59 protein-coding genes (2 of these 59 only partly in view) are annotated in these 57,671 nt (G+C 42.6%); 19 read left to right on the top strand and 40 right to left on the bottom strand.

Features of this window, described 5'->3' with window-relative positions; translation table 11 throughout:
- Positions 1–1,208: the 5' portion of an ATP-dependent helicase gene (locus H0266_RS16445; RefSeq protein WP_181473508.1), read on the bottom strand. 952 nt of this gene lie to the left of the window's left edge; only the first 1,208 of its 2,160 coding nucleotides appear in the window; its start codon is at positions 1,206–1,208; the stop codon falls past the left edge of the window.
- 377 nt (positions 1,209–1,585) lie between these two features.
- A complete protein-coding gene (locus H0266_RS16440; protein WP_181473507.1) occupies positions 1,586–1,795 on the bottom strand; it encodes a hypothetical protein in 210 nt (69 codons plus the stop codon).
- Between the two features lie 175 nt (positions 1,796–1,970).
- Here H0266_RS16440 and H0266_RS16435 point away from each other — a divergent pair, with 175 nt between their 5' ends.
- Genes H0266_RS16435 through H0266_RS16425 form a run of 3 tightly spaced genes read left to right on the top strand, consistent with a single transcriptional unit; the run spans position 1,971 to position 3,222 of the window.
- Positions 1,971–2,546: a TetR/AcrR family transcriptional regulator gene (locus tag H0266_RS16435; RefSeq protein WP_181473506.1), complete on the top strand. Its 576-nt coding sequence runs from the start codon at positions 1,971–1,973 to the stop codon at positions 2,544–2,546.
- 11 nt (positions 2,547–2,557) lie between these two features.
- Entirely contained in the window at positions 2,558–2,905 is a 348-nt protein-coding gene (locus H0266_RS16430) for a DMT family transporter (protein ID WP_181473505.1), read from the top strand.
- Positions 2,906–2,907: 2 nt separating this feature from the next.
- Positions 2,908–3,222, top strand: coding sequence for a DMT family transporter (locus H0266_RS16425; protein ID WP_181473504.1), 315 nt, complete (start codon positions 2,908–2,910; stop codon positions 3,220–3,222).
- 312 nt (positions 3,223–3,534) lie between these two features.
- Here H0266_RS16425 and msrA read toward each other — a convergent pair whose 3' ends face one another.
- Together msrA and H0266_RS16415 are read right to left on the bottom strand one after the other, a co-directional pair.
- Positions 3,535–4,215, bottom strand: a complete 681-nt coding sequence (msrA, locus tag H0266_RS16420) for a peptide-methionine (S)-S-oxide reductase MsrA (protein WP_181473503.1) — start codon at positions 4,213–4,215, stop codon at positions 3,535–3,537.
- A gap of 89 nt (positions 4,216–4,304) precedes the next feature.
- Positions 4,305–6,221 (bottom strand): endonuclease MutS2, encoded by a 1,917-nt coding sequence (locus H0266_RS16415; protein WP_181473502.1) that lies wholly within the window; start codon positions 6,219–6,221, stop codon positions 4,305–4,307.
- Positions 6,222–6,722: 501 nt separating this feature from the next.
- Between H0266_RS16415 and H0266_RS16410 the strand changes: the two genes are divergently transcribed.
- The 5 genes from H0266_RS16410 to H0266_RS16390 all read left to right on the top strand — a co-directional run bounded on the left by H0266_RS16410 (position 6,723) and on the right by H0266_RS16390 (position 10,765).
- A complete protein-coding gene (locus H0266_RS16410) occupies positions 6,723–7,712 on the top strand; it encodes a potassium channel family protein (protein WP_181473501.1) in 990 nt (329 codons plus the stop codon).
- Positions 7,713–7,784: 72 nt separating this feature from the next.
- Positions 7,785–8,471, top strand: a complete 687-nt coding sequence (bshB2, locus tag H0266_RS16405; RefSeq protein ID WP_181473500.1) for a bacillithiol biosynthesis deacetylase BshB2 — start codon at positions 7,785–7,787, stop codon at positions 8,469–8,471.
- 178 nt (positions 8,472–8,649) lie between these two features.
- Positions 8,650–8,877, top strand: coding sequence for a YuzF family protein (locus tag H0266_RS16400; RefSeq protein WP_181473499.1), 228 nt, complete (start codon positions 8,650–8,652; stop codon positions 8,875–8,877).
- An 11-nt stretch (positions 8,878–8,888) separates the two neighbouring features.
- On the top strand, positions 8,889–9,779 hold the full coding sequence (locus H0266_RS16395) for a manganese catalase family protein (protein ID WP_181473498.1): 891 nt from the start codon (positions 8,889–8,891) through the stop codon (positions 9,777–9,779).
- A 191-nt stretch (positions 9,780–9,970) separates the two neighbouring features.
- Complete coding sequence (locus tag H0266_RS16390; protein ID WP_181473497.1) at positions 9,971–10,765, top strand: FixH family protein; 795 nt, start codon at positions 9,971–9,973, stop codon at positions 10,763–10,765.
- Positions 10,766–11,130: 365 nt separating this feature from the next.
- Here H0266_RS16390 and typA read toward each other — a convergent pair whose 3' ends face one another.
- On the bottom strand, positions 11,131–12,969 hold the full coding sequence (gene typA, locus H0266_RS16385) for a translational GTPase TypA (protein ID WP_181473496.1): 1,839 nt from the start codon (positions 12,967–12,969) through the stop codon (positions 11,131–11,133).
- Between the two features lie 187 nt (positions 12,970–13,156).
- Here typA and H0266_RS16380 point away from each other — a divergent pair, with 187 nt between their 5' ends.
- On the top strand, positions 13,157–14,083 hold the full coding sequence (locus H0266_RS16380; protein WP_181473495.1) for an RluA family pseudouridine synthase: 927 nt from the start codon (positions 13,157–13,159) through the stop codon (positions 14,081–14,083).
- Between the two features lie 195 nt (positions 14,084–14,278).
- Here the strand turns inward: H0266_RS16380 and H0266_RS16375 are convergent, their stop codons facing one another.
- Positions 14,279–14,584 carry a 4a-hydroxytetrahydrobiopterin dehydratase gene (locus H0266_RS16375; RefSeq protein WP_181473494.1) on the bottom strand — a complete coding sequence of 102 codons (306 nt, stop codon included), beginning with the start codon at positions 14,582–14,584 and terminating at the stop codon, positions 14,279–14,281.
- A 55-nt stretch (positions 14,585–14,639) separates the two neighbouring features.
- On the bottom strand, positions 14,640–16,406 hold the full coding sequence (locus H0266_RS16370) for a M3 family oligoendopeptidase (protein WP_425484316.1): 1,767 nt from the start codon (positions 16,404–16,406) through the stop codon (positions 14,640–14,642).
- Between the two features lie 180 nt (positions 16,407–16,586).
- Between H0266_RS16370 and H0266_RS16365 the strand changes: the two genes are divergently transcribed.
- From H0266_RS16365 to H0266_RS16355, 3 genes are all read left to right on the top strand, one after another.
- Entirely contained in the window at positions 16,587–16,943 is a 357-nt protein-coding gene (locus H0266_RS16365) for a PilZ domain-containing protein (RefSeq protein WP_181473492.1), read from the top strand.
- A 495-nt stretch (positions 16,944–17,438) separates the two neighbouring features.
- Positions 17,439–18,386, top strand: coding sequence for a TIGR03571 family LLM class oxidoreductase (locus H0266_RS16360; protein ID WP_181473491.1), 948 nt, complete (start codon positions 17,439–17,441; stop codon positions 18,384–18,386).
- A gap of 176 nt (positions 18,387–18,562) precedes the next feature.
- Positions 18,563–19,258, top strand: coding sequence for a DUF5694 domain-containing protein (locus H0266_RS16355; RefSeq protein WP_181473490.1), 696 nt, complete (start codon positions 18,563–18,565; stop codon positions 19,256–19,258).
- 53 nt (positions 19,259–19,311) lie between these two features.
- On the opposite strand, the gene H0266_RS16350 is transcribed toward H0266_RS16355, so the two are convergent.
- The 3 genes from H0266_RS16350 to H0266_RS16340 form a co-directional block, all read right to left on the bottom strand.
- Positions 19,312–19,539, bottom strand: coding sequence for a DUF3951 domain-containing protein (locus tag H0266_RS16350; RefSeq protein ID WP_181473489.1), 228 nt, complete (start codon positions 19,537–19,539; stop codon positions 19,312–19,314).
- A gap of 84 nt (positions 19,540–19,623) precedes the next feature.
- Positions 19,624–21,255: a BCCT family transporter gene (locus tag H0266_RS16345; RefSeq protein WP_181473488.1), complete on the bottom strand. Its 1,632-nt coding sequence runs from the start codon at positions 21,253–21,255 to the stop codon at positions 19,624–19,626.
- A gap of 410 nt (positions 21,256–21,665) precedes the next feature.
- Entirely contained in the window at positions 21,666–21,920 is a 255-nt protein-coding gene (locus H0266_RS16340) for a hypothetical protein (protein ID WP_181473487.1), read from the bottom strand.
- 234 nt (positions 21,921–22,154) lie between these two features.
- Here H0266_RS16340 and H0266_RS16335 point away from each other — a divergent pair, with 234 nt between their 5' ends.
- Positions 22,155–22,652, top strand: coding sequence for a cupin domain-containing protein (locus H0266_RS16335; RefSeq protein ID WP_181473486.1), 498 nt, complete (start codon positions 22,155–22,157; stop codon positions 22,650–22,652).
- Positions 22,653–22,804: 152 nt separating this feature from the next.
- Here the strand turns inward: H0266_RS16335 and H0266_RS16330 are convergent, their stop codons facing one another.
- Complete coding sequence (locus H0266_RS16330) at positions 22,805–23,230, bottom strand: GNAT family N-acetyltransferase (RefSeq protein ID WP_246364087.1); 426 nt, start codon at positions 23,228–23,230, stop codon at positions 22,805–22,807.
- Between the two features lie 27 nt (positions 23,231–23,257).
- On the bottom strand, positions 23,258–24,835 hold the full coding sequence (gene mbcS, locus H0266_RS16325) for an acyl-CoA synthetase MbcS (protein ID WP_181473485.1): 1,578 nt from the start codon (positions 24,833–24,835) through the stop codon (positions 23,258–23,260).
- 186 nt (positions 24,836–25,021) lie between these two features.
- On the opposite strand from mbcS, the gene H0266_RS16320 reads away from it, so the two are divergent.
- Positions 25,022–25,243, top strand: coding sequence for a hypothetical protein (locus H0266_RS16320; protein ID WP_181473484.1), 222 nt, complete (start codon positions 25,022–25,024; stop codon positions 25,241–25,243).
- 3 nt (positions 25,244–25,246) lie between these two features.
- Here the strand turns inward: H0266_RS16320 and H0266_RS16315 are convergent, their stop codons facing one another.
- From H0266_RS16315 to H0266_RS16285, 7 genes are all read right to left on the bottom strand, one after another.
- Positions 25,247–25,960 (bottom strand): GntR family transcriptional regulator, encoded by a 714-nt coding sequence (locus H0266_RS16315; RefSeq protein WP_181473483.1) that lies wholly within the window; start codon positions 25,958–25,960, stop codon positions 25,247–25,249.
- 41 nt (positions 25,961–26,001) lie between these two features.
- The gene (locus H0266_RS16310) at positions 26,002–26,850 is read right to left on the bottom strand and encodes a YitT family protein (RefSeq protein WP_181473482.1); all 849 of its coding nucleotides are present in this window, start codon (positions 26,848–26,850) and stop codon (positions 26,002–26,004) included.
- A gap of 341 nt (positions 26,851–27,191) precedes the next feature.
- On the bottom strand, positions 27,192–28,982 hold the full coding sequence (locus H0266_RS16305) for a PAS domain-containing sensor histidine kinase (RefSeq protein ID WP_246364085.1): 1,791 nt from the start codon (positions 28,980–28,982) through the stop codon (positions 27,192–27,194).
- A gap of 209 nt (positions 28,983–29,191) precedes the next feature.
- Positions 29,192–30,061 carry a DNA-3-methyladenine glycosylase family protein gene (locus H0266_RS16300; protein WP_181473481.1) on the bottom strand — a complete coding sequence of 290 codons (870 nt, stop codon included), beginning with the start codon at positions 30,059–30,061 and terminating at the stop codon, positions 29,192–29,194.
- Between the two features lie 271 nt (positions 30,062–30,332).
- Entirely contained in the window at positions 30,333–31,112 is a 780-nt protein-coding gene (pdaA, locus tag H0266_RS16295; RefSeq protein ID WP_181473480.1) for a delta-lactam-biosynthetic de-N-acetylase, read from the bottom strand.
- Between the two features lie 113 nt (positions 31,113–31,225).
- Entirely contained in the window at positions 31,226–32,536 is a 1,311-nt protein-coding gene (locus H0266_RS16290; RefSeq protein ID WP_181473479.1) for a Na+/H+ antiporter family protein, read from the bottom strand.
- A gap of 310 nt (positions 32,537–32,846) precedes the next feature.
- Positions 32,847–32,996: an SE1561 family protein gene (locus H0266_RS16285; protein ID WP_181473478.1), complete on the bottom strand. Its 150-nt coding sequence runs from the start codon at positions 32,994–32,996 to the stop codon at positions 32,847–32,849.
- A gap of 125 nt (positions 32,997–33,121) precedes the next feature.
- Here H0266_RS16285 and H0266_RS16280 point away from each other — a divergent pair, with 125 nt between their 5' ends.
- Positions 33,122–33,973: a mechanosensitive ion channel family protein gene (locus tag H0266_RS16280; protein ID WP_181473477.1), complete on the top strand. Its 852-nt coding sequence runs from the start codon at positions 33,122–33,124 to the stop codon at positions 33,971–33,973.
- 4 nt (positions 33,974–33,977) lie between these two features.
- Here the strand turns inward: H0266_RS16280 and H0266_RS16275 are convergent, their stop codons facing one another.
- The 3 genes from H0266_RS16275 to H0266_RS16265 all read right to left on the bottom strand — a co-directional run bounded on the left by H0266_RS16275 (position 33,978) and on the right by H0266_RS16265 (position 35,901).
- Entirely contained in the window at positions 33,978–34,772 is a 795-nt protein-coding gene (locus tag H0266_RS16275) for a YfkD family protein (RefSeq protein ID WP_181473476.1), read from the bottom strand.
- Positions 34,773–34,828: 56 nt separating this feature from the next.
- Positions 34,829–35,440: a YczE/YyaS/YitT family protein gene (locus H0266_RS16270; RefSeq protein WP_181473475.1), complete on the bottom strand. Its 612-nt coding sequence runs from the start codon at positions 35,438–35,440 to the stop codon at positions 34,829–34,831.
- Between the two features lie 68 nt (positions 35,441–35,508).
- On the bottom strand, positions 35,509–35,901 hold the full coding sequence (locus tag H0266_RS16265; RefSeq protein WP_181473474.1) for an OsmC family protein: 393 nt from the start codon (positions 35,899–35,901) through the stop codon (positions 35,509–35,511).
- 152 nt (positions 35,902–36,053) lie between these two features.
- Here H0266_RS16265 and H0266_RS16260 point away from each other — a divergent pair, with 152 nt between their 5' ends.
- Complete coding sequence (locus tag H0266_RS16260) at positions 36,054–37,229, top strand: MFS transporter (RefSeq protein ID WP_181473473.1); 1,176 nt, start codon at positions 36,054–36,056, stop codon at positions 37,227–37,229.
- Positions 37,230–37,361: 132 nt separating this feature from the next.
- Here H0266_RS16260 and H0266_RS16255 read toward each other — a convergent pair whose 3' ends face one another.
- The 6 genes from H0266_RS16255 to H0266_RS16230 all read right to left on the bottom strand — a co-directional run bounded on the left by H0266_RS16255 (position 37,362) and on the right by H0266_RS16230 (position 42,397).
- Positions 37,362–38,462: a metal ABC transporter solute-binding protein, Zn/Mn family gene (locus H0266_RS16255; protein ID WP_181473472.1), complete on the bottom strand. Its 1,101-nt coding sequence runs from the start codon at positions 38,460–38,462 to the stop codon at positions 37,362–37,364.
- A 114-nt stretch (positions 38,463–38,576) separates the two neighbouring features.
- On the bottom strand, positions 38,577–38,984 hold the full coding sequence (locus H0266_RS16250; protein ID WP_181473471.1) for a Fur family transcriptional regulator: 408 nt from the start codon (positions 38,982–38,984) through the stop codon (positions 38,577–38,579).
- The gene (locus H0266_RS16245; RefSeq protein WP_181473470.1) at positions 38,984–39,838 is read right to left on the bottom strand and encodes a metal ABC transporter permease; all 855 of its coding nucleotides are present in this window, start codon (positions 39,836–39,838) and stop codon (positions 38,984–38,986) included. Before H0266_RS16245 ends, H0266_RS16250 begins: the two co-directional genes overlap by 1 nt.
- On the bottom strand, positions 39,835–40,611 hold the full coding sequence (locus H0266_RS16240; protein WP_181473469.1) for a metal ABC transporter ATP-binding protein: 777 nt from the start codon (positions 40,609–40,611) through the stop codon (positions 39,835–39,837). The genes H0266_RS16245 and H0266_RS16240 overlap by 4 nt, the downstream gene beginning before the upstream one ends.
- 192 nt (positions 40,612–40,803) lie before the next feature.
- Entirely contained in the window at positions 40,804–41,496 is a 693-nt protein-coding gene (locus H0266_RS16235) for an amino acid ABC transporter permease (RefSeq protein WP_181473468.1), read from the bottom strand.
- 10 nt (positions 41,497–41,506) lie between these two features.
- Entirely contained in the window at positions 41,507–42,397 is an 891-nt protein-coding gene (locus tag H0266_RS16230; protein ID WP_181473467.1) for a transporter substrate-binding domain-containing protein, read from the bottom strand.
- Between the two features lie 251 nt (positions 42,398–42,648).
- On the opposite strand from H0266_RS16230, the gene H0266_RS16225 reads away from it, so the two are divergent.
- Positions 42,649–44,568: a heavy metal translocating P-type ATPase gene (locus H0266_RS16225; protein WP_181473466.1), complete on the top strand. Its 1,920-nt coding sequence runs from the start codon at positions 42,649–42,651 to the stop codon at positions 44,566–44,568.
- Between the two features lie 543 nt (positions 44,569–45,111).
- On the opposite strand, the gene H0266_RS16220 is transcribed toward H0266_RS16225, so the two are convergent.
- Genes H0266_RS16220 through H0266_RS16210 form a run of 3 tightly spaced genes read right to left on the bottom strand, consistent with a single transcriptional unit; the run spans position 45,112 to position 46,765 of the window.
- A complete protein-coding gene (locus tag H0266_RS16220; protein WP_181473465.1) occupies positions 45,112–45,936 on the bottom strand; it encodes a YihY/virulence factor BrkB family protein in 825 nt (274 codons plus the stop codon).
- 20 nt (positions 45,937–45,956) lie between these two features.
- Positions 45,957–46,286: a YtxH domain-containing protein gene (locus H0266_RS16215; RefSeq protein ID WP_181473464.1), complete on the bottom strand. Its 330-nt coding sequence runs from the start codon at positions 46,284–46,286 to the stop codon at positions 45,957–45,959.
- On the bottom strand, positions 46,286–46,765 hold the full coding sequence (locus H0266_RS16210) for a low molecular weight protein-tyrosine-phosphatase (protein WP_181473463.1): 480 nt from the start codon (positions 46,763–46,765) through the stop codon (positions 46,286–46,288). Before H0266_RS16210 ends, H0266_RS16215 begins: the two co-directional genes overlap by 1 nt.
- A gap of 221 nt (positions 46,766–46,986) precedes the next feature.
- Here H0266_RS16210 and H0266_RS16205 point away from each other — a divergent pair, with 221 nt between their 5' ends.
- Complete coding sequence (locus H0266_RS16205) at positions 46,987–48,369, top strand: alanine/glycine:cation symporter family protein (protein ID WP_181473462.1); 1,383 nt, start codon at positions 46,987–46,989, stop codon at positions 48,367–48,369.
- Between the two features lie 479 nt (positions 48,370–48,848).
- Here H0266_RS16205 and H0266_RS16200 read toward each other — a convergent pair whose 3' ends face one another.
- The 7 genes from H0266_RS16200 to H0266_RS16170 all read right to left on the bottom strand — a co-directional run bounded on the left by H0266_RS16200 (position 48,849) and on the right by H0266_RS16170 (position 55,858).
- A complete protein-coding gene (locus H0266_RS16200; protein WP_181473461.1) occupies positions 48,849–51,002 on the bottom strand; it encodes a sensor domain-containing protein in 2,154 nt (717 codons plus the stop codon).
- Positions 51,003–51,087: 85 nt separating this feature from the next.
- Positions 51,088–51,753, bottom strand: coding sequence for an SOS response-associated peptidase (locus H0266_RS16195; RefSeq protein ID WP_181473460.1), 666 nt, complete (start codon positions 51,751–51,753; stop codon positions 51,088–51,090).
- 21 nt (positions 51,754–51,774) lie between these two features.
- Positions 51,775–53,334, bottom strand: coding sequence for a CAP domain-containing protein (locus H0266_RS16190; protein ID WP_181473459.1), 1,560 nt, complete (start codon positions 53,332–53,334; stop codon positions 51,775–51,777).
- Positions 53,335–53,627: 293 nt separating this feature from the next.
- Positions 53,628–53,999, bottom strand: a complete 372-nt coding sequence (locus H0266_RS16185; protein ID WP_181473458.1) for a DnaJ family domain-containing protein — start codon at positions 53,997–53,999, stop codon at positions 53,628–53,630.
- Between the two features lie 14 nt (positions 54,000–54,013).
- A complete protein-coding gene (locus tag H0266_RS16180; RefSeq protein WP_181473457.1) occupies positions 54,014–54,466 on the bottom strand; it encodes a nucleoside deaminase in 453 nt (150 codons plus the stop codon).
- Positions 54,467–54,477: 11 nt separating this feature from the next.
- Positions 54,478–55,122 carry an MOSC domain-containing protein gene (locus tag H0266_RS16175; protein WP_181473456.1) on the bottom strand — a complete coding sequence of 215 codons (645 nt, stop codon included), beginning with the start codon at positions 55,120–55,122 and terminating at the stop codon, positions 54,478–54,480.
- Positions 55,112–55,858 (bottom strand): YkgJ family cysteine cluster protein, encoded by a 747-nt coding sequence (locus H0266_RS16170; RefSeq protein WP_181473455.1) that lies wholly within the window; start codon positions 55,856–55,858, stop codon positions 55,112–55,114. Before H0266_RS16170 ends, H0266_RS16175 begins: the two co-directional genes overlap by 11 nt.
- Before the next feature lie 163 nt (positions 55,859–56,021).
- On the opposite strand from H0266_RS16170, the gene mreBH reads away from it, so the two are divergent.
- Positions 56,022–57,029, top strand: a complete 1,008-nt coding sequence (gene mreBH, locus H0266_RS16165) for a rod-share determining protein MreBH (protein ID WP_181473454.1) — start codon at positions 56,022–56,024, stop codon at positions 57,027–57,029.
- Between the two features lie 16 nt (positions 57,030–57,045).
- On the opposite strand, the gene H0266_RS16160 is transcribed toward mreBH, so the two are convergent.
- Together H0266_RS16160 and H0266_RS16155 are read right to left on the bottom strand one after the other, a co-directional pair.
- The gene (locus H0266_RS16160; protein WP_181473453.1) at positions 57,046–57,537 is read right to left on the bottom strand and encodes a DMT family transporter; all 492 of its coding nucleotides are present in this window, start codon (positions 57,535–57,537) and stop codon (positions 57,046–57,048) included.
- A 12-nt stretch (positions 57,538–57,549) separates the two neighbouring features.
- Positions 57,550–57,671: the 3' portion of a Crp/Fnr family transcriptional regulator gene (locus H0266_RS16155; RefSeq protein WP_181473452.1), read on the bottom strand. 568 nt of this gene lie beyond the right edge of the window; the window shows 122 of its 690 coding nt (coding positions 569–690); its start codon lies beyond the right edge, outside the window; its stop codon occupies positions 57,550–57,552.

The following is a 57,671-nucleotide window of genomic DNA, read 5'->3' as shown; positions in this document are numbered from 1 at the left end:
ATGGCAATCATCCGTAAATGAGCTAAGGCATCCTTGATTTCTAACCGGTCAAAAAACTTGAACCCACCAAATATTGTATATTCTATGTTGGCACTGATCAATTCCTGTTCTATGAAACGGGATAAGTAGTTGGCCCGGTACAAGACCGCCATCTGTCTATATTCCGCTCCTTCCTCCACCAACTTCTGCATGCGTTGAACAATCCACTTCGCTTCTTCGATTTCACTCTTCCCGTGATAATGAACGACCTTCAAGCCTTCCGGGTTCGCTGTTACCATGTCTTTATCGACACGAAAATAATTGTTCTGAATCAACGCATTGCCTAACGATAAGATTTGTGGTGTTGAACGATAGTTTTGATTGAGAAAAATGGTTTGCGTGTCCTGGAAGAACTGGTCAAAATCAACCATATATTTCGGATCCGCTCCACGCCATTCGTAAATGGTCTGGTCAGGATCCCCGACAACAAAAAGGTTTCCATGCTTTTCAGAAAGCTTTTTCACAAGTTCAAACTGCTTCAAGCTGCTATCTTGAAACTCGTCCACCTGAATATAATAAAGGCGGTCCTGCCACTTCTCTAACACTTCTTTATATTGATCGAACAAGACAAATACAAAATTTAATAGATCATCAAAATCAAGACCATACACACGTTTCTGCTTTTTCAAATAACGCTGGATGATTTGACCGTCCATATCTCCGGCATCATCTGCGCTAGGCATTTCTCCACGTAAAATCATCTGTTGTACATAATGTGTATTCCCCTTCAGGATCCCGATCTTATCCAATATCCGTTTAAAGGTCTTGTCATTCATCTTCAATTCCATCTCTTCAAAGATTTCCCTTAATAAAATCTTCTGATCCTCAACATCTAGAATGATGAAATTCTTCGGGTAGAATAATCGGTGGATATCTTCTCTTAAAACACGAACACAAAAACCATGATACGTTGTAATAAATCCTGTATCCTGTTCTCCACCCACCATTTTCTTCACACGTCTTCGCATTTCATGAGAAGCCTTATTAGTAAACGTAACCGAAAGAATATTCCCAGGATCGATGCCCAACTCATTGACGATAAACGCGTAGCGGTGCGTCAACGCACGCGTTTTCCCAGAACCAGCCCCAGCAATGACGCGTATAAACCCCTCCGTCGATACGACCGCTTCCTGCTGAGCCTCATTCAATCCATTCAACAACTCCTCCATCACAAACCCTCCAAGAACACCTGTTTGTATATAGTATATCAAAAGTGGAGGCGACTGTTTAGCGATGTATGGGCTGGACTGAGCTGGAGGAGATAAAGGAAACACGAAGAACGAAGTGATTCGATGTTGACTTATCGTACAGAAGCGAGGGAAGTCCACTAATCGCTAGGAGCCGGAACTGGACGATCAAAAGTGGAAGTCCCCTGGTAGGCTCGACACGCATAAGACAGCCAACGCAGTGAAGCGATTTTTCTTCACGAAGTTGGATGACTTATGTCGCGAGAGTCTGGGGACTGGAACTAGACGATCAAAAGCGGAAGCCGCCTGCTAAACACAAAAATGCCTGCGGACGCTGATACCGTCCGCAGGCATTTTTGTTACGCTTGTTCCATTTTATGATCAACCGGCGTAATAATTTTCACGTTTCTCAAATTTCCGATTGCATCGAAATCGATACATAATAAATCGCCCGGCTTTGCAACAGCTACAAGCCGTTCTTTCAGTACAGATAACTCATTATGATGTGCGTCTTCTTGGATCAAAATGGCATATGTTCCTTCAAATCGGTCTAAACGGTATGTGTTCACGCAGCCAGCTCCTTTAAAGCAGAATATCCAAATCGATAAATGAGTTCATTACTATACCTTTCCCTACATAAGAGATGACTAAACGTGTCGATTTATGAAGTATGGACAACATGAAAAGCCCATGCTACAATCAAACTAACAACCGTTAGTTAGTTTAATTAAAAGAGGTGATAGTATGACCCAACAACAAATTATCGAAGAAAGCCTACTATTGTTTGCCCACCATGGATATGAGAACACGAGCTTATCGAATATAGCTGAGCGAGTCGGTATAAAAAAACCTTCCTTATATAATCACTTTAAAAACAAAGAAGCCATCTTTTCTGCTGTGCTGCAAGATGTAGAAAAACGAGAAGTGGAAGTTCTAGATAATATTACGAATTCCATCAAGGGTCTTACGATTGAAGACCAGCTTCACACAATTTACAGGAAGTATTTAGATCACATGGCGACGTCAACAGAAGGGTTGTTTTTCAAACGCGTGACCCTGTTTCCTCAAGAGCTGTTTGCGCATGAAATCAAGCAAGTGTTCCTAAGAGTAGAGAAGCACCTCACTTCAATCGTTGAGCAGATTTTTGAAAAAGGAAAACAAGAGCGCGTACTACGCGATGTCTCTTCTGAAACTATGACTAGTGCATTCTATACACTGATCGATGGCCTATTCTTAGAGGAGAACTTTTACGATAAAGAAGTGTTTGAAAAACGAAAACGTGCGAGTTGGCAAATATTCTGGCAAGGAATTCAAGTATAGGAGGGGATCCAATGGCATGGATTTATTTACTTTTAGGGTCACTATTTGAAATAGGTTGGGCTGTAGGATTGAAGCTATCAGACGGATTTACGAAACCATTGATCTCTGTCATCACCATTATTTTTATTTTGGTAAGCTTTTTATTCTTCACTAAAGCAATACGTGAGATTGAAGTCGGTACTGGGTATGCCGTTTTTACAGGAATAGGCGCAGCGGGTACAGCGATTATCGGAATGACATTTCTTGGCGACAGTGCAAACGTCGGGAAAGTCTTTTTTATTGGGCTATTAATCGTGGGAATTATCGGTTTGAAACTGACCGATGGCTCTGAACAACAAGTCGAACAATCGGAGGTGTAACAATGGCTTGGATCTTTTTAATTATTGCTGGAATGGGTGAAATGACGGCGATGCTTTTCCTTAAGCTATCGAACGGCTTTAAAAAACGACTTCCTACTATACTTGCGATGATGGCCGGAGGTGTGAGTTTTTACTTTCTGTCCTTATCCTTAACAGACCTTCCTGTTGGTACGGCATATGGAATATGGACAGGAATCGGCTCAGCCGGTACAGTACTCATTGGTATCCTTTTCTTTAAAGAGGGATTTAACGTTAAAAAACTATTATTTATTCTATGTATTATTTCAGGAGTCGTTGGGTTAAAACTCGTTTCATAATTCTGATTATTACCTTGAATTGAAGGAAAAAAATGAGTACAATAAAAAAGGAAAATCCTATAAGTCGACATTTTCCGCGAGAGTGGTGTCGACTTGTGTAAGCAGCACTTCGGTTTTTGGAATATTGGAGGCACATAAGAAATGAGGAAATTTTTGTTTGCTGTTCTTTTGTTAATTGTTGCTACGTTTGGCTACGTCGGTTATTCCGAAATGGATACGGATGCCAATCCTTCCATCCCACAAGAAACGGAACAATATTAAACAAACCAAACACAACCCCCTTACGGCATGTAAGGGGGTTGTTCTAAGCTTTTATTTTCTAGGGAGATCCAGTTCACGCTCGTCTCCCCATACCTTCTCTAAATAGTCATCTCTTCCGGAGTTACCACGATAGTAATCGTAACGGAATTCATTTTTCTTATAATAATCTTGATGGTATTCCTCAGCTCTGTAGAAGGTTTGAACTTCTCGTATGGGCGTAACAATTTCTCCATCGAATCTCTCTGATTCTGCTATAGTCAGTTTTGATTGTTCAGCAGTCGTTTTCTGTTCTTGATTATGATAGAAAATAGCTGTTGTATATTGATAGCCGCGGTCTATGAATTGTCCTTCATCATCTGTTGGATTAATTTGGCGCCAAAACACGTCCAGAATTTCTTCGTAACTGATCACTTCAGGGTCATAGTAGACTTGAACCGATTCAATATGTTCGGTTTGTCCAGAGGATACTTCTTCATAGGTCGGGTTTTCCATGTCTCCACCGGTATAACCAGAAACGACCTCTTTTACTCCCTCTAACTTTTCAAAGGGTGGCTCCATACACCAGAAGCAGCCCCCGGCGAGTGTTGCCACTTCATATCCTTCTGGAACTTCCGTAATGGCTTCACTCTCATAGTTTCTTTTTGTAAAATATGCGTAAGCTTCAGGTACAACGAATACGCCTACCACAACGAGCAAGATTACACCTATTCCCCATTTGAATCGTTTACTCATGATGAGGGTCACTCCTTTAATAAGGTTACCTTCATCATATCACGACAGAATGAACCGCCATAAAGATATACTTCATTTCAAGAGCATCGTTATTCTTCATCTTCTAATGTCTGACCTTCCACATGTTTTTTATCTAGTTGCTTATTCAATTTACGGTATTCCTTCGATTTGAAAATGATATCAAAATCATAGTCTTCTGGATATAGCTCTTCGGCTGGTATATACAAAGTCAGTCGTTTGTGATTGTAGGTCCTCTTCTCTCCCTTCACTTGAACGCGGTAGTTTCCACGTGAATCAGGACCTGTATAGATAATACCAAGCTCTTCCTCTGACGGAATCTTCACGTTATCCCCCATCTTGAATTTGGGGGATCCTTTTTCAGCTTTTGCCACGACTTTCTTTCTTCCGTAACGATTTCTTGCAACTTGTCGCCGGTAGTCTTCCTCTGCTAGCAGGCGATCATCCAATACAAAATCCTTTTCTTCGTTATAAGAAATCCCGTAGGCGTGTTGCAAAATCTTTGGATGGAGTCCTAACTTGTGAGCGATGCCGAAGGCCTGGCTTTTCCCAGATGAGCCTAAGTGCAATTGATAGGTCGGCTTCAGAGTTTCTACATCGAATTCCATAGCGCCGTTGATAAAACCTGATTTCCTGTCCGCATATTCTTTCATTTCACCGTAGTGTGTCGTTGCGAGAATAGTCGATCCTTTCTCTGCCAATTGATTGAGAATAGCTGTCGCAAGTCCCATTCCTTCACGAGGATCTGTACCTGAACCGATTTCATCCAATAGTAACAGTGAGTGATCATTTGCTTCTCGTAAGATACGAATCAAGTTAACAAGCCGCGAACTGAAAGTACTCAAATTCTCGTTAATGCTCTGTCCATCTCCGATATCAACAAGGATGTGTTGAAAAATCGGAAGCTCGCTCCCTTCATTTGCGGGTATTGGAACTCCTGACTGGGCCATCAAGCTCAGTAGTCCAACCGTCTTCAAGGTGACGGTTTTCCCTCCTGTGTTCGGACCCGTAATCAATAAAGCTTGCTCACTCTCCCCCATACGGATCGATAGAGGAACCGCCGCTTCACCTAACAACGGGTGGCGCGCCTCCTTCAAGTCGATTGTGAAACCCTCTGAGAAAATAGGCGCCCTGCCCTGTATCGAACGACTATATTTGGCCTTTGCAAAAAGCAGGTCGTAATGATGCATCGTTTCTATGGCAATATGAATGGCGTGCTCCTGATTCAACACTTCAGCCGTCAGCCTGTATAGAATCTGCTCTACCTCTTGTTCTTCGCTCATTTTCAGTAATTGAATTTCCTCTTGTACTTGGTTCATTTGTTCAGGTTCAATAAAAACGGTAGCGCCTGAAGCAGACTGATCAACGATGCTTCCCTTCAATTTGCTACGGTTCTCGCGCTTTATTGGCAACGTATAGCGGCCATTTTTCATAACAGGGTGAGACTCTTGCATATACGTACGGTACTTCTTCGAAAGTGCTTCGAGACGTTCCTTCCGACGATCCTCTTTGGTCGCGATTTGCTTACGGATTTTCACAAGTTCCTTAGAAGCGTGATCGTCGACTTGCCCGTGCCGGATTGTGCTGATGATTTCTTGTTCAAGCGCACTTAAATCCGCAATTGATGAAGCATATAAATGGATCGTTGGTGCAATGATTTCTTTATCATTCATAAATCGCTTCAACTTCGTACAGTGATCCAGAAATGAAAGCAGGCTTGCGAATTGTTGTGGACGAATGTACAACCCTTTGTTCCCTTGATCGATCATAAGAGAGACATCTTGAAGCGTATGAATCGGGATATTGCCGCTCACATTCAAGATGGCTGCCGCTTCTGAAACTTCCTCACGCCAACGCTCCAGCTGTTTACGATCTCGAATGGGGTGTAACTCACGAATTGTCTGTTTAGCTTGATTTGTTAAAGCATACTCGCTGACTTTTTCTAAAATATCGTTGAACTCTAACGTTTGAAATGTTCGGTTATTCAATTTGTTACTCTTCCTCTCCGTTTTTGTATAAAAAAAGTCGCGAAAAGCTTTGATAAGCTGATCGCGACGTACGTGTTCCGTCACTGGACACATAAATTGCCTAGGTCAGAGATATGGACTGTGCCAATTTTACATTTCCTAGACGAAAAAAGCTATGACTGAAAAAGCCAGTCATAGCCTTGTATGGTCGTTATAGCTACGCTTATGCTCGTTCTTAACTGTTCTTGTTACAAATCCATCACGAAACAGACGTGCTTCTTGCACATCTTTTTTCAAGGCTTTAATAACAAGATCATATCCAATTGGTGGATTAGTTAAGAACGACCACACTCATAAACCATTCTCCTCGATAAAAGGATTCTCAGTGACGGAACAAATAGTATTCCGATTTTAATTTATAGTGTTTCTCTAAGAATGTCAACTACAATTCATTCATATTCCGTTTTATCCTGATGAAAAAGGGTAATTCAGTAGGACCATCTACACACAAGGAGAAGAGAAATGTACCAAAACCACAAACAACTATACCAATTCACAGGCATCGTATTTTTACTCATTTTAATCATTACCTTCGGATTCATGTTTATTGAGAAAATTACATTTTTCGACAGTCTATGGATGACCGTCGTTTCTATACTCGCGGTCGGCTATGGAGATTTAGTTCCAAAACATACAAGTGGAAAAATATTTGCCCTTATACTAATCCCAATAGCTATGGGGTTTACAACTTACATGTTAACGTACCTGGCTGCGTCTATGATTGAAGGACGACTATCAAAAAAATGGGAGCGAAAAAAGAGAATGAAACGTATCAAAAAAATGGAGAACCATTACATCATATGTGGATATGAACAAGTAGGCGAACAAGTCTTGGAGGAATTACGCAACCACAACTATGACATTGTCATTATCGAGTCACACGAAGGGAACACGCATCGCATTCCCGAAGATGCTACATATCTATTAGGAGATGCCAAACAGAATGAAGTGCTAGAAGAGGCGGGTGTGAGCCGTGCCCATGGGTTAGTCGCTACCACCTCAAATGACTCAACAAATGTCTTTATCACCTTATCAGCAAAAGGAATCAACCCAGATCTGAAGGTGATCTCCCGTGCGGAGAATGCCGAATCAGAAGATAAATTAAAACGTGCTGGCGCTGATGAAGTAGTCAATCCATCCAATCTAGGCGGCCGACGGATGGCTTTATCTTTGATCAAACCGGTAAGCATGCGTTATGTAGATTCCATCATTCACGCCGAATCGAATCGATATCAATTCGAAGAATACCATGTCGGTGAAATTAGTCCTTATGTTGATCAGAGGACAAATGAAATCAATTGGCGAGAAGATTATGGTGTAACTCTTCTTGGAATCCAACGGGACGATTGCTTTATCAGTAACCCTTCGAAGGAGGAAAGTATCTCTGAAGGAGATATTTTGATCCTATTTGGAGATAAAGAAGACCTACAGTCCTTCCTCACCGCTTCTTAATCATATGATTGTTAAAACAAGTCCCCAATGTGGGATAATAGAATAGACTATGATGTTGAAGGAGTGAAGGCAATGATTGAACAACAACGTCAAGTCCTCGTCATTTTTCCACACCCTGATGACGAGGCTTTTGGTGTTTCGGGTACAATCACCTCATATATAAAACAAGGAACGCCGGTCACCTATGCTTGCTTGACCCTCGGTGAAATGGGAAGGAACTTGGGGAAACCTCAATTCGCCAACCGCGAGACCCTTCCAGATATACGACAAGAGGAATTGAAAAAAGCAGCAGAAGCGATGGGAGTAACGGATTTAAGAATGATGGGACTTCGTGATAAAACGCTTGAGTTCGAGGATGATATGGACATGAAAAACATGATCCAAGGACTCATTGAAGACGTAGACCCTTCTCTCGTCATCAGTTTTTACCCTGGCTACGCGGTTCACCCTGACCACGAAGCAACAGCAAGAGCTGTCGTACGAGCACTTCGTGACATTGATGAAGGCGAGCGTCCTACTTTCCACGCTGTTGCTTTTGCCAACAATACAGAAGAAAACCTAGGTGAACCGGATGTCGTCAACGATATTCGTGACGTTCAAGAAGACAAATTAAATGCGATGCGCGCCCATATTTCGCAGACTGCCAGAATGCTTGAAATGCTGGAACAAGGTATTCAGGCGAATGATCCTGAAGCTTTAAAATGGGTTACCAACGAGCGTTTCTATACGTATGATTGGAATAACGACCAAGTGACGTGATGTCACTTGGCTTTTTTTATCTTTGTAAAGTCAGCAGATATTGCTTCATGACCTCATTGACGTAAGGTAGACTCAACTACTCACCGGACAAAGGATACACTTTTCTCATTGGGACAACGTTTATTTTCACACCCCTGACATATATATCAAAAAGACAACCCGTGAAGGAGCTGACTGCATGAACTCCCATTCTCAAAATGTCTCTATGAACTCCGCGATCGATCCTTACGTGTATCAGACTCTGCTGTCTATCCAAGGGACTTCGATCGTCGTGCAAACCACGCAAGGATCAGTGCGTGGTCTTCTAAAAAACGTAATGCCTGATCATGTTGTTGTAGAAGTGAGTGAAACTCCATTTTTTGTTCGTACTCAACAAATCGTATGGGTCCATCCTGACCAACGCTAAAGGAGAATGCTATGTTTAAACGACTGGATCGCATGCAAATTGCGCTGACGATTCCTGAACATGGGGATGCCAATGCCGCTGCAGCCGTACAACAATTACTCGGCGGTAAATTTGGTGAAATGTCTACTTTGAATAATTACATGTATCAATCATTCGGTTTTCGTAACAAAAAGAAATTCCGTCCTTTTTATGACCTCGTAGCTAGTATAACGGCTGAAGAATTCGGTCATGTTGAACTTGTGAACAACTCCATCAACCTTCTGACTAGAGGCGTCACTTTCACTGGCGACCCGGATATAACACCTATGCAAAACGGTCTGAACAAACGCGATACCTACCAGTTCATTGCTTCTGCCCAAACGGCCCTCCCCTATGATTCCATGGGTAATCCATGGACCGGAGATAATGTGTTCAATAGCGGAAACCTGGTACTCGATCTTTTACACAACTTCTTCCTTGAGTTAGGTGCGCGAACACATAAGATGCGTGTGTATGAAATGACCGATCATCCGACCGCTCGTGAAATGATTGGTTACTTGCTTGTCAGAGGAGGAACGCACGCCCTTGCTTATGCAAAAGCTCTTGAAATCGCCACTGGTGTAGATGTGAAAAAAATGCTGCCCGTACCAGATTTGGATAACTCCAAGTTCGATTATGCCCGCCCTTACTTGGATCAAGGCTTAGATAACATATTGTACACGTGGAGCGACACGGATTATCAAGATATCAATAAGATTTGGAAAGGGACCAACCCGGAGAACGGTCAACCTCTTCAAGTGATACAAGGGACACCGAAAGGAGCGCCCATCCCTGACTTAGATGATATTCCAGAAGAGTTTGCTCCTGGGATTGACAGGGATGATTACGAACGAATCGCCAAGAAATTGATGGAAAACCTATAGAAATCCACGAGGACGGTATCAGGGTCTATGAGCACCTGGAACTGTTCTCTTTTCAATTTAAAATGATCCGCTCACACTTTTTAAACGATAGCTACTTATACAAGTTGTCATCAGATTGTCTAAACTTAGCCTGAAATGGATACGATGAACATGTTATTCTACAAAGTAGAGCTGAAAGGAGCATTACCGATATGAAGAAATTATTGATATTATCCTTTATATTACTGGTGAGTGTCATCGCAACAGCTTGTGGCACGTCGTCCAATGAACAAGAAACGACTCAAGGATCCGAAGGGACAGAAGAGAGCTCTGAGGAACAAGCACCTGAAATCCCGGTTGTAGAAGTCACATTCGAAAGCGACCCTCTACCTGTTGAAGAAGAAACGACGATTCAAGCTACCGTGACCCAAGGCGGAGAGCCTGTCGAAGATGCTGAATACGTAGATTTCGAAATCTGGAACAAGCAAGATGGAAAAGACAACTCTACAACCGTCGAGAGTGAACATGTTGGAGACGGTGTCTACGAGATTACCCATTCTTTTGAGAAGGCTGGTACGTACGAAATGTTCGCACACACACAAGTTGGAGATTTACACACCATGCCTAAGAAGACAGTTCAAGTTGGCGAGAAAATGTTTATGGAGGACGAGCCGTCTGAAACCAGTGATGATGAACAGGGCCATGGGGACGGAAAATTCATGGTACACCTAAAAGATAAGCAAGACTTCAAAGCTGAAGGTTCGTCTGATCTTGTTACACACATCAACAAGATGGAACAACCCTTCAAAGAAGCGATGGTCCGCTACGAAATCGTCTCAGACCAGCTTGATAAACATGAATATATAGATGCAGAAGAAACAAATCCTGGAGAGTACACAGCAACTTTCACCTTCCCTACAACAGGCTCCTATACCGTCAAAGTTCACTACGAAAAGCCTGATGAAGAAATTCATGGTCACCAAGAAATAGAAGTGAAAGTGCAATAAACAGCAAAGTCCTGAACCCATAGTGGGAATCAGGACTTTTTTTATCAAGAAAACGTAAGTGGGTCCGAGTTGTTTGCCACATAACGTGAGCTGTCGTCTGTTCCGGAAAGGGTATTCGGACAAAAGAATTCCTATATCAGCCATTGACGCGTGCTATTCGGACGAGATATCCACTTTTCCGGACAAGCGCTCGGTTAATTCGGACAAATAGTTCTTATTCGGACAAGAGATGTACTTTTTCGGACAACTGCACGGACTATAAAAGACAAAGCACACGCTTTTCAGGACATCATTTGAGCAGGGAAACAACAAACCGAAAAAAGCGAGCAGGAGATGTTTTCATCCCTACTCGCTTTTATTATTTATTAATCGGCGTTCTGAATTTTCTTCTGTTTCGCCGCACGTTTACGTTCACTTTCATTCAAGTATTTCTTACGAAGACGAACACTTTCTGGTGTTACTTCGCAATACTCATCGTCATCAAGGTATTCAATCGCTTCTTCAAGCGTCATGTGACGTGTTTTCTTGATTGTGTTTGTCGTATCTTTGTTAGCGGAACGGATGTTGGTCAGGTGCTTCTCTTTCGTGATGTTGACCGTTAAGTCGTTCTCACGATTGTGTTCACCGACAATCATTCCCTCATATACTTCTGTACCTGGTTCCACGAAGATGACACCACGGTCTTCTAAGTTCATAATTCCGTAAGTGGATGCTTTTCCTTTATCTAAGGAAACAAGTACACCTTCACGACGTCCTCCGACTTGACCTTTCGTGAGTGGCGCATAGCCATCAAATGTGTGGTTCAAGATGCCGTACCCACGCGTTTGAGTCATGAATTCTGTAGAGTAACCGATCAGTCCACGTGATGGAACAATGAATTCCAAACGAACTTGACCATTACCATCGTTGACCATATCCTGCATTTCACCTTTACGGTAACCAATCGATTCCATCACGGCACCTTGATATTCTGCAGGCGTATCGATTTGAACGCGCTCTACTGGCTCACAAACTTGGCCATCGATTTCTTTTAAGATTACTTGTGGCTTGGACAATTGTAATTCAAAGCCTTCACGACGCATGTTCTCTACAAGAATCGACAGGTGAAGTTCACCACGACCAGAAACGGTGAATGCATCTGGAGAATCTGTTGGATCTACACGTAGACTAACGTCCGTTTCAAGCTGCGTCATCAGACGCTCTTCAATTTGACGGGAAGTGACGTATTTTCCTTCGCGTCCCGCAAATGGACTGTTGTTCACTAGGAACGTCATTTGAAGAGTCGGCTCGTCGATACGTGGAATTTCCATCGCTTCTTGGTTGTCTGTCGGACAAACCGTTTCACCAACGTTAATGTCTTCAAGTCCAGCAAGAGCAATGATATCTCCCGCTTTCGCTTCTTCGATTTCAATACGCTTCAAGCCGATGAAACCAAAGAGCTTGCTTACACGGAAGTTCTTCACAGATCCGTCCTTCTTCATTAGAGATACCTGCTGACCGACTTTGATTGAACCTCGGAAGATACGTCCAACTCCGATACGGCCCAAGTAATCGTTATAATCAAGCAAGGTCACTTGGAACTGCAACGGTTCTTCTTTTGTATCGATAGGAGCAGGGATATTGTTCATGATAAGTTTGAAGATCGGGTCCATCGTTTCCTGTTGGTCTTCTGGCTCATTTCCAGACGTACCGTTAAGTGCAGAAGCATAAACAACAGGGAAATCAAGCTGATCATCATCAGCGCCTAGTTCGATGAACAGATCAAGAACTTCATCAACCACTTGTTCTGGACGGGCATTCGGACGGTCAATTTTGTTTAGAACCACAACTGGTGTCAGCTTTTGTTCTAATGCTTTTTTCAACACGAAGCGTGTTTGTGGCATACAGCCTTCATAAGCATCGACAACTAGCAGTACACCGTCAACCATTTTAAGGATACGCTCAACTTCGCCACCGAAGTCTGCGTGTCCAGGCGTATCTAGAATGTTGATTCGTGTGTCGTTATAGTTAATCGCCGTATTTTTGGCAAGAATCGTAATACCGCGTTCTTTTTCCAAATCGTTTGAGTCCATTGCACGATCATCTACATGTTCGTTGTCACGGAATGTACCGGAGTGGTGAAGCATTTGGTCCACTAATGTCGTTTTTCCGTGGTCAACGTGTGCAATGATGGCAATATTTCGAATATCGTTTCTGTGTTGCATGAAGCACACACCTCTTTCGTCTCACTTAGTATTCAACCTGTCAATTATAACATAGATTCGGATGACGTCGATACCTCTATATTATTGTCACTCTTTCATTGCGTAAAACCTATGCATACAATAAACTACAAGTATTATCGAATGACATGGGTATTGTAAAGATTACATTAAAGATAGGTGCTGTTTTATGAAAACAAAACGAATGGGTGAATGGTTAGAAGTATCCATTCCTGAAGAATGGAACGAACTGACCATCGAAAAGATCATGAAGAAAAAATGGCAGGTGCCAAGAAAGCTTATCCACCGGTTTCGCTCGAACAAAGAAGTGACTTTGAACGGGGACGTAATGCATTGGAAAGATACGAAAGTACAGACAGGAGACGCTCTCAGGATTCGACTCTTCGCACCTCAACCGCTTGAAGTCACTCCGACTTTTATGGATATTGATGTGATTTATGAAGACGATCATCTGCTTGTCGTCAATAAGCCTGAGGGTATGTTTACGCACCCGAACCAACCAAACCAAGCGGACACGCTCGTCAACGGCGTCGCCTCCTACTTTCAAATCAACGGCATTGAAGCGACACCCAAATATGTCCATCGATTGGACAAGGACACCTCTGGAGCTGTACTGTTTGCAAAACACGATCTAGCGATTGCGATGTTGGGAGAAGAACTGAAGGATAGGAAGATAAAGCGGACGTATTTAGCTTGGGCTCATGGCAAAGTGAAACCTAAAAAAGGCGTCATTAAAGAACCTATTGGAAAAGACAGACACCATGCAACAAGACGACGTGTCTCTCCTAATGGTCAAGAGGCGGAAACACATTATGAAAGTCTTGAGTACGATCCTAATCTGAAAGCAACTTTAGTGAAACTTCAATTACAGACTGGTCGTACCCACCAAATACGAGTTCATATGAGTCATAAAGGCAATCCTTTATTAGGGGACGAATTATATGGCGGAAAAGGAGATATGGAAGGGAAGCAAGCCTTGCATGCAGCTAAGTTGACGTTCATTCATCCTTTCACAGAAGAACGTGTATCGTGCCTAGCCATGCCTCTCGGACATTCCTCCTTGTTTTCAACAGAGCATGTTCAAATATTGGAGTAGTCGCTTCCAACCATTTTCTTCATTAAATTGTAATAGAATTTCCAAGTATACTATGTTATCGTATAGTTGTTAACCTTTTTATATAAAAAGAGTAACCTCTGACATAGATAAATAGAGAAGATTTGACACGTAGAGACGACGAGGGTTAACAAGATATAGAAAAAGCCGCTGATCACACGATCAGCGGCTTTTCGTTTATTCAGCTAACGTTGCATATAAATCGTCGTATCTTCTGGCACATTCTAAATCAAGCTCAGTCAATCCTCCAGCTTCCCAAGAAGTCAGCTTGATTGTAACCATTTTGTAATCAATGCTGATGAACGGGTGATGCTGAATATCTTCTGCATACTCCGCTACGCGGTTCACGAACTGAATTCCTGTCAAAAAGTCTTGGAAGCGAAAACGTTTCGTGACGAACTTTTCGTCGACTAACTTCCATCCATCTAATTGACTCACTCGTTGTTCTTTTTCTTCTCCTGAAATACGTGTTTGATCTGCCATTCCCATCACCTCTCATAAGAAGATTCTTCTTACAAGATACCCTATTTTGATAAGGTTAAAGCGTCTCGGCTAATTTCATGAATTCTTCAAGGTCCGCTACACATAACTCCAATGCGTTTTCCCAGAACGCTTTTTGTTCGATATCCACACCTAAGTGCTTCTTCGCCAAGTCTTCCACTTTCATTCGACCCGTGTCCTTCAATAATTCATTGTATTGGTCTTCAAAGCCTTGCCCCACCTCTAGTGCTCTCGCATATATTCCCATGCTGAACAGGTATCCGAAGGTGTACGGGAAATTGTAGAAAGGGACATCCGTAATATGGAAGTGCAACTTAGAAGCCCAGAATGTAGGATCATACTCATCAAGAGATTCCATATACGCTTCTTTCTGCGACTCTGTCATAAGCTCGTTCAAGCGCTCGGCAGATACAGTCCCCTCTTTCCGTTCTTCATAGAAACGTGTTTCAAATAGGAAGCGTGCGTGGATATTCATAAAGAAGGCCACGCTTCGCTGTACTTTGTCTTCTAATAACGCCAGCTTTTCTTCGTCATTTGAAGCATGTTTGACTGCTGCATCCGCGACAATCATTTCTGCGAAAGTAGAAGCCGTCTCTGCCACATTCATCGCATAACCTTGATTCAACACAGGTAAATCATTCATGACATGTTGGTGATAAGCATGACCTAATTCATGGGCCAAAGTCGCAACGTTCGATGGTGTCCCTGAATAGGTCATGAAGATGCGCGTTTCTTCACTATCAGGAAAGCTCGTACAGAATCCACCCGGTTGTTTTCCTGCTCGATCTTCTGCCTCAATCCATTGGTTGTCAAAAGCCATTTCTGCAAAAGCAGCCATTTTCGGACTGAATTTACGGAACTGCTCGACAATGAACGCCGCCCCTTCTTCATAACTCATTTTTTGATCTGTGCTTCCAATGGGCGCTTCAACATCATAGAAGCTCAGTTTATCCATTCCAAGCATGCTCGCTTTTTTATTCAAGTAGGGAATGTAACGATGCTTGTAATCTGAAATCGTCTCCCACATCGCATCCAGCGTCTTTTTACTCATCCGATTATAATCGAGGGGTTCTTTTAGTACACTGTCCCACCCTCGATGTTTATACGTTTGTAAACGGAAACCCGAAAGATGATTCAGCGTTTCACTGAACAAGTCAACCTGGTCTCCCCAGGCTGTCTGCAGTTTATCAAAGACCTCTTTTCTAACCTGACGATCTGAGCTGCTCAAATGATTCGCTGCTTGCCCGACGGATAATTCCTCGCCACCTTGTGTGATCGATAATTTCCCGACTAACGTGTCGTACATTTGTCCCCATGCGTGATACCCATCAACGGAAAGATCATTGATGAGCGACTCTTGCCGAAGTTCTAAGAGATCTTTCGCTTTTTGACGCCTTTCATCCAATACAAACGCTACGTCTGAAAGCGCAGGCTCTGAAAGCAATGACTTCCATATCGTGTCATCGACTTGAACAAGCTTTTGATCAAAAGCTGTCATGGCATTGTCAAAGCGCGCCCCCATCTCCGTTCGCTTGGATTGCCATTGACTAGCTTTCCGGTCATGTACGTCCTGGGCATTCAAGCAGCCTACGAAGGAGCCAATCTCGCTTAACTCTTTCATCACTACCTGCATGTGGTCTGTAATCTCAGAAAGCTCCTTTGCCTGCTCTACGTTTTTTGGCGCAGAAAACGGTTGAATCAGTGACTCCAATCGACTCAAGTCTTCTTCTGTTTGTTTCACATATCTATGTAATTCCTCCGATTCACTTCCTCCACTAAAGATCGTATCTAAATTCCATGTCATCGATTTTGTATTCATAAAGATCCCCTTCCATTTTATTGCCTTTTTGATTATCTGCAAAAAAGAATCGTTTCTGTAAAAATAATACCATTAATATGAAGCTGTGCCGACTATGAGTGATTGAATTGAAGGGTACTTTCTGATAATTTTAACAAAAGAACCTTTTTTAGGAGGAGATGTATTTTGAGATATCGACGGCATGAAACGTTGCGATATTCCTTCGAACATCCAGTAGAGGCCACGTATAAGATTGTGAAAGTAGGCGGTCGGTCGATTCAATCTTCGATGGGAGAAGCACATATTCTGGATTTAAGTCCTGGAGGGATGAAAATATCCTCCCCCTTCCATATCTCTCTTGAAAAAAAGGTTCAATTCTTTGTCGAGGCGAGCATTGCCGGCATCGACTTAGCCATTACAGCGAACGGAATCTGGTGCAAGAAAGTAAGAGATCGTTATCACTATGGTCTCGATTTTTTGGAAGATTATCATGAAGACGTTGTGAAGGCGTTGAAAGAATATCGGAAAAAAGATCAGCAATAAACGAGCCCCCATTCTTATTTGAGTGGGGGCTCGTTTTTTATTATTCATGACGTTTTCAACTGTTAAGCGTGCATATTCACATACAGGCTGGATAAGTCGGTCGTTGTTCCGAACTTTACGCAGTGTAGCAAGTCCTACCCTTGTCACCTCATCTTATAATTTTGATTTTGAAACAAAAATGAAATATTTATGTCATATATTTGAAACTTTTCCGAACTCTCACACGTCTATATAAGTAGACAATCAAAACCAAAAGAATGGAAGGGGCTATCATCATGAAGAAACGAATCCAATACGACGCAACGGAAATTGCAAGTGTGGCTGGTGGATCGGCTATTTTAACGGGAGTCCTTTACTTCGCTATGTATATTTTATAATTATAAGGCAAGCCTCCGAGCCATCAGCGCTCGGAGGTTTTTTGGTATAAGTCGACTGATTCGCACTATGAGGATGTGCTCTTTATAATAGGAATAAAGATTTCGTGGAGGTTTACTTATGTTTAGCAAACATAGCGGCTACCAGAGCATGCTTAAAGAGAACCAACTTTCCTTCGGGCTTACGGTTCCTATGGAGAACTATCAACACCAACCACCAACGATGCAGCACCAAGTTGAACGGGCACAGTTAGCTGAATCTTTAGGCTTTCAATGCTTATGGTTGCAAGATGTCGTCTTAGAAGACCCGACATTTGAAGACCCTGCAACAGGACAGCTATTTGACAGTCTCATTTACTTAACTTACTTGGCATCGCAAACGACCTCTATCAACTTAGGCACAGCTGCTTTAGTCTCCCCCCTTCGCCATCCCTTACGCGTTGCGAAGGAATTAGCAAGCATCGAGAGACTATTTCCTGAAAGACTGATGCTCGGTATTTCATCTGGTGATCGCAGAAAAGATTTCGAAGGACTGAACATTCCGATCATGGAACGTGGAGAATGGTTCAGAGAAGCGTTCCATTTCATGAATGACGTTCTGTATGAAGAGTTTCCGACAGTAGAATCACGGTTTGGCAAAATCAGCAAGTCCAATCTAGTTCCAAAACCAACATCCCGAATCCCTACTTTCATGACGGGATACTGTCAACAGACATTGGACTGGGTAGCTGAACACGGTGACGGATGGATGTTCTATCCTCAACGCCCAGAACAACAGAAAAAAACCATACAACAATACAAAGACAAAGTAGCCCAGTACCACGGACAAGTTTTCCGTCCCTTTTTCATGCCCCTCCCCCTGGAACTCATAGAAGACCCTGATTATGAAGCAGAGAAAATACCTGCTGGTTATCGTGTCGGGAGGAAAGGATTGATTGAGTTGCTGGAACAATACCGTGAAGTCGGCGTGAACCATATAATGATCGGATTATCCAGAAACAAGCGCCCCGTTCCTGAAGTGATGCAGGAAATCGGAGAAGATGTCATACCTCATTTTTCTTTAAAGTAGGAGTAATGAAGAGTGGGGTCCTACGAGTGTGACCTCTGGCTTCATAGATTGAGTTAATCTCAGCTAAAAGTGCATCTCTTGTCCAGAACACTTGGATGAATGTCCGAATGGAGGTCCGTTCACCCAATGTATCCAATGGAGAGAAGGAACTAGACTATTTGTGAGGAGAATTTGTAATGAGTAAACCGGAAATTTTGCTCGTCGGTATGTTTCATATGACCGTCGATCCTACAAGTGTGAATGAGGAACAAGAAGAAATTATAAGAGTGAGTGAAAAGATGAAGAAATTTGAGCCGACAAAAATCGCTGTGGAGAAATCTTTCTATGTAGAAGAAGAAATGAATAAAAGATACCAATCTTTTCTAAAAGGTGATCTTCAACTTGCATATGATGAAGTGGAACAACTGGGCTTCCGTATCGCTAAAGCGATGGACCATCCACAACTTTATTCGGTTGATGAAATCGTGGATATGTCCTCTCCAACACTAGAACAAGTCTTCGAATGGGCGAAAGAACATCAACCTGAGTTGTTCAAGAATTTAGTGTCCAGTCAACAAAGTCTTCAGCAATCCATCACGGGAAGATCGATTTCAGATAAATTGACTTACATCAACTCGGCGGCCTACCAAGATGACCTACCCCGTATTTATATGAAGATTTCTCGTATTGGAGATCGTCAGCATCAAGTAGGAGTTCATTGGCTGAAGCAATGGCATCAACGGGACTTAGCAATCGCCGCAAACATATCACGAATCGTCAAAAATGGGGACAGGCTACTCGTGCTCATTGGAGCGGATCATTTACATTTGCTGCAACAGTTCCTAAAGGACTCTCAAGATTATAAACTTATTTATGCTAGCGAATATTTTTAATCAAGAATTAGGGACAGAACCCTGACTACCAGTCACGGTTCTGTCCCATCCATTTATTTTTTAAGTTCTCCTTCGTCTTCGTCTTCCGACACTTGAACAAGTTCGTCTTCTTCATGAAATTCTTGACTGGTCTGTCCAGTAATATAATCAAACGGTGTATAAGCATTCGAAGAGTCGATGGATTGTTTTTTCACAAACATTTTATACGCCACGACGATAATCAAAACGAAAACCGCTATACCGACAATCGTCATTCCAATTGCATTCAATAACACCTGCATTCCCCCTTTTTATCATTTATTCCCGATTCAAATAACAAAAAAACAGCCCCACATCGCGTGAGGCTGCTGTTATGAAATGATTGATCACTCATCATCTTTCGGCTTATCTTCTAACGCTTCTAGAGCGGAGCGTTTTTTCTTCTTCTCTCTCTTCTTCCTCCATCGTTCAATATGAATCGTACTTGGCTCATAATCGTCCGAAGCTCGAATATCAGTATTCGATGCTTTCATAAACGACCATGCAAGAAGGAACATGATAAAGATAAGCGGGAAACCACCGACGATACTAGCCGTTTGCAGCGTACCCAGCCCGCCAAGGAACATAAGAGCGAGTGGCATTAAGCAAAGTGCAAATGCCCAGAATAAACGGTTCCAACGTAACGGTTCTCCCTCTACATTCTTTTGCACAACAGATGCCAGAATGTAAGAAGAGGAATCAAATGTCGTAGCTAAGAAAATAATGGCTAAAATCGTAAATAGAAGCACCATGAACTTCGCTAGAGGCAATTGATTAATGATTTCGATGATGGTCGCCGGTGCTCCATTTTCATTCATAAAGGCGATGACGTCAAAGCTTCCAGTCAACTGCATATACAGACCGAAGTTACCCATGATTCCGAAGAATAGGATACATCCAATTGTACCGTACACCATTGTCCCCAGGATCATTTGACGGATTGTACGCCCGCGAGAAATTCGAGCAACAAACAATCCGACGAACGGTGCATAAACAAGCCACCAGGCCCAGTAGAATATCGTCCATGACTCTGGGAATTCTGTTTCCTCAAATTGGGCTAGATTGCCGAACGGCTCCATCCAAGTCGCCATTTTGAAGAAGTTATCCGCAAGAATACCCAGTGCGTTAAACGTTGTCTCACTAATGAAGCGAGTCGGTCCGAAAATGAAAACGAATGCTAAGATAAAAATCGCTAGCCATAAGTTGATGTCACTCAAAACTTTAATTCCGCGTTTCAGTCCTGAATAGGCACTGATTGCAAAAATCAGTGTACAGAGGAGCATGATTCCTGCTTTTAACCCTAGCGTTGAAGGAATACCTGTTAAACTCGTGACACCCTCTGCAATCATTGGTGTACCAAGTGCTAACGTCGTACCAGCACCACCAAGCAAACCGAACATGAACAACACATCAATCACAGTTCCAAGTGGACCGTCAACACGGTCACCAAGAACGGGACGAACTGCCTCACTAACTTTAAGTACAGGTTTCTTCCGAACATAATAAAAATAAGCGATTGGTAGAGCGGGTAATGTATAAATCGCCCATGCGATAGGACCCCAGTGGAAAATCCCATATGCAGAAGCCCATTGAATCGCTTCTTTCGATTCAGGTTCTACACCGAATGGCGGTCCCTGATAATAGTACGCCCACTCAATAACTGCCCAATACAAAATACTTGATCCGATTCCGGCAGCGAACAACATCGCCGCCCAAGAGAACGTATTGAACTCTGGTTTTTCACCTTCGTCACCAAGTTTAATCGCCCCATTCTTACTAAAAGCGACATAAATAAGAAAAGCAAAAATGACAAGTCCCATGACCATGTAAAGGACACCGAAATTCCCAGTCATAAATCTGTTTGCTTCATCTACTACTTCTTGCCCTGCCTCAGGGAAGAAGACTAGAGGAAGCGTAACACCCAAAAGAAGAACTAATGCGCCAATAAACGTTGGCCAATCGATCAACTTCGTATTCATCCTGTCTGTCCATCCTTTCCTTCCATACATGTAAATTAGTTTGCACTTTTTGTATCACGTCATACAGTCACGCGAAGATTCTTTCGAAGTTGTGAAAAGAGGAATGTTGCGAAGAGTGGAAGCAGTTCAACTCCCCTACAACTATGTGATACCCTAAACAAAAATAAAAAAACGGTCCTTCGATAAAAAGTGACACCTTCTGAATTAGCTACATGTCCAATAAAGTATTTGCGTTTATCCCACTGGAGGTTAAAAGGATTCCAAGCGATTCTCACAGGCAATCGTTTCTTCACAATCCCCCTAACTAATTCCGTGAAAGAGGAAAAAATCAAGATAGCCAACAGAAACACTCCAACTCGGAGGTCTCTGTTGGCTATCATAAACGAAAAATGCAAGAGATTGTTTTTTATTTATATAAAAAATAACCACGGAAGAATCATAGGAATCATAATGATGATGGTGACAATTAACCATGCGCTAGGATTTTCACTGGTCAATTGTTTTCTATATGACATCCCCCATGCAAGGAATAGAAGAATCGACATGATGATACTTCGAAGGTGTAATTCCCCATCTTTATTATTCATAAAGATGTAAACGGCTCCTTCTGCGATAATTAAAATCCCTACAAGGATATTGAATATATGGGTGAACCATTTGTTCATCTCTCTCTCTCCTTATAAAAGGCTGGCGTTACTCTCTATCCTATCCAGTATAATACAAATTACATCCACCCGCTAACGATTTTCTTCACGCTCTCTGTACCCATACTAAGCCGATTATAGGAAAAATGACAGGTGTTAAAAAGGGTGATTTTTCTTAATATTTCAAATGAATGTTTATTCCTCTATCAAATTGGTAATATCTTCTGAGTAATCATTAATGGAAGGAGACCATGCATGAATTCCACGTTCAACAGTTTCTTTTTCGAGGATGATGGGTATTACCCAAACCATCCTTTTCTCCCGACACTGTTTTACTCTAAGGCTATAGATGTTTCTAAAGAAGATGTCACTCAAACTCTAGCAAAAAATCAATGGTCCAATCAATGGACGGGAGGAGTATTTGATTATCACCATTATCACAGTACCTCCCACGAAGTACTTGTCGTCCTTAAGGGAGCAGCTACACTTACACTTGGAGGACCACAAGGCCGAAGGATTGATATAGAGAAAAACGACCTTCTCGTCATCCCAGCAGGCGTTGCTCATAAGAATGAGGGGGCCACCGAAGACTTTAAAGTACTTGGTGCTTACCCCTTTGGAAACTCCTTTGATTTAAAAACCGGTCAAAAACATGAATATGAAACAGCATTAAATGAAATTCCTGAAGCTCCTTATCCCGAAGCCGACCCCATACTTGGCAAAAAAGGACCGTTATTGGAACTCTGGGTTTGATTCAGCGAACAAAATGACATGTAGGAATTAAATACCGATCCGCAAATAAGCGGCCATTGACGTTTATCGTCAATGGCCGCTTATTCGTTACACGATTTCAAACCCTTAAGTGAACATAGGTGGGGAGACAGAGAATAATACTAATAGGCCTCTTATAAAGATTTATAAAACCCGGTTGATTTCCCTTCGAAACCGAAATGCTCATAGACCTGATGGGCCTCTTTCCGGTCCTCCCTATTTCCGCTGTTCAAAATAAGAGAGGATGCTTTTCGATACTTTGCCCATCTTTCTGCTTCATCGATAAGCATACGTCCAATGCCTTGCCCCCGAGCTTCCTCCTTCACAACAAAAGCGATGATTCGTACATGCGAAGCGTTACTATGGTACGCATGACTAAAACACATCCCCATCATTCCTATTGTTTGATCGTTTTGTTCATATACCACTGTGTGATAATCATCATTGTGGAGGATGTGACTCAGTCTTTCGTTCATTTCAACTTCTGAGGTAGGATACCCTAGACTTCCCATCAGATAGGCTAAACCACCTGCATCACGATCGTCTGCAACTCTAATCATCTTCTAAGACTCCTATAGTTTGGGACATTACGACTTTGCTGTTTTTTCTTTTTGTCGAAGTTCAATACGACGAATCTTACCAGAAGTCGTCTTAGGCAACTCTTCGATGAACTCCACTTTTCTAGGATACTTATAAGGCGCCGTCAGATCTTTGACGTGATTTTGCAATCCTTTCACAAGTTCTTCACTTTCATCGTACCCTTTTCTAAGAACAATGAAAGCTTTCACGACGTTCCCTCTCACTTCATCAGGACTCGAGACGACAGCACATTCCTGGACAGCTTCGTGTTTCACAAGCGCGTCTTCGACTTCAAAGGGGCCGATGGTGTATCCCGAGCTGATAATGATGTCGTCACTTCTTCCTTCGAACCAGAAGTAGCCATCTTCATCCTTTTTCGCCTGATCCCCAGTGACATAATACTCGCCCCGGTGAGACATTTTCGTCCGCTCAGGATCTTTGTAATACTTCTTAAACAGGGCAGGCGTATCCAAATGTACGGCAATGTCACCTACTTCTCCGACTTCGACCGGACTTCCGTTCTCATCGATGATTTCCACTTGGTTTCCAGGTGTCGGACGCCCCATGGACCCTGGTCTCACTTCCATGTCTTTCGTAATACCAACAAGGAGCGTATTCTCCGTCTGGCCGTAACCATCTCGAACTGTGACATTGAAGTGCTCACGGAAAGTGTCGATCACTTCTCTATTCAGAGGTTCACCTGCCGACACAGCGCTATGAAGTCCAGACAAACGGTACTCACTCAAGTTGTCCACCTTCGCCATTAACCGGTACTCAGTTGGCGTACAACAGAGTACGTTCACGTTATGTTGATCCATCAAGCTCAAATAAGTTTGAGGATTGAATTTTCCTTGGTAAACTAAACCTTTGGCACCTGTTCCCAGCACAGATAAGAAAGGACTCCAAATCCACTTTTGCCAACCTGGACCAGCCGTAGCCCATACGGTATCCCCGTCTTGAATCGCCAACCATTGATCAGCTGCTGTTTTTAAATGGGCATAACCCCAGCCATGAGTATGAACGACCCCTTTAGGATTCCCTGTGGTTCCTGAGGTATAGGATAGAAAGGCCATATCGTCTCTTGATGTGGATGCCATCTCTAGGTTTTCAGAATAGTCTTCTGTCAAGGCATCCAAGTCCAGCCACCCTTCCTTTGATCCTCCCACAACAAAGGATGTGACTTGATCCATTTGACTCATATCATCAAACTGGCCAGTGAACGGTTCATAACACACAACGGCACTTACTTCTCCGTGAGTCATACGATATTGCAAATCCTTAGTACGTAACATCTCAGAGCTCGGGATCAATACTAATCCGATCTTCAGTGCCGCAATATAGACTTCATAAGCTTCGATTAACCTAGGAATCATGACTAACACCTTATCCCCTTGGCTAAGTCCATGATCAGAGAAAGCGTTTCCAATTTTATTGGCACGTCTTATTAATTCCTCATATGTAACTTCTCTTTCATTTCCTTCTTCATTTAACCAAAGTAGTGCCTTACGATTTTTGTTTTCGGCATACTTTTCCATTTCCGAAACTACATTATACTGTTCAGGAGCAATAAGTTCATTTCTATTCATCTTTCATTCCTCCCCGGATTTTATTGAGCGACTGTTCAGTTTGCACGGATTCATTATACCAAATTTTCAAAATTATTCAATAATTATAGCGATGTTTCCTTAAGGAAAGTGTATTGAGTCAAGTAAATTGACAGATAATTCATGATCGTTTAAACTCTGAATATTAGTATGGAAGGAGGGGTTGGAATGGTAGCACAAAATATGACACGACGACGGGCCACAGTGGTTTTCACCCTTTTATTTGCCATAATGCTCGGTGTGTTTCTTGCCGTTTCTTTCGTCACCCACAACTTCACATACACCTTCGCTTCTCTTATAACGGCCTGCATTGCATTGGTTGCCATGGGCTCTAAAAACCCTAAACCCGTAAAAGATCCAGTGGATACAAAAAAAGCCTCTAGAATATAAATTCTAAAGGCTTTTCAAGGCGTCTTCTAAGGAAAAATCGATCGATGCATCGGAGGAATCGATAGACATATATGCTAAGCTCTCTTCCATATGTTTATCGATTAATTCCAACAAACGAGACAAGTCCCGGTTGCGCAATGCCTCAACAATCCACTCATGTTCCTTAAAACGTTTCTTTTCATCCAAGTTTTCATCATAAAACACGTCATAAAGCATTAGATAGACATTGATTTGATCCAGCATCCGTTCTGTAAAATCTATGAGAAAAGGATGGCCCGTCTCATTAACCAATGTCATATGAAACTGCTTATTGACCTCTAAATATTGCAGGATATCCCTCGTTTGATACGTCTCTTTTTCGTATGCAATCCATGCTTCTAATTTCTCTATCTGTTGTTCATGAATGGTCGTACATATCAGTTCAGCGGTCATCTTCTCGAGTTGTCGCCTCATATGAAACGCTTGTCTGATTTCCTCGACAGTCGGCTGCACGACGAACGCACCACGGTTGGGAATCATTTGTACCAACCCTTCTTCATTCAACCTCTTCATGGCATTGCGGATCGGTGTTCGCGACACGTTTAAATCTTTTCCAATCGACTGCTCCACTAATTGCGTCCCCGGAGCGATCTTCCTGAAAAGAATCGCTTCTTTCAAGTCACGATACACAACTCTTGTCATGGACTGTTTCTCATTCCATGTATCTCGGTGAACCATTCTAGATAACCCCACCTTTACCAACTAGCAACTTTCTCAGATTACGCCAGGCGTTTGAAGTTCTGGCCAAGAATCTCGTTCATTGAATGGACTGTAATGAATGCTTTTTCGTCGATGTCTGTCATATATCTTTTCAGCCTTGTATAGTCTTTACGGTTTAAGATTGTCGTAATGACTTCCTTATCTTCCTGATTAAAAGCACCCTTGGCATGGTGGATGGTCGCTCCTCTTCCGAGTTGATGGACAATGAAGTGACGTACAAGTTCGCTTTCACGACTGATGATGACAATCTCTTTATTGTTATCAAACTGTTGAAGCGTATAATCGATCACTAAGCCATTCAAAATGACACCAAAGAAGGCGTACATACCGATTGTCGGACCGAAAATGAAGATAGAAGATGTCGCAATTGCGATATCAGAGAATAGAACACCTTTTCCTACTTCAATGGAAAAGTATTTATTTAAGATCATAGCGATAATGTCAGTTCCGCCTGTAGAAGCTCCCTGATGAAAAACCATAGCCATTCCTGAAGCGGCAATGATTTGTCCAATGATCAATTGGATCAGGAGATCATCACTCAACGCTTGCTGCATAGGGAAAAAGGCTTCGAGTCCCCAAACCATGAACGAAAGGGCTAAACTCGCATAAATCGTTTTCGCCCCGAACTGGAACCCTAAGAATATAAAACCAACTATAAATAAAAGCACGTTTAAAATCAGCATAATTAAGCCGAGTGATAAGTCTGGAAACACTTTACTCAGTACGATTGATAGTCCACTAACTCCCCCAGTGGCTAAATCGTTCGGTGATAAGAAAAAATGAACATTTACAGCTACCCCCAGGGCACCCACGTTCATCAATAGAAATGACCATAATTTCTTAAGCATCAGAAAGCCTCCTTTTCTATGAAATATGCAAAAATTTGTCGAACGAAAATTGTAGTACAATCGGGATTATAGAGGCCTCAATCCAGTTTGTAAACAGATTTCAACCGAAAAAAAATATTTTCATTTTGTAAGCGATTGATGGTGGAATATTGCCACAATTCCAACGTTGAAACACCCTAAATAAAGCTAAACAAAAGCCCTTTCCTAACCGATATAGTTAGCATATGTATGTCGATTCTGGGAGCTGATTCTAACTAAGATACCGGTTTGATTTAGCCCCCATTTGTACACATAAAAAAACACGACAGCTAATTGCTGACGTGTTCTCAGTATCATAATGATTAGCGAGGTAAGCGAACCGTCACTTTAGTTCCTTCCCCCTTCTTACTCTTATACGAAATCGTGCCATTCAAATCTCCTACAATTTTCTTCGTCACCATGACGCCAAGTCCCGTTCCTTTTTCCTTCGTTGTGAAGAATGGTTCACCAATTTTGGAGAGTTCCTGAGCGTTCAAGCCCGGTCCATTATCACTAACGGAAAGCGTTAGCTCATGGGTCGTTAACTCAGCAACAATTGAGACGAGACCGCCTGTGTCTACGGCATCAATGGCATTCTTCACTAAGTTGATCAGTATTTGATTCAATCGTTTCGGCTCTGTACGAATGGTTTCATTGATACGTTTCGGATTAAAGATCAGTTGGACATTCTTTTCATCTGCTTCTGGAGCCAACAATCGAGTCACGTATGAAACAACATCCCCAGGTTCGACTTCTTCCGTTTGCAAAGAAGACTTTGGCTTGGATAACATCATAAAGTCCTGAACAATTGCTTCGATACGATTGACCTCATCTAAAATGATATCCTGATAATTATCACGCAACTCAGGATTAGCAGCACCAATTTGAAGAAAACCTTTAATCGCCGTCAAAGGATTCTTAATTTCATGGGCGATGCCTGCTGACATTTGTGTGATGGTAGATAATTGCTGTGATTTTTCCTTTAGACGATCCATTTCTTTCTTCTCAGTAATGTTCTCATGAATTCCGATTACGTAAGCGTTACCATTGTTTTCAATCGGGAACCCTGTAGTAAGCATCCACTGCTCATCACCATTCGGCCTTAGCAAGCGATATTCAACTTGATGCTTTTGATTTTTCATTAACTTCATCCCAGACCTTACTCTCTTCTTGTCATCTGGATGAACTGCTTCTAAGACATGTAAAGGATCAGATAACGCTTCCCTTCTGGACATTCCAAATAAACTTTGAAATGCAGGACTTAGATAATGAATTTGCTTGAAACTAATGTCAGAGATCCAAAATACGTCTTTCATATTGTTAGCCAATATCGCAAAACGCTCTTCAGATTCTTTTAACGCTTGTAATTGCTCTTTGTAATGAGAAACGTCCTGGATAAACACGATCAACCCTACATCTGATGGGTGAACTTTCACTTGTACAGTACGATCGACTTCCTCAATGTACCCTTCGAATTCTACGGTTTCTTGGGTTTCCATAGCTCGCAAATAATGCTGGAAGAAATAATAATAGTGATCGACTGGGTAAAGATCCCAAAGTTTCTTTAGATAATTTTTCTCGAAAGACATTCCGGTGATCTCTTCCATTTTTGAGTTCGCATAAAGAACATCCCAATCTTGACTTAAAATCGCTAGTCCATCGGGAAACTTATCCAGTAAATCAGTCTGTTTAAACTCATCAGGCTGATTGTTATTACTGAATAAAGGTAGTCTTGGATTTTGTGGAGGCATGTAGATGGCAGGGAACAAAGAATCGATGGGTTCAATGCTAGGCTGGCGTTGAACAGGACCTGTTGGGACCATCTCTTTTAAGGTAAACGCTACTTGCCCGTTCGTCAGGTGTGACAGTTTACACTGCTTGTTCCATTTAGGCACGTGAATAGACATTTCTTTGCGCCCTTCCGTCGTTAGTCTGTTCATGACCTTGTGCAATTCTTTCTGAGCGTCTTGTGGGAAGGATAAGATCCATCGCGAAAATGATAACTCTGTATTCTCCAATTGAAGAACCTCCCGCATCTCGTTGTTCACTGCAACCGATTGATTACGCAAATCCAGTAAACACGCAGGTGTTCCATTCAAGCTTAGAACGTCCAAAATTTCATTACTATGAACTTGGTCAGAATACCTCTCTCTTATCACCAATATTAAGACCTCTTTCCTTTACCGTTCATTTTTTTCATCACGCTTTAAATTATAACGCAACAAAGGAAAAAATTGAATATTATCGACAAATTAATTTAAAAAACTGCCTATTTATTTACAATATACGAGCACACGACTAGTAATATGACTATATTCTTCTATTAACCCTCAATACTTCGCCATAATGTTAAGGAAGCATAACTCAGATAAGGCTCCCAACCCTCAATCCATTGGTCCATCTGTTCGTAGGACGGCTTTTTATCCAATCCATAATAGTGTTTCAACGCATTTTGAATGCCAATATCTGCCTTCGGGAACATGTTTTCTCTTCCCAATCCGAACATCAGCCAATTTTCTGCTGTCCATGGTCCTATACCTCTTACTTTCACGAGACGTCTCATCACTTCCTCGTTCGACTCATTCACTAAGTCCTCTAAATCCAATTCATTATCCACAATTTTCTGGGAAGTATCTATTACGTACTCTGCCTTACGTTGGCTAAACTGCAACTCTCTTAATTGGTCATATGACAATTCAGCCACTTGCTCTGGTGTTGGATAAAACCACACTCCGTCTTTCTGCATACCAAAGTTCTCTACAAAACGTGTACTCAACGTATAGGCAAACTTCATATTCAACTGTTGGTGAATGATCACTTTCATTAAACAATCGTATAAATGAAAATCCTTTACGATAGGTGTTCCTGGATGATTTTCGAATAACGCTTTTAAGTCGGTATCCATAAAGTGCTCGTGGATCTGTTCTAAGTCTCTATCCCATTGGAACAATTCCTGTATATGTGATATTAAAAGGCTTTTGGATTCATCGCTTTCGCTTGAGACCTCAAATTTCGGATGAGCTGTCGTTCCCACTCCTTGGACTCTTACCACATGGGTGTCCTTTCCGATTCTCACAGGTACATCGACCCAACGTTCATCGCGATCCATTTTAGTTAACGGATCGAACGCCCAGCGCAAAAGTGTGTAATCAAAGTCATAAAAGCTTTTCGTATCAAAAGTTTCCTTCCACATCCAAAAAACGCCCTTTCTGATGCAATGGTGCGTAGGAGGACCTACGTTTAATAGTTCTCTATTTCTAACCTACTATCCTTCTTGTTTCTAATTCTTTGTTATTATTATTTGCGTTCCCGAATTTCTGATATGATAATCTTCTGATTCAAGTAACTTTTCAACCACTCTGAACGCGCAACTTCTATTCTAGAGCAAAAAATAAAGCGTCAATTCTTAGCAATGGTCGCCTGATCATCATAAAACCCGCTATGCTTGAGCATAGCGGGTAATCTTACATACCCCAGATGGGTGCAGGAATATAACGTTTGACCACCAGATCATTCAAGCTTCCGAAATGGTATCCACGTTTTCTTAATTCATCAATCAACTGGGACAAAGCTTCTGCGTTATCTTTGGATACGGTATGAAGTAAGACGACGGCACCAGGATGAATTTGATCCAATACGCTATGGTAAGCATACTCCCAGCCTTTTTGTTTATCGGTTTCCCAATCTTTAAAAGCAACGGACCAGAAAGCATGGGTATAGCCGAATTCACTCGCCCACTTCATCGTCTGATCATTGAATGTTCCACGTGGAGGTCTCACAAATGACATGGTCTCTTGACCCGTCAATTCCTGAACAGACTCGTTGACTCGTTCTAATTCTTCTTTCATTTTTTCTTTAGATATCGTTGTAAAATCAGGGTGACTCCATGAATGATTCCCGATTAAATGCCCTTCTTTTGCCATGCGCTTAAGTAAATCCGGTGCACTTTCGATATAATGCCCTGTTACGAAAAACGTAGCTGGCACTTCTTTTTCCTTTAAGATATCCAGCACTTGTCCTGTGTATCCTTGCTCGTATCCATTATCAAACGTCAAATATACGGTTTTGTCTCCTGCCGGGTCGACATAAAAGCCATCATACTTTTCAACCATCGGACCATATCTACCTACATCAGGAGGTTGGTTATTGTCGCTTTTCTTATATCCCCATCCTTCCCCGAATGCGGTTGAAGGCATAAACAACACTAGACAGCTAAGAAAGAGAAGACTCAACTTTTTCGTCATAACGATCACTCACTTTTTTCTTAGTATGCGTGAGTGATGTTCATTTCATAAGAAAAGCCAGATGGTAATCACAACCATCTGGCTTTATAGACTATTTAGTTTCCGTTCACCTTCTATAAAAGGATGGCTGCTGCCCAACCGAATAGAAATAGTGGGATATTGTAGTGCAAGAATGTTGGCACACATGTATCCCAAATGTGATTGTGCTTGCCATCTGCGTTCAGTCCGGATGTCGGGCCAAGTGTACTATCCGACGCAGGAGAACCTGCATCTCCCAAGGCTCCGGCTGTACCGACTAACGCCGCAATAGCCATCGGTGAAAAGCCTGCCGACAAACAAATCGGCACAAATAAAGCGGCTAAGATGGGTACCGTTGCAAAGGATGAACCGATTCCCATCGTTACGACCAAGCCTACTAATAACAGAATCAGTGCAATTAAAGCTTGGTTATTTCCAAGATACTCAGAGCTTGCGTCAACTAATGCTGATACGGATTCTGTCTCTGTCAGAACGTTCGCATATCCAGCCGCTACCAGAAGCACAAACGCGATGAAGCCCATCATGGCAATTCCGTCATTGACAATTTTATCTCCCTTATTGTATGGGACTACACGGAAAATAAACATAAGAATCAGACCAGCTAAAGCGGCCAAGATTAAATTGGACCATAAGGCTTGAATGAGAAGCGTAACTAAAATCGCCACGATCGTTAATCCATGCTTTAGATTGAAACGTTCTACTGAGTTTGTAGTTATAGGTTCTTCTAATTCGTTTTCTTGTGTGCTTTCTTTCGGATTTCGCGGTTTGCGATAAGTGATGAAAACGGCAACCAGCAAACCGACAATCATGCCGGATCCCGGAATAAGCAAGGATTGGGCAATAGACCCTATCGCGATCTGCACTCCCTGCTCGGCCATGGCATCCCTTATCACGTCATGGAAGATATAGCCGAACCCTAATGGAATCATGACATAAGGTGCTTTTAAGCCAAACGTGAGTGCAGCAGCCACTGCGCGTCGATCGAGCTTCATTTGGTCAAATAAACGCAGTAGCGGTGGAATTAATATAGGAATAAATGCGATGTGAACAGGAACTGCGTTTTGTGACAAGCTAGCAACAAAGGCAATAACCAGCACCATCATCGTTCTCATATCTTTTAACGTACGTAATAAATAATTCACTAAAACTGAAGTAATTCCTGAGTAGCTTATTGCGACTGCAAAGGCACCAAGAAGGATATAACTCAAGGCTACTTCTGCCTGACCACCCATACCTTCAATCAATAATGTTAAGGCGGATGATAATGTTTCGCCATTCATCAGACCAGCTGTCAAACCAGCGGCAAGAATGGCAATGATGACATTGACTCTCAACAGACTCAAAATCGTCATCACGAGGACAGATACAACAACTGCCCATGCCATAATGCATTCTCCTCTCTATATAGATCCGTTTATATTTAACTCGTTAACGATTTACCATGATAAAGCATGGTGTTTAAAAAATCAACCCTCAAAAAAAGAGAGTCAATTTTCACAAAACACTGACGTAAAGGAGTATAAGGACAACTGCCGTAAAAGACCCCATCAGTAAATATTTAAGCTTAGGAGGTACGGGATGACCTCCTGCCATCTTCACGAATGACATAATAAGCGTCAGCATAAAAAGAAACCCGATTACAGGTGAAACGTAATAGACGAGTGCCTCCATCCGATCACCTCTACTCTCACAAAATTAGTTCATTTTCTGTTCTAATTCCTCTAGCATCAAAATAAGGCGATCGATATCTTCTACGGATGTTTCTTCAGGTTCAAGCTCCTCGATGCGAGTCATGAATTCTGAAAGTCTCAGCTTCAAGTCCTGAATTTTCTCTTGTTGTGCCATATAGACAACCCCTTTTCGTTCAAAATAACTTCTTATATGATAATATATCTTTCGAATTGTGTCTAATCAGCGGGTACTAGGTAAATCATGCTATAATACAGTCGTAAACGTTAGGAGGATCTTGTATGGATTGGTCAGAAGTATGGTCACTTATCATAGAAAGTAATGCCGTGAGCATCCTTTCTTACGCGGTCATTTTATTTATAACTGTTATGGTATTCAGAAAAGTCATTCACTCCTTTTTCAAGCGAACAGACTTCATAGAGGAACGCAAAGAACGGACACTCGAATCCATGTTCAACTCGATAATCAGTTACTCAGCTATCATCATTTTCATCTTTCTCGTCGTCTCTTTGTATGCAGACGTCAATAGGCTGCTTGCTGGTGCGGGGGTTCTAGGGATTATCCTAGGCTTCGGAGCTCAGAATCTGATCAAAGACTTCTTTGCAGGATTGTTTCTTCTTTATGAAAAGCAACTACACAAGGGAGACTTTATCACGTTAAATAATACCTTCCACGGAACAGTTGAAGACATCGGACTCCGTTTTTTGAAGCTAAGGGAGTGGAGCGGTCGATTATTAACCATCAGTAACGGACAAATTACGAGTATCGAGAATTACAATTTCGAATATATGCGAGTAATTGAAAAGGTGACGACCAATTTCAGGGAAGATCCCCGCGATGTATTCAACGCGTTAGAAGCTGCATGCACAAGACTGAACGAAGAGTTCAGCGAGTATTTGAAAAAGGACTTGAAAGAAGACCCTATCGAAGCATTCCAAGTGTATGGCATGACGTCCTTGAATGACCAATATCGTGGATACCAATACACGATTACAGGCGTTGTACATGATTTAGCTTACTGGACAGCAGCAAAAGAAACGCGCCGGGTCATTGCCGAGACGATGTTTGATCATAACATCGCTATGGCTGAACAGCGCGTCGAGATGAACGATTACTCTTCTGACGAAGAGTAATCGTTTATTTTAATTCAAACGAGAAACCGACATGGTCCTGAATAGGAATCCAGGCCCCGATACCTTGGCGTGTCACATTTTTTACAGCCAGCGTCTTCTTGGAACCTTTCAGCTTGATGTACACATCACCGAAAGTTACATCACCTTTTTCATTGACAGCAGGCGCATAAGCGTGAAGAAGACCGATTTTATTCATAGGAACGGCATACGTGTTGTTTTGTTTTGTGCCTTTTCCTATGACCGTATTAAACGATAACGGCAATTTCGTATTTTTCTGAGCTTCCAACAAAATCAGTTTCATCATTTGATCGCTATGGCTGATTCTTGATGTTAACCCACCCTTGACTTCCTTTTCTTCCTTCTGTACATAGCTGATTTTTTCATTCAGCTTTCCACCGTGATTGTTCAATTCATTTACGTTGATCTCTTGATATTCCCAGTTGATGTTCGTTTCTTTTGATTCATAAGCGAGTGGCCAGCGACCGAGAAAGATTTCTCCTCGGTACCCAATCGCAAAGGGGGAAGGTTTCAAGGACGTTTCATTCAACATCTCAATTAATTGAGGGTTGGTGATGCGTACGTCTGATTCCTCCATCAACTCTTGTGTTATTTCTTCTGCTTCTAATAGTTCTTGATCATCCGTTGAGTTCGGATAGGTGTTATCTTTTGAAATGTTTAACACGTGATTCGGAATCGAGTTTTCCTTACTGTTTTCTTTATCCTCAGCCGAAATCGATGCGGCATTGATCACTGTAAGAAACGCAATAAAAGTGATTAGAACTAACCATCTTTTGTTCACATCATGAGCCACCTTTCTTTTTTCTTATGATGTGAATAATGAGCGTTCTCTATACCCTACGAAAGCATTTTGTTCATGACACGATTCGCTTTCGGATCGAAAAACTGAATGGCCGGCCCAATCAATACCAGAATGACCACGGTTCCCAAACCGATCGGCCCACCAAGCAAAAAGGCCATAACAAGAGCAAAGACTTCAGTAATCGTCTTGGCGACACGTAAATTCAAGTTGAACCTCTTCTGCAAAGCAACCATGAATCCGTCAACTGGATTCAATGAGAACTTCGGCTGGAGGTACAAAGAAACTCCAAAGGCGATGACGACGATCCCCGTTAAGAGCACGGCCAACTGTGGTAAAAACCCTGCCACAGACCATCCACCTAGCACCGTCAGCATCCAGAAGTCGATCACTTGACCAAGGACTAATATCGTGATGACAGCAAAAAGGTCCGGCTTCTCTTTTGCAATCAGCGCGTTAGAGAAGATCAGAATGCCTCCAATGATCATGACCCAGTTCCCCACCGTCAATCCAACAGATTCTGAAAGTCCGACGTTCACCGCGTCCCACGCGCCTGCGCCTAAATCCGCTTTTATCGTCAATGTAATGCCGAGGGCGATGGTGATCAGGCCCAATATGTAGAAAAGTGTTCTGATGGTCATTTTTTTCATAATGTTTCTCCTTCCTTTTCCATAAAAAAAGAGCCGTACATCCATTTCGGATATACGCTCTTTCCATTTTACTTCGTTAGTTCGAGACACTCAAGAGTTTCTTCTACTTGGATACTATCTTTGACGGATTGAACCATCGAACAGTTTTTACTGGATATCTCTAAATTCTTTACAAGCTTATCTTGATTCAAATGATAACCTTTGATGACGAAGTGTAGTTGAATTTTCTCAATTCGGTTCGCCTCATCCGGGTTTCGGGTGATTTCAGCCGTCACTTTGATATCTTCATAATCAATACGCTGCTTATCCAGAATCTTACGGAAAACGCCGATACTGCAACCTGCGATGGACGCAACCATCAGTTGATATGGACGAAATCCATTCGTTTCATCACCAGAAATGTTCAGCTGCCCATATTCAAATGAAGTGCGGACACCGTCTTCTTTAATATAAAAATCCATTCTATCCACTCCTTTGATTGTAGGTGCGCCTATAGTTATATAATAACCGAATTCACAAAGGAAATAACCTGATTCAGAAAGAAACAGTTGCCGCCTTTTCACCCCTTCGTTTACGATGAGATAGGTAAGAGCTTATAGAGGAGGCAAACCGGATGGTATCAAAACAAACAAGATTCTGGATTCTGATTGGTCTCGTTACCATTTCAGGGTTTTCACAAGGGATGCTTCTCCCATTGATCGCTGTCATATTAGAACAAAACGGCACATCCTCTTCCTTAAATGGGTTGCATGCCACCGGATTATACATAGGTATTCTCATTTCTTCTCCGTTTATGGAGAAACCTTTGCAAAAAATCGGCTTTAAACCGATGATCATGATCGGCGGGGCACTGGTTTTTCTTTCTCTCGCGTTATTTCCATTTTGGCAGGCGCTTTGGTTTTGGTTCATCCTGCGTGTAACCATTGGCATCGGAGATCAAATCCTTCATTTCGGAACCCAAACATGGATTACAGCAACCTCAGCTAAAGAATCCCGTGGAAAAAGCATCGCTTACTACGGATTGTTCTTCAGTTTAGGGTTCACTCTCGGACCACTGATGACCAATTTGCTAGAACTGAGCATATTCGCTCCGTTTCTTCTCTCATCAGGTTTGAGTCTGGCTGTTTGGTTGTTCATGATCAGAGTCCGTAATGAAATGCCTGAAAAAGACCATACCACAGCGTATGGGACAAGTTCAATCAAACGGTTCGCAAAAGCGACGAAGATTGCTTGGGTCGCCTTTCTGCCACCATTGACCTATGGGTTTCTAGAAGCGACTCTTCATGGCATCTTCCCTGTTTACGGCATGCGGATCGGACATGATGTCAACATCCTCTCGTTGATCATCCCCTGCTTCGCAGCCGCCAGTTTGTTTTCCCAAATCCCCTTAGGTGCGTTAAGTGATCGAATTGGAAGAAAGAAGGTCATCCTGACGGTCGTAACCGGAGGGATCATAGCTTTTCTATTGGCTGCATCGTTTGAAGACTCGCTCGCTTGGTTATTTATCACATTCGCTTTAGCCGGGCTCTGTGTCGGATCATTATTCTCGTTAGGGATTTCGTATATGACCGACCTACTACCGAAAGAATTACTTCCGGCCGGTAACATCCTGTGTGGCATGGCGTTTAGTATCGGGAGTATTTCTGGTCCTCTCTTATCAGGTACATTTTTAGATATTGCTCCAGGCTTATCCTTTTTCTATATCATCGTAGGGTTATTAGTGATCGTGTGGCTGGCAACAGCGTCTGTATCTGAAGAAAAACAAGAAGTTTCTACCTCCCTTATGTAAAAAAAGACCCCCGGGACAGAAACAGTGGCTCGATAAGCTACTGATCTGGCCTGGGGGTCTTCTTTACTCCATCTGGAAAAACAAAGGGTATAAAGTCATCTAAGTTGGCACTTTCGGCTCGAATGCCTTCTCTTATTCAGAAAGGGCCACTTTTAACTGAGCTAAATTCTCCCTCATTAAGCTGAAGTAATCTTCCTCATTCTCAATATTCTCTTCGGTCAGAACGGATAAATTGTGAATACGTAACGCTTCTGCACCGATTTCATTTTGAACGACTTCCGCTACCTTAGGCGTTATATTTTGTTCGAAAAGAACGTGTTTGATATCGTGCTCTCCTGCCGTTTCAATGATACTCTCCAAATCCTTTTGAGATGGTTCCTGAGTAGGACTTAATCCAGCTACTGCGATTTGATGAAGACCATAGGCTTTTTCCCAATAACCATAGGCCGCGTGAGAGACAATAATGTCGTTTTTCGGCTGTTGTTCCAATTGTTCATGAAAATCTTGATCTAGTTCCTTCAGTTCTTTCTCCAGTTGTTCAAAGTTTTCATTGTACACCTGCTCTTGATCAGGTTTAAGCTCGATCAACAATTCCTTCACGTTTTCAGCCATTTGGATAGAACGTAATGGATCAAGCCAAATGTGTGGGTCTAAGCCGCCATGGTTGTGTCCTTCATGCCCCTCACCAAGCGCTTCTGATGTTTCTTTTTCTGAATCGGACTCTTCTTCATCCATGTGATCATTATCTTCATGTGATTCTTCTTCGTCTGCATGGTCATGCCCTTCATGCGACTCTGCCTCATCTTTGTGACTCTCGTCTTCGTTTTGCTCAGCATCACCAGAGTGTTCATAGTCATGAAGGTTCTCTTCAATGTCTATCCCTTCAGAAGCTTCCAGTATCGTAACTCCCTCAGGTTCCACGGCGTCAGAAATCGTCTCTGCGTATCCTTCCAGACCGGCACCATTGTAAATAAAAGCATCCGCTTCTGCCAGTTTGACCATCTCTTTAGTCGTCGGTTCAAATGTGTGTGGATCCGTTCCCGGTGGAAGAATTGACGTGACCTCTACAGAATCTCCTGCAATTTGTTCAGTAAAAAATTGAACAGGATAAACCGTTGTATAAATGGATAACGCCTCATCACTAGATGTTTCCGTGCTAGTAGATCGTTCTTCACCACAAGCTGACAGTATAAGTAATAGTAGTATAAATAATACCCCAATTGTTTTCTTCATTGTTTTCCTCCCATCTTCACAAAAGAATTATAGCGTAACGGTTACGATTTGTAAACCGTAACCATTACTTTTTAAGAACAACCAAAATATAAGCCCGCGACATGACTCGCAGGCTTAACTGCACTGTGGACACTTACCATAAATCTCAAACTTATGATTCTCAATATCATACCCGTTTAACCCTTGGACTTTATCCATAGGACAAAACTCTATGGATTTCGTTTTGCCGCAGGTTGTACAAATGAAATGATGGTGATGGCCATGGGTCCCGCACCCTAAGCGGAAATGCTTCTCCCCGCCAAGCTCTGTCGCTTCCAGAATTTCTTCTTCTGTTAGCAAGTACAAGTTACGATAAATCGTATCATAGCTGACACCTGGAAAATCCTGTTGTATCTTTTTCAGAATATCTTTAGCTGCTATATAATGGTCCTGCTTTACAAAAATCTCTAGTATACGTTCCCTTTGCTTTGTTCGTTTGTATCCTTTTTCCTTCAGTCGATCTAATGCTGTTTCCAAATTCATCAAGCTTCACCCTTTCCCCATTGTTGAGTACTGACACTCTTATAGAGGATTGTCATCACTAAAATCAGAACAGCTGTCATCACAATCGTTCCTCCTGGTGGAACGCTTAAGTGATAAGAAGAAAACAATCCGATGATCACAGAGGTTTCACCGAATAAAATGGATAGTCCTATCGTCTGTTTGAAACTTCTCGATAGCCTGAGTGCTGATGCCACTGGCAACGTCATTAAGGCTGATACGAGTAGAATGCCGACAACTTGCATGGATGATGCGATGACTAAGGCGACCATCACGATAAATAACAAGTGAATCCAGCGGCCATTCACCCCTGATATCGATGCATGCTCTTCATCGAATGAGAGCACAAATAATTCTTTATAGAAAAGAATGACGATGACAACGACAGCCATGGTAATGAAGACGACTGTCCACATACTCGAGCGATCCACCGCCGTGACGCTACCGAACAAATAACTGAATAAGTCTGTATTAAAACCATCAGCAAGAGAAATGAGAATGACACCAAGACCGATTCCACCTGATAAGATAATCGGAATCGCAAGCTCTTCGTAATGTTTATACACTTTTCGCAACCGCTCTATTAAAACGGCACCAGCAACCGAAAAGACCATTCCCATGTAGATCGGATTCCAATCATTAATCGGCGTGACGCGTTTTTCAAGTAGTAAACTTGCCGCGATACCGGTCAACGTTATATGAGATAGGGCATCGGCAATCAGCGATAGCCTTCTTACGACAATGAACACACCAAGTAGAGGGGCCACTAAACCGATTAAAAGTCCTGTAATGGCTGCATTTTGTAAAAATTGAAATTCCATGAAGCTCTGAATCATGACGGATTCACCTCGTCATGGTTATGGCTTAATTGATGAACCGAATGACCATACAGTTGATTCAGATCCTCATCACTGAATTCTTTATAATCTTCAGAGGCTCCGTGGAAATGAATTGATTTGTTCATACAAACCACGTGTGTAGCGTGATCGGTAATTGTCCCGATATCGTGTGTCACCATCAGTAGCGTGATACCTTGCTCTTTATTCAGACGGCCCAGTAAATTATAAAAGTCCGTCACGTGCTTTGAGTCCACTCCTACGGTCGGCTCATCAAGAATGACGAGAGAAGGATCGCTGACAAGTGCTCTGGCTATAAACACCCTTTGCTGCTGACCACCGGATAACTCACCGATATTATCATGTGCGAACTCTTCCATCTCTACTGTCTTCAATGCTTCCAGCGCTTTCGCTTTATGACTTTGATTGAAGAACTTGAATGTACCGATTCTGGAAACTAAGCCACTTTTCACGACTTCAATCACCGTTGCCGGAAAGCCTGAATTAAAGCTATTGGCTTTTTGAGAAACAAATCCGACTTCTTTCCAATCTTTAAATTGCTTAAGAGGTTGACCGAATAACTGAATGCTTCCACGATCAGGCTTCGAAAGCCCAAGCATCAATTTAATCAGCGTTGATTTACCCGAGCCATTCGGACCAACCAATCCTAAGAATTGACCTTTATGAATTGATAGATCAACATCTTTCACGACCCACTCTTTATCATATTTGAAGGAAACATGATCCATTTCCACTAATACGTTCTTCTTCATACCTCTACCTCTTTTGTAAATAATAATGATTACGAATTAAATTTCTTTTCTAATGATAAAACAGGATTGCTTCAGAAGCAAACCTTTCTGCTTATTCTAAGGAGTTTCCTTATGTGCTAGAACGCTCTCTTCTCGATCGAAATAACCCCATTAAAAGGAAAACCAGAGCTTTAACAAAGCTCTGGTCTTGGATCATAGATATTTGTTGTACCGTTTTTCGAGATAGTCTTGTAAAAATGAGAAAATCATTGTAAGCGGCCAATAAATCAAAGCAGCTGTAATGTACATCGTCATAGAATCTACTGTACGGCCAGCTGCGATTTGTGCTTGGTTCAAAATCTCCGGCACCGAAATCATGGCGGCGAGTGAAGTAGCTTTCAGCAAATCAAGAAACACATTCCCAAGCGGAGGGATTGCGATTCTTGTCGCCTGTGGCATGATGATTCGACGAATAGACTGCCAGTAGGTAAACCCTAGCGCACGCGCTGATTCCCACTGACCATACGAAACACTGTTCAGGGATGCTCGGTTGATTTCGGCTATATAGGCTGCACTATTGGTACCAAACCCGATGATGGCCGCCACTGTAGCAGGGAATTCAATTCCGACCACAGGCAGTCCGAAATACAAGACGAACAAGTAAACTAAGATCGGTGTTCCTCGCATAAATGATATATATAACCGTGCAGGCCAACGGATCCATTTCTGGTCAGAACCTCGAGCTAAAGCAAGGAAAAATCCTAGCACGAGACCGATCGCCATTCCGATAACCGCAACGAGCAGAGTTAAGGGAACCCCTTCTAATATAAAAGGAAGGTTCGCCCAAGCTCGCTCGAAACTGAATAATTTCTCGATTTGGATGTTATCGATTTCTATACCTAGCATAAGCTGCTCCTTACAAATCTAGACCTTCAATCTCGCGGATTTCTTGTTCTGGTTTCTTAGAAGCATCCTTACCTCCGAAGAACTCTTCCGAAATCTTCGTCAGCGTACCGTCTTCGTGCATTTCTTGAAGAGTTGCGTTGATTTCTTCTTGCAATTTCGTCGCGTCTTTAGGCATCACGATCGATGAGCTAGTCGGATGGAACTGCAAGTCTGGGTGAAGTTGCACTTCAATATCCGGAAGTGCTTTCAGCGCTAGAGATTGTAGATAATAGTCATTGATAATAAAGTCTGTACGACCATTCTCCACGTCACGTAGGTACACATCGTTTGTCACGTTACCATAAGTTTTCGTTGTAGCACCGAAATGCTCAGCAATTTGAGAAAAGACGGTTGTCGCTCCTCCGCCATGCTTTTTCCCTTCTAGATCTTCCAATGACTCAATTCCAGATAAGTCAGATTCGCGGACGATCATGGTAGAGTAAGAATACTTGTAAGGGTCACTGAACGCAAATTGCTCTTCACGCTCTTTCGTCACTTGAAAATCATTGATGACGGCATCGATACGACCACTGTTGATGGCAGCAAGCAGTCCATCTACACCATACTCTTCAAACTTCAGATCCAAACCGATGCGATCAGCAACTTCCCGCATTAGTTCGACATCATAACCTGTCAGCTCGTCAGACCCTTCAGGGTAGTAAGAAGCTGGGAATAATGTACCTGAAGTACCGACAACGATTTCCCCTTCATCTTGAAGTTCATTCCACTTTGTGTCCTTTGTTTCTTCTTCAGCATTCGTATTCGAATCATCTGCGCTTTCCGTTTGATCTTCACTAGATCCACAAGCAGCAAGCAATACAGATAATGTAATCATAAGAATGAATAATAACCCTTTACGCATATGTGTCTCCGCCTTTCCATTAAGTAATTTTCATACTCACTTAATATAGCAAGTTTACAACTGTAATAGCAACTGTCTGACTCGGATTTTTATTGTCCTAATATTCAGAAAGGTACGTTTATCAACTTGACTATGCACCTTTCTCTGCTAAGATAATAATATATACAACATTATAATCATTATAATGTAACTGATATCGCTTATCAATAACAGACCCCTAAGCGATTGTTTAGAAAAAAGGAGTTGATATGATGACTACTGATTCACGTGCGTTTACTGACCGTATTCCTACCCCTTCTTCTTTTTTCAATCTTAAATGGAAAGAACATGCAGAATTGATCGCCGCCTTACTTAGTGGATTGCTAGTACTTACAGCTTGGATCTTTCATGATTCTGTGACAACGACAGCATACATCATCATGCATATCATAGCTTTCATCATCGGTGGGTTTGCGAAGGCGAAGGAAGGAATAGAAGACACGCTTCAAGAAAAGGAACTCAATGTTGAGCTGTTGATGATTTTAGCAGCAATCGGATCCGCTTCTATCGGATATTGGACAGAAGGCGCGATCCTGATCTTCATTTTCGCCCTAAGCGGAGCACTCGAAACCTATACAATGAACAAAAGCCATAAAGAACTCTCCTCACTGATGAACTTGCAGCCCGAAAATGCGACGTTGTTTACAGAGAATGGACATCAAGTGGTAGCTGTATCCGCCCTAAACATCGGTGACCAGATTCTTGTTAAAGCTGGGGAACGTGTTCCTGCGGATGGTGCCATCATCAAGGGGGAGTCGTCTGTGGATGAGAGTACCATTACAGGAGAATCCGTACCTGTAGTCAAGGGAATACAGCATGATGTATTTGCCGGGACGGTGAATATAAGTGGAAGTCTTACGGTGGAGGTAACAAAACCATCGAATGAAACCCTTTTCCAAAAAATCATTGAAATGGTACAATCCGCTCAAAGTGAGAAATCCCCTTCACAACTGTTTATCGAACGCTTTGAAAGCACGTACGTGAAAGTCGTGCTAATCGTTGTTGCCTTTATGTTATTTCTCCCGCACTTTTTATTCGGCTGGAGTTGGATGGATACGATATACAGAGCTATGATCCTACTTGTCGTCGCTTCCCCTTGTGCACTTGTCGCATCGATTATGCCTGCGACCCTATCCGCCATTACAAACGGCGCACGATGGGGCTTACTGTTCAAAGGCGGCGTACACATCGAAAATTTGGCGCACATTCAAGCGATTGCTTTTGATAAGACGGGGACTCTTACGAATGGAAAGCCTAAGGTGACGGACTGTGTTGTTTCTTCATCTATTGAAGAAAAGCATTTACTGCACATAACCGCTTCAATTGAAAATGAATCGAACCACCCGCTTGCTAAAGCCCTGGTAGATTACGCCACGCAGCAAGGGGTCTCACTACGAAATGTCGATCATATGAAAGATGTCAGCGGAAAGGGTGTCACAGCGAAAATCGACGGTGAAGAATGGCGCGTCGGGAAGCCGGAATTCGTAGGCAAAGAGGAAGCCTATTCGTTCCAAGGCGGAATCACAGAATCCCTTGCGCAACAAGGGAAAACGGTCATCTTCGTAAAACGCGATGACCGGGTGGTTGGACTTTTCGCTTTGAAAGATACGGTTAGGGAAGATACGAAGAAAGCCATTCAAGGTTTGAAAAAGCGTGGAGTGTACACCATTATGCTGACCGGTGACAATCCGATGACTGCTTCTGTCATTGCTCATGAAATCGGCATCGATCATTATGTTGCGGAATGTATGCCCGAACAGAAAGTGAACGAAGTGAAGAAGTTGAAGCAGCATTTCAACCAAGTAGCCATGGTAGGGGATGGAATCAATGACGCTCCTGCGTTAGCCACAGCCAACGTAGGCGTTGCTATGGGGGAAGGTACGGATGTCGCACTTGAGACAGCTGATGTTGTCTTGATGAAGAATCACCTCTCTAAAATTGTTCAAGCGATGAAGCTTTCTGAGAGAATGAACCGGGTCGTCAAACAAAACGTAATCTTTTCCATCGTTGTCATCATATTGTTGATCATCAGTAATTTCGCTCAAGTGCTTGATTTACCGCTTGGTGTAATCGGACACGAAGGAAGCACGATCTTGGTCATCTTAAATGGACTGCGATTACTAAAAGGGTAGTGTACGTAATAAGCGCACAGAGCCAAATGCTCTGTGCGCTTTCTAGGCTGTCTGCAGAATTTAGTTGAACGGTTCTATTAGATCATATATGAATACCGTGGGATGGAAAACGACTCGCTTTCCTGCGGGGGAGCCGGCAAGCCTCCTCGGTCGTTGACACTCCCTGTGGGGTCTCGCCTTGGTCCTTCTCCCGCGGGAGTCTCCCCGTTTTCCATCCCACTACGCAATGAATAGCGGGAATAGAACCTCTCCAAACATGGTACTCTCATCATTAAAGCTCCGCATTTAGTGGAATCTCAAGAGGTTCAGCCTGCCTTTGTTGAGGTGGCGTGGAAACGGCGACACTCCTGCAGGATGCTGAGGCTTGGGTGAGATCCCGGAGAACGCGAAGCGAGCGAGGAAGCTCACCGCCCCCTGCGGAAAGGGAGTCGTTTCCACGCCACCGGTCTCTTCTCAACTTGGAAGAACCGAAAATAGCTTCCGCAGGAACACTGAAAAGCGCACAGACTCTCATGCTCTGTGCGCTTTGTCTGTAGAACCTTTCTATCTTTGCGCCATTCTTCTTCTATAGATAATGGCGTTCAGTTCTCCACCTAGTATGATGACTATACCTGTGAGATAGAACCAAATCATCAAGATAATGACGCCTCCAAGACTTCCGTATGTACCTGAGAAATTCCCCATATTACTGACATAGAAGGAAAAAAGCAACGATACACCCTGCCAAGCCACTGTCGAAAGCAATGCTCCGATTGCAGTGTTTGTATATTTGATCCGTTTGTTCGGAGCCATAGCAAATAGAAACGAAAGTACAATAAAGAAAATGATCGATGAAATCACCCAGCGCAGCGCTTCCCACATTGCGATGAAACTATCAGATAGCCCGACAAATGAGAACAAATACACGCCGATGCTATGTCCTAGAACAGGTAGTAACAAGGCAATACCTATGACGACAACCATGGCGACGGTCAGGACAATGGCGATGAGTCGCGCCACAAGAAAAGGCCGACTCTCTTCCACTTCATAAGCGCGGTTGAATGCTCTCATGATAGCGTTGACACCATTAGATGCCGCCCATAACGTCCCGATAATCCCGATTGACAGAATGCCTCCATTTTCATTTTTCAATAAAGATGATACGTTCTCTGTAATCAGGTCAAACGTCTCTGGTGGTGCATATGTACTCACAAAAGCAAGAACCCTTTCTTCATCGATGTGCAAATACCCAAGAAGCGTAACAAGGAATATCATAAATGGAAACAACGATAGTAAAAAGAAATAGGCAAGTTGAGCGGCCATTCCGCTTACGTCGTCTTTACCGAAACGGCCGATCAGTTCTTTGCCTGTAGTTATGATTTCATTCATGATCTTCCTTCACCTCAATTTCAAGAAGCTTCTTTAGAGTCACCAACCGCTTTTAGTTGATTCTCCACTTCTTGATTAATTTCTCCTACTTTGTTGAGCATATCCTCTGCTTTACTTAATAGCTCAAGAAGCTCTTCTACACCTTTATTCAATTGCTTGGACATATATTCATAATTCATACGCAGGGAATGGATGGCTTCGGATGGATGCTGAATATATCCTTTGCATTTCGTACCCGCTGAGCGAGATTTATCCCCCACATAGCTTCTTGTCTCCTTATCCAATAACATCAAAGCTCCACCCACAATGGCTCCGTACATGACACCTTTCCATAACTTATGCTGTCCCATTAATTTTCCTCCTTAAAAGTATGTTCTTGTTTAATTCGATTCAACAATTGCACGCATCCTTCGCTGACAAGTTCATAGACGTAATCGAAATTCCCCGTGAAATATGGATCCGGTACATCGGACTCTTTGGCATTCGGAACACCACTCATCAACTTATCGACTACGACATCATTTTTTTCACGAATCGCCTTTAAATCATTAAGATTTTTCTCATCCATGGCAATCAAGTAGTCAAAGTCGTCCCAATCCCCCTCTTTCACCTGTCGTGCAAGCATTCCTTCATGGGAGATTCCTTTCTGATCCAGGATCTCTCTTGTTCCTTCATGAGGCTCGGAACCTTCATGCCAGTGACCTATGCCAGCGGAATCAGCATCGATGAAGGATTCTAATCCTTCCCTTTTCACTAAATCCTTGAATATTGCCTCTGCCATCGGAGATCGGCAGATATTACCTAGACAAACAAATAATACACGAACCATAAACGTTCCTCCATACATAGTATTTCATCTATCATTCATTCTATGAATGATTACATAAACCCTTCTTTTTCTATTCTTATAGTGCATATTTTCCCATGATCTGACGAAATAAACCATCCGATTTAATCAAGTTCTACGATTCTTCTTGACTTTCAAGCATAATTTTCTGAATATTGTATATAGAAATAATTTTGTAAATTTTATACTAGGGGGCCAGAGAAATGAGTTTAGAAGAAGTTTTATCACAAATTAGTGGCGTCGTTTGGGGACCCGCCCTACTGATCTTACTTGTAGGTACAGGCGTTTACCTAACATTACGTTTAGGGTTCTTACAATTCAAGACGCTTCCCTATGCTTTAAGATTAGCTTTTGTACCGAACAAAAAGAAAGTGGAGAATGAGAAGGGAGATATCTCCCACTACCAAGCCTTAACGACAGCCCTTGCGGCAACAATCGGAACAGGAAACATCGCAGGGGTTGCGACAGCTGTCTTTTTAGGCGGTCCAGGTGCTGTATTTTGGATGTGGATCACGGCGGTGTTCGGGATGGCAACAAAGTATGCAGAAGCTGTACTAGCCGTCAAATACCGTATTGAAGGTCCCAACGGTGAAATGTCTGGCGGACCGATGTATTACTTGTCACGAGGGCTGAAAACGAAACGCTTAGGTAAAGTGTTGGGAATGTTATTTGCAATCTTCGGGGCCGTTGCTGCATTCGGGATCGGGAACATGGTTCAATCCAACTCCGTTTCGGATGTAATGGAATCCACATTCAGCGTGCCTACATGGGTGACAGGAGTCTTACTTACTGTATTCGCTGCTCTCGTTCTATTGGGTGGAATTAAAAGCATTGGTAAAGTTACGGCCTTTTTCGTTCCGATTATGGCTGTGTTTTATGTAATCGGCGCACTCATCATTATTTTCATGAATTTAGATATGGTACTTCCTGCATTCGGAACCATTTTCACAGATGCTTTTACTGCTAATGCTGTGGGCGGGGGTATCCTCGGATCCGTAATCCGCTTCGGTGTCGCTCGTGGCGTATTCTCAAATGAAGCAGGACTTGGTTCAGCCCCTATTGCTGCTGCAGCCGCGAGAACGGATTATGCTGGACGCCAGGCTCTTGTATCCATGACTCAAGTCTTTATCGATACGATTCTCGTCTGTACGATGACCGGTCTTACCATCGTCATGGCAGGCCAATACCAAGGAGATTTAGAAGGTGCTGACTTAACGACTGCTTCCTTCCAAATCTTCCTCGGTGATATCGGGGCCTACATTGTTACGATCGGTCTGATTTTCTTCGCCTTTTCAACAATCGTTGGTTGGTCCTATTACGGGGAGAAATGTTTTGGATACTTAACGAATCAAAAAGGAATCGGCATCTATAAGGCGGTCTTTGTCGGCTTCGTCTTCATCGGGGCAGTTGCCCAGCTGGATGTTGTATGGGGAATGGCCGACATCATGAACGGTTTGATGGCATTCCCTAACTTAATCGGCTTACTTTTACTCTCCGGAGTTGTAGCGGCTGAAACCAATAAATTCTTAAAAGTCGCTAAAAAAGAAAGGCAAGAAGAGAAAGAAGCACGCTATACAAACGGATAACAAAACAAGAGCCACGAACACAACCTGTTCGTGGCTCTTCAGTGTGTCCGCGAAAGCTACGTTCGGTTCTTCCAAGTTAAGAAGAGTCCGGTGGCGTGGAAACGACTCCCTTTCCGCAGGAGGCGGTGAGCTTCCTCACCCGCTTCGCGACCTGCGGGATCTCACCTAAGCCTCAGCATCCTGCAGGAGTGTCGCCGTTTCCACGCCACCTCATCACAGAAAGGCTGAACCTCTAGAGATTCAACTACAATGTGGAGTTCTACTGATGACAGCACAATACTTGGTGAGGTTCTGTTCCAGCTAATTTGAGCATAGTGGGATGGAAAACGGGAAGACTCCCGCGGGAGAAGGACTAAAGGAAGACCCCATAGGGAGTGCCAACGAACGAGGAGACTTGCCGGCTCCCCGCAGGAAAGCGAGTCGTTTTCCATCCCACTGTATTCTTATATGATTGAACAAAACCATTACCTGCTTCAACCTTAAGAATATGTCTGCTTTTTTGTAAGCAGCTTCTCCATTTCTTCTGGAGGTAATGGCTTACTGAAGTAATACCCTTGATAGTAGGCACAGTGGTTCTCTTGGAGAAATTGAAGAACTTCTGCATTTTCTACGCCTTCTGCAACGACCTCCAACTTGAAAGCGTCCGCAAGTTGAATCATCACCTTCACAATTTCAGAATCGCTAGGGTCATGAAGCACCCCTTTGATGAAGGTTTGATCGATTTTCAAATAATGGATCGGAAACTTCCTTAAATAGCTGAGTGAGGAATAACCAGTCCCGAAATCATCGATGGATAACGATACACCTAGCGTTTTTAGATCTTGCATGGTTCTTATACACTGATCCGTATTCTGCATCACACTATTTTCGGTCACTTCAATTTCAAGAAATTGAGGGTCCAAACAAGTCTCCTGCAGTACACGGTTCACTTTTTCCGCAAAGTCTGTACGTTGGATTTCATTTGCGGACACATTGACAGCAACGCGTTCCGCCGCATACCCCGCTTCCATCCACTGCTGATTTTGTCTGCAGGCTTCATTCAACACCCACTCGTCCAATTGCGTGATCAACCCTGTTTCCTCCGCTATCGGAATGAACTCACCTGGTGATATGAAACCTTTTTCAGGGTGGTTCCAGCGGACTAATGCCTCCATACCACTAATATAACCAGTTTCCACGTTTACTTTAGGCTGATAATATAGCTGAAGTTCATTACGAGTAATCGCTTCACGCAAATCTCCTTCGATTGAAATCTGGTGATCATGATATTGATTCATATTCGGTGTGTAAAATAGAAAGTTATGGCGCCCATTATGTTTGCACGATTGCATAGCTAAATTGGCAAAACTGATCAACTCGTCTGAAGAGGAAGAATCAACTGGATGACGTGCCGCACCTATCCGGGCGGTGATGAAAATCTGTTTATCCATCAGGTGAATGGGTTGCATGATCTTTTGCAGAACCTCTTGACCGATGACTGCAATCTCTTCGCTTGATTGGCCATTCGGCAGGCAGATCATGAATTCGTCTCCCCCTAATCGATAAAGAAGGTCTTCAGGAGACAACACACTTTGGATCCTATCCGCCATTATTTTAATAACCTTATCCCCGCCCATATACCCCATGGCGTCATTGACATACTTAAATCGATCCAAGTTACAAAACAGGATCGATACTTTGGGATTTCGCTCAATCAGATTAGATAAATCTTTTTGCAATTTACTTCGATTCGGCAAATCCGTCAAAGGGTCATGAGAAGCCATGTGTTGAATACGATGCTCTGCTTCTTCATAGGACGTGATTTCAATTGAGCTTCCGATGACTTCTACGACCTCGTTATGAGCAAATATAGGGGACAATGTCGTATAGAAGTAACGGTCTTTATAACGGTGTTTATAGGATAACACTTCACCATTGAACCCACGTGTATATTTATCTTTATAAAAGGCAGACTGTTTCTCACCAAAAATATCTTCCAACTTTCGACTTCGAACCACCATCGTAGTTAACCCGATATCTTTCGCCAATTTCCCTTCAAACATGGAGTAAGAGAAAACCCCTTCTTTATTTCGGACAACTTTAAACACGAGGTTGACTAAAGACTGAACAGTGCGTGAATAATCTTCATGAGCTTGCTCTAGCTGCCTTGTCTCCTCATACTTTTGATTCGTCACATCCATGCCAAAAATGATAGACGAACCTTCATCTGTCGGTACAATAATTGTTCTCATCCAAAACAGCGTATTCGTTTTCGTTACATAACATAATTCTTCATCAAACACTTCCGAGTCATGACGATTATTCCAATAGCTGAAAATTGAATCATTAGTGGGCCTACTAAGAAAATATGTAAAGTCCTTATCCATAACTTCATTCTTTTCATAGTTTGCTAGCGAACAAAAGTAATCATCAGTAGACTTAATCATCCCATTATTATCAACCAGCATTATGGACATCACGTGACGTAACGCATAAATCATATCTTGCTGAGATTGTATGTAAGGGAAGAGTTCCTGTTTCAATTCATCGATCAATTGCTTTGAAGACTCCTCTAAAGGTTGAGATTCGAGTTGATCATAAAGCTTATTAACGGTATGCATATCTAATAGTGAGTGGTTTGAAAGTTTGTTCATCATATCCCTCTCATACAATTATTTCTATTTCAGTATATCTAAACCTATAAAGGAAAGAAAGGACATACGAGGAGATCAGGAGCACTCAGGCTAGCGGCTCGATACACGCAGGACCCGTATTCTTTGCAGAGTTCACATAAGGACTCACTTCGTAAGCCTCAAGCTCCTCCATCGTTAATTGCTCGATGAATTGATGAGCGTGATCAGGGGTCCATTTAACAGGCTCAATCCACTTGTCCTGCATATTCTCAGGTAAAATCACAGGCATTCGGTCATGAATTTCACTCATGAATGGGTTCGCATCTTTAGTGAGAATCGTACACGTAAAGCGCTCCTCATCCTCCGTTTTCCAATGATCCCATAAACCAGCGAAAGCAAATAACTTTCTATGCTTCATTGAAATTCTCATCGGCTGTTTACCTTCACTTATTTTCTTCCACTCATAAAAACTATCCGCAATAATCAAGCATCTTTTCTGAGACATCAATCTTTTAAAACTAGGTTTCTCATGTGCCGTTTCACTTCTGGCATTAATCATTTTATAACCGATTTTAGGATCCTTTGCCCACGAAGGGACAAGCCCCCAATACATTTCACCAGCCCGTTTTTCACTCCCACTTTGAATAACGGCCAGAACTTTTTGTCCTGGCGCAATATTATAACGTGGTTCGTCATCTAGGTTGAGGGACTGTAAATCAAAAGCTTGTATGATTTCGTACTCAGCTGCCGTTAATGTAAATCGTCCGCACATATAACCCTCTCCTGTTCCTACTTATTTAACAGAAAAGCTCATGCGGACGCCCTCTTTCATAGACGTTCCTGCTAGGCTTTTCATCGGTTCAATGATCAACTGGTGAAGTCCTGTCTCATATCCCCCTTCTGGTGGATGGACGTGATAATCAGTAGCTTGGCTGCCCTGCTTAATTTCCACGAGTACTTGCTCCCCAGAATCATTGATGACGTATATACCGCCATCCTCTAAAGCTTTATCCTCCATTTGTTCGTTGAACGTGATCTCCCATACCTTATCCTTATCGACCTCTTTTATACTTGAAAACTCCGGGTAGCTCCCCCATACCGGCTGGGTGGATGCCTTTTCTAGTTCGATTGCCTGAAAAGCGTCGACTTCCAACAATTCGAATTGGTTTTCTTTGATTGAAACTTCATATTTTTTCGTTTCATTGAACCAAGGACTATCGATATTTAATGTATAAGTACCAGGTTCAATAGGTTTATAAGTGTACTGATTATTGTCTTGCTTCTCGATATGCGTGTTTCCGTTTCTCTTTAAAGATATGACGGCATCCGGGTCTCCACCTGAAGCCCATTCCATCTTCAGAAATGTCGTTTGTTTTTGTGTTTGGAGATATACGTCATCAAGTTCCACTTGCTTGGCTGTCGTAAATTCCCACTTTTTCGATACATCTTCCTTAGTACTATCGGCATGTTCAGCTCTAGCCTTTATATCTACTGTATAAGTTTGCCCAGGAATTAACTTATTCTTTGGAATTAAGAAAACATGCTTGTTCCCGTGATCTTCCATAGAGGGTGTAACATTGTAGGTATCGACTTGTTCTCCAGATTCGTTCATCAACTTAGCCTGTTCAACGACCAGTTGGTCTTGAGGGGAGCCAAAATAGCGATACGTAATAGGATAGCCTGTCCATTCTCTATTTTTATCAAAGAAACGCAGAGGGTTCGGCTGCTCATTAGCAAACCATGAAACTTTCACATTTTGCTGATTGGGTACTGGATAAACGACTGGCCGTGGGTTTTCTACAATCCCATCTCCCCCGTAATTCGCCACAAAATCACCGGAGTCATTGTACCCAATTCCAATAGAACTGAAGCGAGGATCGATTAAACTTAATCTATGGTAAGGCGCATCGAATAAATGATGAATCGATACTTCACCGTCCTGTTCTTGATAGGTAATCCCTTCACCTACCAAGCCCGTATAGCCAACGTGGTCTGCTCGATGCCTGACACTATATCCAGTGAACCCCTCACTATCAGTGTTTCTCTCATAGTGACCGTCATCAGGAAATTGAAGAAGATAGTCTGCATGGTTCTGAGCCATTTTTTGAAGAAGGTCGTTTGATTGAAATAGTGGTAATTCCATCTGTTTACGATATTCATTGGCCATGTCAAATGCTGCATTTTGTATCGTTTCTCTCGAATCTGCCAAGGACTCTGTCTTGCTAGAGGATAATTCAGAGAGGGTATCTGTTGCTGATCTTCCATTGAGGTCTGTCGCTCCGTGCGTGTACACGGGGAAAGTAAGTATAAATGCCAACATTATCGAGAAAGGCAAGACAATCATTCGTTTCATGGTGCTCCTCCTCCTGTCTATATCGCTTTTCTCTATCCTACTAATGAGAGTACGGCTCTATGTCTTGAAGACCCATTTCTCTTTGATCCTTTATGGTTCTGATCCGTTACAAAACAAATCGTATAAAAAATGCTTATATAGGAAAATATCCTTAAAATGCCTTCTTTAAACGAATATTTGTTTTTTAGACGGATTGTTTATTAATTCGACACAAAAAAAGGAACGTCCATGTCGAGGAGTTCCTTTGATTACGCGCGTTTTTTTTGAGAAGAGTGATTTGTCCTGCCAGCCTACTAAAAACCGAGCCGTTTATTTATTTGGTTTTGATATTGGCGGAAGGATCCCGATTGTTTCCACTTCCTTCTTTCCATCAAAAGGTCGAACCGGATACGTTTCTCTGATAACCGTTTTTGACAGGCAGCTTTTTCTAATGGATCGTCAATGGTTTCGATCAATTCCTCGATTTCTACAATCTCTTTCTTTACTTGCATTTCCTCTGGAAGCATATGAGCATTTTTCAAAATCCGATAACTGTTCCGTAGTTCATCAGGAACGTGAGCCAAATCATCTTTGGGCAACGGCTTGCCTTTACCTGGTAAATAGTCAAAGTCCCCACGTTCGATAGACTGCTTGATTTTCTCCTCAATCAGATGATCAAAACTCATCGGCGCCTCTCCTCTTACTCCTTAGTTTGGTAGTGCTTCATGGCATCTAACTGAGGATTTTTTACTGGTTGATGAATCATCGTGATTTGACGGTCTTCTTGTGGTTTTTGAAGATCCCTGTACACTTTTCCGGACATGCCGAGTCCTACTCCTGATGCCTCTTCTACGGATTGAGCATAATAGACCGTTTGGATCCCGGCAAAATACATGGCTGTCAAACACATAGGACATGGTTCGCCGCTGGCATACATGGTGCAGTCACTCAGGTCCGTTGACCCGCGCTTCAGCTGTTCTTTTCGCATAGCTACTATTTCTGCATGCCCCGTCACATCAGGCGTTTCATGCAACGTGTTTACACCCTCAGCGACCACTTCGTCATTTATTGTAAGAACGGCTCCAAATGGATGTCCCCCGTTGTCGACATTTTCAACAGCTAGCTGTAAAGCTCTATCCAACCACTCACTCATAACCTCATCTCCTATTTGTTTTTGATTCGCTTTTGTAAAGTTTCCTTCAAACCGCTAGCAAGAGCATCAACATTGATGATGCGCGTCAATTTCTCCTCATTATCGCGATCATGATACCGCACCTCATTGACGTCTTCCACTGTCACCTCATCAGGGTGCCTTTCCACTAAAGTCAAATCATCACCTGCTGTAACCCTTCCTTCTTGCAAGACTCTCAAATAGAAGCCTGTGTAACCCACCTTTGTCACTTGGGCCGGAAAATCATCAATACCATGCGTTCTCGCAATGATGTAACAGGGTTTTCTAGGCTCTGAGATTTGTAAAAGCGCATCACCGAGTCTGTATATGTCACCAATACAGGCTTCGCTCTCTCTAATTCCGTCAACGGTTAAGTTTTCCCCGAATGCCGGATGAGAGAACGCTTGATCATAGTGAGCCTCCCAATGTCGATAATGCTGGGCAGGATACAAACAGACCGCCTTATCACGTCCACCGTGATTCTTTTTATCAGCCTGTTCATCACCCTCGAAATTATAAAAAGTTAGGAAGGTCGGTTCTGAGACCGATGCTTTTCGGTAGGCGCTCTCAAGTTCCCCCTTATCTGTCTGGTAGACTTCAGGGCGTCCGACATTCAACGATAACAATTTATACTTCATGTAACGTCCCCTCTCTCCATTGATTGATCCACGCCGGGAGATAATCATAACTCCAAGCATCGCTCGGGTAATCGACAAACACATCTTCGCCGTTTTCATAAAGCACTTGAATCAACTCATTAATCGCTCCGAAATAAAAGGTGTAAAGAAACTCATAGCTGAAGGGTTCTTTCGGCATATCTTGTTCTGCACAAACTTGTGGATCACTATAATTCAAGTAAGTGCGACAAGGAATCGGGCGAATTTCATAAGCAATACAAAGCTGTGTTTCCGGATTCAGCATCGGACAAGGAAGGTTGAGCTGCTTGTACTCAAGTTTCGTCTTCGGGTCCTCGGTATCCATTTCCATACCCTTTGCAAGCTTATCTTTATACATCTCATAGTAGGATTCCCAATGCTTAAAGATCTCAGACTTCCTTTCCTCTGAGAACTGCTCTATGGAACGAAACATCATCTTTGCTTCCATACGACTAAGCACGATAGGAAAATAACAACAAAAAGCACAGCCCATGAAACAGTTCGGGCGCATGTCCGCAAATTCCTCCATACGCTCAATTTCATGATTCACTTCATTCAGCAGTCGTTGAAATCCTTGCAATACAACATCTTCCGTCGGTTGTTCAGTGTTTAAGAGATCGTCGATGATTTCATCAAAAAAACGAGCATCAATATCGTAATTTTGATTGATTTTTTCACATTTATCTATGATTTCTTGGTGATTTAAGAACCGGTTCATGAGGAAAAACTCCTTTGTATCAATTACTTCTATTATACATATCTAGGCGATTCGCTTCATATGTTTTGGCAAGCCACTAATTTCCTATTGTGAAACCCCCACAAAACTTCTATCATAATAGAAGTCATATAAGAGAATCTAGCATCTTTGGAGGTACGTCTAAATGTTTTCAAGCGCGGAAATCGGTATCGATCTTGGTACTGCTAATATATTAATATACTCTAAGTCTAAAGGAATTTTACTTAATGAGCCATCTGTGGTCGCCTACAACACCGATACCAAAAGTGTGGTCGCCGTAGGAAAAGAAGCGAAAGAAATGGTAGGAAAAACACCACGTAACGTTATTCCCGTCCGTCCACTGAGAGATGGGGTCATCGCTGATTTTGACATGACGGCTCAAATGTTGAAAGAGTTGATGAAAAAAGTAGCGAAAAAGTCAGGCATGTCCATGCGTAAACCGACTGTTGTCGTCTGTATCCCTTCTGGTTCAACATCTGTTGAGCAACGCGCCATCAAAAATGCCGTCAACAGTTACGGCGCGAAAGATGTCCAGTTAATCGAAGAACCGATCGCAGCAGCCATAGGTGCCGATTTACCTGTTGATGAACCGGTCGCCAATGTCATCGTCGATATCGGCGGAGGAACGAGTGAAGTAGCCATCATCTCATTCGGAGGAGTCGTCTCCTGTAAGTCAATTCGAACAGGCGGAGATGTGATGGATGAAGAAATCGTCAAATATGTCCGTAAAATGTACAATGTGTTGATTGGCGAACGAACAGCCGAACAAATTAAAATGGAGATTGGGTACGCCCTGATCGAGCACCCAGAAGCTACAATGGAAGTCAGAGGGCGCGACATGGTAACTGGCCTTCCTAAGACCATCGAGCTTACATCCACAGAGATTCAATCAGCCCTTCGTGAAACGCTGGAGCAGCTGTTGGAAACGGTCCGTGCCACACTCGAGGAATGTCCACCAGAATTAAGTGGAGATATCGTCGACCATGGTGTCATCTTAACAGGAGGCGGTTGTCTTCTGAACGGGATGCAAGAATGGTTATCGAATGAAATCTACGTACCCGTTCACATGGCACCAAGCCCTCTCGAGTCCGTAGCAATTGGAACAGGTCGTTCCTTATCTATGATGAAGAAACTACAAAAAGTCTCAAAATAAACGAAAAAAGAACGCTCTACACATCGTAGAGCGTTCTTTTTTCGTTTATTTTCTTTACTTTGCCTGAAACGTTGACCTTTCCGCCTAACTTGAACACGAGAACGCCGACGATAAGTAGCGCTAACCCGATGCCTTTCTGAAGCGTAAAAGCCATGGCCTCAAAGTTGAATAAACCGAACGTGTTGATGACAGAGGCCATGACGAGCTGGGACACCATTACGATACTGACCGCATAAGCAGGACCTAACAACGTCATCCCACGCATCAATCCATAAACGATCCCTACCCCGAAGACGCCGCCGAGTAAGTAAATCGGATTTACTCCACCTAAAGCAAGTAAGTGGGTGTCATCCATAATGAAGAAAACGGGAATCGATACGACCAACCCGATGCCTAGAACGATGGTAGTCGTCGCCCATGCTCCACCCTTTTCACTAATTCGTGTATTAAAAACGTTTTGAGTGCTGATCAATACACCCGCGACAATAGAAAGGACTATACCTAACATAAAATAACCCCTTTATTCATAAATGTTTCCATTCGCTTTTTCTCTCAGTAAATCCAAATCTTTAATCTTTATGGAACCTCGTTTACGCTCAATGATCCCTTTTTGGTGAAAACTAGAAAGAATTCGGTTCAAAT

This window comes from Halobacillus locisalis, assembly GCF_013694105.1.
GTDB classification, from domain to species: domain Bacteria; phylum Bacillota; class Bacilli; order Bacillales; family Halobacillaceae; genus Halobacillus; species Halobacillus locisalis.
This window is presented reverse-complemented; position numbering and strand designations above follow the sequence as displayed.

Excerpts from the sequence above, each read along its gene's own strand:
- H0266_RS16430 (WP_181473505.1), top strand. The coding sequence starts at position 2,558 with ATGGCATGGATTTATTTACTTTTAGGGTCACTATTTGAAATAGGTTGG.
- H0266_RS16200 (WP_181473461.1), bottom strand. The coding sequence starts at position 51,002 with ATGAACAAACTTTCAAACCACTCACTATTAGATATGCATACCGTTAAT.
- mbcS (WP_181473485.1), bottom strand. The coding sequence starts at position 24,835 with ATGAATAGAAATGAACTTATTGCTCCTGAACAGTATAATGTAGTTTCG.
- H0266_RS16395 (WP_181473498.1), top strand. The coding sequence starts at position 8,889 with ATGTTTAAACGACTGGATCGCATGCAAATTGCGCTGACGATTCCTGAA.
- H0266_RS16260 (WP_181473473.1), top strand. The coding sequence starts at position 36,054 with ATGGTATCAAAACAAACAAGATTCTGGATTCTGATTGGTCTCGTTACC.
- H0266_RS16230 (WP_181473467.1), bottom strand. The coding sequence starts at position 42,397 with ATGCGTAAAGGGTTATTATTCATTCTTATGATTACATTATCTGTATTG.
- H0266_RS16270 (WP_181473475.1), bottom strand. The coding sequence starts at position 35,440 with ATGAAAAAAATGACCATCAGAACACTTTTCTACATATTGGGCCTGATC.
- H0266_RS16320 (WP_181473484.1), top strand. The coding sequence starts at position 25,022 with ATGGTAGCACAAAATATGACACGACGACGGGCCACAGTGGTTTTCACC.
- H0266_RS16345 (WP_181473488.1), bottom strand. The coding sequence starts at position 21,255 with ATGAATACGAAGTTGATCGATTGGCCAACGTTTATTGGCGCATTAGTT.
- H0266_RS16170 (WP_181473455.1), bottom strand. The coding sequence starts at position 55,858 with ATGAACCGGTTCTTAAATCACCAAGAAATCATAGATAAATGTGAAAAA.
- H0266_RS16190 (WP_181473459.1), bottom strand. The coding sequence starts at position 53,334 with ATGAAACGAATGATTGTCTTGCCTTTCTCGATAATGTTGGCATTTATA.
- H0266_RS16210 (WP_181473463.1), bottom strand. The coding sequence starts at position 46,765 with ATGGTTCGTGTATTATTTGTTTGTCTAGGTAATATCTGCCGATCTCCG.
- H0266_RS16175 (WP_181473456.1), bottom strand. The coding sequence starts at position 55,122 with ATGAAGTATAAATTGTTATCGTTGAATGTCGGACGCCCTGAAGTCTAC.
- H0266_RS16360 (WP_181473491.1), top strand. The coding sequence starts at position 17,439 with ATGTTTAGCAAACATAGCGGCTACCAGAGCATGCTTAAAGAGAACCAA.
- H0266_RS16220 (WP_181473465.1), bottom strand. The coding sequence starts at position 45,936 with ATGAATGAAATCATAACTACAGGCAAAGAACTGATCGGCCGTTTCGGT.
- H0266_RS16205 (WP_181473462.1), top strand. The coding sequence starts at position 46,987 with ATGAGTTTAGAAGAAGTTTTATCACAAATTAGTGGCGTCGTTTGGGGA.
- H0266_RS16265 (WP_181473474.1), bottom strand. The coding sequence starts at position 35,901 with ATGGATTTTTATATTAAAGAAGACGGTGTCCGCACTTCATTTGAATAT.
- pdaA (WP_181473480.1), bottom strand. The coding sequence starts at position 31,112 with ATGACGAAAAAGTTGAGTCTTCTCTTTCTTAGCTGTCTAGTGTTGTTT.
- H0266_RS16310 (WP_181473482.1), bottom strand. The coding sequence starts at position 26,850 with ATGCTTAAGAAATTATGGTCATTTCTATTGATGAACGTGGGTGCCCTG.
- H0266_RS16290 (WP_181473479.1), bottom strand. The coding sequence starts at position 32,536 with ATGGCATGGGCAGTTGTTGTATCTGTCCTCGTGATGACGATTTTGAGT.
- msrA (WP_181473503.1), bottom strand. The coding sequence starts at position 4,215 with ATGAGTAAACGATTCAAATGGGGAATAGGTGTAATCTTGCTCGTTGTG.
- H0266_RS16245 (WP_181473470.1), bottom strand. The coding sequence starts at position 39,838 with ATGATTCAGAGCTTCATGGAATTTCAATTTTTACAAAATGCAGCCATT.
- H0266_RS16370 (WP_425484316.1), bottom strand. The coding sequence starts at position 16,406 with ATGACATGGAATTTAGATACGATCTTTAGTGGAGGAAGTGAATCGGAG.
- H0266_RS16160 (WP_181473453.1), bottom strand. The coding sequence starts at position 57,537 with ATGTTAGGTATAGTCCTTTCTATTGTCGCGGGTGTATTGATCAGCACT.
- H0266_RS16215 (WP_181473464.1), bottom strand. The coding sequence starts at position 46,286 with ATGGGACAGCATAAGTTATGGAAAGGTGTCATGTACGGAGCCATTGTG.
- H0266_RS16335 (WP_181473486.1), top strand. The coding sequence starts at position 22,155 with ATGAATTCCACGTTCAACAGTTTCTTTTTCGAGGATGATGGGTATTAC.
- H0266_RS16280 (WP_181473477.1), top strand. The coding sequence starts at position 33,122 with ATGGATTGGTCAGAAGTATGGTCACTTATCATAGAAAGTAATGCCGTG.
- H0266_RS16390 (WP_181473497.1), top strand. The coding sequence starts at position 9,971 with ATGAAGAAATTATTGATATTATCCTTTATATTACTGGTGAGTGTCATC.
- H0266_RS16330 (WP_246364087.1), bottom strand. The coding sequence starts at position 23,230 with ATGATTAGAGTTGCAGACGATCGTGATGCAGGTGGTTTAGCCTATCTG.
- H0266_RS16425 (WP_181473504.1), top strand. The coding sequence starts at position 2,908 with ATGGCTTGGATCTTTTTAATTATTGCTGGAATGGGTGAAATGACGGCG.
- H0266_RS16400 (WP_181473499.1), top strand. The coding sequence starts at position 8,650 with ATGAACTCCCATTCTCAAAATGTCTCTATGAACTCCGCGATCGATCCT.
- H0266_RS16240 (WP_181473469.1), bottom strand. The coding sequence starts at position 40,611 with ATGAAGAAGAACGTATTAGTGGAAATGGATCATGTTTCCTTCAAATAT.
- H0266_RS16340 (WP_181473487.1), bottom strand. The coding sequence starts at position 21,920 with ATGAACAAATGGTTCACCCATATATTCAATATCCTTGTAGGGATTTTA.
- H0266_RS16355 (WP_181473490.1), top strand. The coding sequence starts at position 18,563 with ATGAGTAAACCGGAAATTTTGCTCGTCGGTATGTTTCATATGACCGTC.
- H0266_RS16180 (WP_181473457.1), bottom strand. The coding sequence starts at position 54,466 with ATGAGTGAGTGGTTGGATAGAGCTTTACAGCTAGCTGTTGAAAATGTC.
- H0266_RS16380 (WP_181473495.1), top strand. The coding sequence starts at position 13,157 with ATGAAAACAAAACGAATGGGTGAATGGTTAGAAGTATCCATTCCTGAA.
- H0266_RS16195 (WP_181473460.1), bottom strand. The coding sequence starts at position 51,753 with ATGTGCGGACGATTTACATTAACGGCAGCTGAGTACGAAATCATACAA.
- H0266_RS16255 (WP_181473472.1), bottom strand. The coding sequence starts at position 38,462 with ATGAAGAAAACAATTGGGGTATTATTTATACTACTATTACTTATACTG.
- H0266_RS16435 (WP_181473506.1), top strand. The coding sequence starts at position 1,971 with ATGACCCAACAACAAATTATCGAAGAAAGCCTACTATTGTTTGCCCAC.
- typA (WP_181473496.1), bottom strand. The coding sequence starts at position 12,969 with ATGCAACACAGAAACGATATTCGAAATATTGCCATCATTGCACACGTT.
- H0266_RS16285 (WP_181473478.1), bottom strand. The coding sequence starts at position 32,996 with ATGGCACAACAAGAGAAAATTCAGGACTTGAAGCTGAGACTTTCAGAA.
- H0266_RS16185 (WP_181473458.1), bottom strand. The coding sequence starts at position 53,999 with ATGAGTTTTGATCATCTGATTGAGGAGAAAATCAAGCAGTCTATCGAA.
- H0266_RS16315 (WP_181473483.1), bottom strand. The coding sequence starts at position 25,960 with ATGGTTCACCGAGATACATGGAATGAGAAACAGTCCATGACAAGAGTT.
- H0266_RS16300 (WP_181473481.1), bottom strand. The coding sequence starts at position 30,061 with ATGTGGAAGGAAACTTTTGATACGAAAAGCTTTTATGACTTTGATTAC.
- bshB2 (WP_181473500.1), top strand. The coding sequence starts at position 7,785 with ATGATTGAACAACAACGTCAAGTCCTCGTCATTTTTCCACACCCTGAT.
- H0266_RS16410 (WP_181473501.1), top strand. The coding sequence starts at position 6,723 with ATGTACCAAAACCACAAACAACTATACCAATTCACAGGCATCGTATTT.
- H0266_RS16375 (WP_181473494.1), bottom strand. The coding sequence starts at position 14,584 with ATGGCAGATCAAACACGTATTTCAGGAGAAGAAAAAGAACAACGAGTG.
- H0266_RS16235 (WP_181473468.1), bottom strand. The coding sequence starts at position 41,496 with ATGCTAGGTATAGAAATCGATAACATCCAAATCGAGAAATTATTCAGT.
- mreBH (WP_181473454.1), top strand. The coding sequence starts at position 56,022 with ATGTTTTCAAGCGCGGAAATCGGTATCGATCTTGGTACTGCTAATATA.
- H0266_RS16350 (WP_181473489.1), bottom strand. The coding sequence starts at position 19,539 with ATGCAGGTGTTATTGAATGCAATTGGAATGACGATTGTCGGTATAGCG.
- H0266_RS16225 (WP_181473466.1), top strand. The coding sequence starts at position 42,649 with ATGACTACTGATTCACGTGCGTTTACTGACCGTATTCCTACCCCTTCT.
- H0266_RS16250 (WP_181473471.1), bottom strand. The coding sequence starts at position 38,984 with ATGAATTTGGAAACAGCATTAGATCGACTGAAGGAAAAAGGATACAAA.